Below are 50,385 nucleotides of genomic sequence, written 5' to 3'. Positions count from 1 at the left end.
CGGTCCATTTTCAATCCACGAGGTGGGGCCCCGCCCCCGCCCCCGGCACTACCCGTTGGCTGACCTGTCGGCCGATCCGCTCCGGGTCATGCCTTCAGAACCCGTGCCGCTTGCGCAGCCGCCGCGCAATCGCCGCGCGCACATACACGCCGTAGCCGAGCCCGAACACGAAGCCGGCGATGTGCGCCCACCAGGCCACCATGCCGAAGGTCGGGCCGATATACGCGAACACCACCTGCAGCGCGGCCCAGACCCCGATCAGCAGATAGGCCGGGGCGCGGACGAATTCCAGGAACAGGCCCAACGGAATCACCACGCCCAGCCGCGCGCCCGGGAACAGCGCCAGGTAGGCGCCGATCAGCGCCGACACCGCGCCGCTGGCCCCGATGATGATCTGGTCCGGGCTGCCCATCGTGTAGATCGCGGTCAGGTTGGAGATCGCCCCGCCCACCAGGAACAGCAGCATCAGCCGCCACGGTCCCAGCACGCGCTCGGCCGGCAGCCCGAAGATCAGCAGGAACACCAGGTTGCCCAGCAGGTGGGACCAGTCCGCGTGCAGGAACAGCGCGGTGAACAATCGCAGCACGCTGCCGTCCTGCAGGGTCGCCCACCAGTCCAGCGGGTGGGTCAGGCCGGTGGACAGCGCGCCCCAGTCCATCCACAGGCTGCGGCGGGCATCGTCTGGCCGGGAGATCGACCACAGGAAGGCCGCCCACAGCGCGGCGAACAGCAGGGGAGTGGCCCAGCGGTAGGCGGCTTTCTTGCGGGAGGGGGTCGACACGAACATGCGGGCACTAGCCTAGCGCGGCAGCTGAGCTGACGGGGATATGTCGTGTTCAGCATGAATAGCCACAAGGGCGACACACGTTATTGTTTCATTAACCGCTCTCGGTATACTCGCATACGGCGTCGTATGTCGGGAGGGGAATCCGGCGCGTTGTCCTGACCCATCAAGGGGAGGGGCGGCGCAGGCGCGCGTTGCCAACATCACCGCTTTCCGGAGAGAACCAACAATGCATACCGCTTCCACTCTTGCCCGCGTCACCGCCCTGGCCGTCGGCATTGCCGGTGTCCTGGCCGTGGGCCACGTCAACGCTGCCGCCTTCCAGCTGAAGGAAAACAGCGCCAAGGGCCTCGGCCGCGCCTTCGCCGGTTCCGGCAGCGCCGCCGGCGACGCCTCCATCATGGCCGTCAACCCGGCCGGCATGCGCCAGCTCGAAGGCATGCAGGTCCAGGGCGACCTGAGCGCCATCAGCTTCTCGGCCAAGTTCAAGGGCACCGGCCGCAAGCCGACCGGCCAGCCGCAGACCGGCGGTGACGGTGGCGACGCCGGCATGATCGCCCCGGTCCCGGCCGCGTACTTCCACATGCCGATCGGCGAGCAGGCGCACTTCGGCGTCTCGCTGACCGCACCGTTCGGCTTCAAGACCGACTACGACAATGGCTGGGTCGGCCGTTACAGCGGTCTAAAGACCGACATGAAGGCCATCGACCTGGGCTTCGCCGCGTCCTACGACGTCAACCCGTACGTGTCCTTCGGCGCGTCCGTGTTCGTCGAGCACCTGACCATCGAACTGAGCAACCAGATCGACTTCGGCACCGCGCTGGCCCAGGCCCGCGTTCCGGGCTTCGCCCCGGGCAGCGCCGATGGCAAGCTGACCGTTGAAGGTGACAACAACGCCGTGGGCTGGACCGTCGGCGGCTTGTTCAGCCCCGATGAGAACACCCACATCGGCATCAGCTACCGCTCCAAGGTCGAGCACAAGATCACCGGCGGCGATGCCACCTTCGACGTGCCGCAGAACGCTGCCGCCGTGCTGGCCCGCGCCCAGCCGGGCAACTTCGTGAGCACCTCGGGCAAGGCCACGCTGACCCTGCCGGCCTCGGCCACCCTGAGCGTCACCCACAACGTCAACGACCGCTGGACCGTGATGGGTGATGTCACCCGTACCGCCTGGTCGACCGCGTTTGACCAGGTCACCATCGACTATGCCTCCAGCCAGCCCGATTCGGTGCTGGAGTTCGGCTACCGCGATACGACCTTCGTCTCGCTGGGTGCCGACTTCAAGCTGAGCGACACCGTGACCCTGCGTGGCGGTGTCGCGCTGGACCAGACCCCGACCACCAACGCACACCGCGACGTGCGCGTGCCGGACACCAGCCGCAAGTGGCTGTCGATGGGCGTGGGCTGGACCCCGTCGGCGAACACCGAATACAACTTCGGTTACACCCACCTGTTCACCAAGGATCCGGACGTGATCATCGGTGGCACCACCAACAACCAGGGCAACTCGCTGAACGGTAAGTACAAGGTCCGTGGCGACGTCCTGGCCGCTTCGTTCAACTACAAGTTCTGATCGACGCGTCACCGATCGGTTGAACGCAGCAGCAGAAAACCCCGCGAAAGCGGGGTTTTTTGTTGCCTGCAGCGTGCACCGGGCGGATCAGCGCAGCTGGCGCGGCGTCGCGTTGGCCGGAGGAAAGAACGCCGGAATGACATCGAACACGACGTACAATCCCCGCCCGGACGGCGCCCCTGCCGTCCCGTGCCTGCTGACAAGGATCTGTATATGTCGTCTCTGCTTCTGCGCTCCGCGCTCGCCCTTGGCCTGGCCGGTCTCTCGCTGCCGGCCCTGGCTGCACCGGAGTTCGCCACCTGTTTTACGTTGACCCCGGGCCTGTCGTGGTCCACCAGTGATGAAACACTGACCATCGAGAAGGCCACGTTCGCCGGCCAGCAGGCGATCAAGGTAAACAGTGCCGGCGGTGGTGTCGGTAGCGCCAGCTACTACGATGCGAGCGGCCGCCAGCTCCTCGGCCAGGAGCGCCTTGGCATGTCCGCCTGGGGTGGCGACGGCGCCAAGCCGGTGATGACCGACGTCTTCAAGCCCGCGCCGACGTTCCCGGCGAACGCCAAGCCGGGCGATCGTTTCGAAGTCAACGGCAAGGGCGAGCGCACGAACCATGCCGAAGACACCGTCGAGCCGATCGACTATGACGGCTTCTCCGACTACACCTTCGTCGGCTTCGAGGACGTGGAAGCGGAGGTCGGCTACCAGCCGCGTACCTTCAAGGACACCTGCCACGTCACTGCCACCTTCGAAGACAGCCGCATCGAGGCGTGGTACGCCGCCGGGTTCGGCCGCATCCGGTTCGAGCGCTACATGGGCAACGAGCTGCTGATGCGCGACGAGATCGAGTCGATCGAAGAGTAATACCCACAAAAAACCCCGCTTTCGCGGGGTTTTTCGTTCAACACAGGACGCCGGGAATCAGTCGCCCAGGGTCAGCAGCGAGGCGTTGCCACCGGCCGCCGTGGTGTTCACGGTGACGGTCTTTTCGGTGGCGAAGCGCAGCAGGTAGTGTGGACCGCCGGCCTTCGGGCCGGTGCCCGACAGGCCCTGGCCGCCGAACGGCTGCACGCCGACCACCGCACCGATCTGGTTGCGGTTGACGTACACGTTGCCGACGTTGATGCGCGAGGAGATGCGGTCGACGGTTTCATCGATGCGCGAATGCACGCCCAAGGTCAGGCCGTAGCCGGTTGCGTTGATCTGGTCGATTACTGCGTCGAGCTGATCGCCCTTCCAGCGGATCACGTGCAGCACGGGCCCGAAGATTTCCTTGTGCAGCTGGTCCAGGTTCTTCAGTTCGTACGCACGCGGGGCAAAGAAGGTGCCGTGCGCGGCGTCTTCGCCGAGCGAGGCAGCGGCGATCAGACGGGCGTCCTTCTCCATGCGTACCGCGTGATCCTTGAGGATCTGCAGCGCATCGGCATCGATCACCGGGCCGACGTCGGTGGACAGCAGGCCCGGGTCGCCGACCTTCAGTTCGGCCATCGCACCGGACAGCATGGTCATCACCTTGTCGGCGATGTCGTCCTGCACGAACAGCACGCGCGCGGCCGAGCAACGCTGGCCGGCCGAGGTGAACGCCGAACCGATCGCATCCTTGACCAGCTGTTCCGGCAGCGCCGAGGAGTCGGCGATGAAGGCGTTCTGGCCGCCGGTTTCGGCGATCAGCACACCGATGGCGGCGTCGCGTGCGGCCATCGCGCGGTTGATCGCACGGGCGGTGTCGGTCGAGCCGGTGAAGGCCACGCCGGCCACGCGCGGGTCGGCGGTCAGGGCCGCACCGACAGTGGCGCCGTCGCCCGGCAGGAACTGCAGCACGCCTTCCGGTACGCCGGCGTCCAGCAGCAGCTTCACCGCGTAATAGCCGATCAGGTTGGTCTGTTCGGCCGGCTTGGCGATCACGCTGTTGCCGGCGGCCAGTGCAGCACTGACCTGGCCGAGGAAGATCGCCAGCGGGAAGTTCCACGGGCTGATGCAGACGAACACGCCGCGGCCATGCAGCTGCAGTTCGTTGGATTCACCGGTCGGGCTCGGCAGCTTTTCGGCATGGCCGAACTGCTCGCGGGCCTGCTTGGCGTAGTAGCGCAGGAAGTCGACCGCTTCGCGCACTTCGGCGATGCCGTCGGGCAGGCTCTTGCCGGCTTCCTTGACGCACAGCGCCATGAATTCGGGCAGGCGCGCTTCCAGCTGGTCGGCGGCGTGTTCCAGGATCGCCGCGCGGCTGGCGGCCGGGGTGCGGTTCCAGGCCGGCTGCGCGGCCACGGCATTGGCCAGCGCCTTCTCGACGGTGGCGCTGTCGGCCGGCTGCCACTGGCCGACGACCTGGCGGGTGTCGGCCGGGTTGGTCACGTTCAACGGCGCGCCGGTCGGGTTGGCACCCGGCACCAGCGGCGCGGCGTGCCAGGGCTTCACGGCGGCGTTGAGCTGATCGGCCAGAGCGCGCAGATCGTTGTCGTTGGCGAGATTGACGCCCATGGAGTTCTTCCTGTCATGGTTCTGGCTGCGCAGCAGATCGACCGGCAGCGGGATTTTCGGGTGCGGGATGGACGCGAACGAGGAGACCACTTCGACCGGATCGCGGATCAGGTCGTCGATGGCCACGTTGTCGTCGGTGATGCGGTTGACGAAGCTGGAATTGGCGCCGTTCTCGAGCAGACGACGCACCAGGTACGGCAGCAGGTCTTCATGCGAACCGACCGGCGCGTACACGCGGCACGGCACGTTCAGTCGGTCGGCCGGCACCACTTCGGCGTACAGGTCGTCGCCCATGCCGTGCAGCTTCTGGTGCTCGTACTGGCCGCCCTTGGCGATCGCCTGCACCGCTGCGATGGTGTGCGCGTTGTGCGTGGCGAACATCGGGTAGATCGCATCGCTGTGCGTGAACAGACGCTTGGCACAGGCCAGGTAGGACACGTCGGTGTTCTGCTTGCGGGTGAACACCGGGTACGCCGACAGGCCCTCGATCTGTGCGCGCTTGATTTCCGCATCCCAGTACGCGCCCTTGACCAGGCGTACCTGCAGGCGACGACCGATGCGGCGGGCCAGGTCGGCCAGGTAATCGATCGTGTACGGGGTGCGCTTCTGGTACGACTGCACGACCACGCCGAAGCCTTCCCAGCCGGCCAGCGAGGCATCGTTGACCACGGTTTCGATGATGTCCAGCGACAGCTCCAGGCGGTCGGTTTCTTCGGCGTCGACGGTGCAGCCGATGCCATAGGACTTGGCCAGCTGCGCCAGTTCGAGCACGCCCGGGACCAGGTCGGCCATGACGCGTGCGCGCTTGGCGTGCTCGTAGCGCGGGTACAGCGCGGAGAGCTTGATCGAGATGCCCGGTGCCGAATTGACGTCGCCATCCGGACGGCCGCCGCGGGCCTTGTGGTCGCCACCGATCGAGTGGATCGCGCGACGGTAGTCTTCCAGGTAACGCTTGGCGTCCTTCATGGTCAGCGCACCTTCGCCGAGCATGTCGAACGAATAGCGGTAGCTGGCGTTGTCGCCCTTGTGCGAGCGCGACAGCGCTTCGTCGATGGTGCGACCCATGACGAACTGATGGCCCATGATCTTCATCGCCTGGCGCACGGCAAGGCGGATCACCGGCTCACCCACGCGGCCGATCAGGCGCTTGAACGCGCCCGGCACATCGGCGCGGGTGGAATCGTTGATCTGGACCAGGCGGCCGGTCAGCATCAGGCCCCAGGTGGAGGCGTTGACCAGCACCGAGTCGCTGCCGCCCATGTGCTTCTTCCAGTCGGCGTCGCCGAGCTTGTCGCGGATCAGCTTGTCGGCGGTGTCCTGGTCCGGAATGCGCAGCAGGGCTTCGGCCACGCACATCAGCAGCACGCCTTCCTCGCTGCCCAGGTCGTACTGGCGCATGAAGGCTTCGATCGCGCCCTGGTCCTGGGCACGGACGCGCACGCGCTTGACCAGGTCGGCAGCGGTGGCCTGCACCTTGGCCTGCTCGGCGGCCGGCAGGCGTGCCTGCTCGAGCAGCTCGCGCACATGGGTGGCCTCGTCCTTCAACCAGGCATCGGTGATCGCCTGGCGGAACGCATTGGGAACGGCCGGCAGCTCAGGAGAGAGCAGCGGCGGGCGGGCGGCGCCGGACGATGCCGGGGCGGGGGGAAGGACAGAAGATGCAGTCATGCCGGTCGGCTCGTGGAGAACTTGACCATTTTAATCGTTTTTTGGGCGAGTCAAGCGCTTTCCGTGGCTGGCCGCATCCGCCGCATAGCCTTTCATACAGGGGGATTCGGCGGATTCGACGTGCCTGCCATTTATTGTGCTGTTTTCGTCAAAACGGCCGCCGCAGTCGATGCTGTATTGCACCATTCCTGAAACTGTGAATGGACCCTTGCTACTCGCTGGAGAGCAGGGCTACCATCGAGACGTTTCCCGCGGCAGGAAAAACGCGGTTGCGACATGATCGAGGTGCTCATCGCTCCGGACGGATCAGGGACGCAACTGCGGCTGCGTCCCCCACGGGCGCTCGATGCCCGGCAGTTCGTCCTGTTGTTTGTGGTGTTGGCGGGGGTGATGTGGCTGGCGGCCGGCCTGGGCTGGTTCACCGGCAACGTATTCGCCCCCGTGTTTGCTCTGCTGTACAGCGCGTTGCTGGCAGTGGCGCTGCGCACGGTGTGGCGCAGCGGAGAACGGCAGGAAGAGATCCGGGTAGTGCCGGCGTGCGTGGAAGTGATTCCCGCACCCGGGCATTCGCCGGTGTTCAGCGCCCACCCGCACTGGGTGAGGCTGATCGCCGATGAACGCAGAGTCCGGCTGGCATCCAGCGGTAGGCAGGTGGACGTGGGGAGTTTCCTCGCACCGGCCGAACGCCAGGTACTGGCTCAGAAACTAGAAGGCTTGCTCGCGGCCAATGACGGCCGCAACCGACGACGCTAAGGGTCTAGGCAATGAAGCAATGCAGAAAGTGGGGCAGTACGTTCGGGAAGACAGTGTTGAGCGGGGTCGCGCTGCTGGCGCCGGCCATGGCGTGGGCCCAGGCGGCCGACCCCAAACCGTGGCAGTTGAACATGGGCAAGGGGGTGACCCAGAGCTCGCGGTTGGCGTGGGAGTCCAACCTGTTCTCGCTGTGGGTCTGTACCGTGATCGGGGTGCTGGTGTTCGGCGCGCTGTTCTACGCGATCTTCAAGTTCCGCAAATCCAAGGGCGCGGTCGCCGCCACCTTCAGCCACAACACGAAGGCCGAGGTCATCTGGACCGTGATCCCGGTGATCATCCTGGTAGTGATGGCGTGGCCGGCCACGGCCAACCTGATCAAGTTCTACGACACCCGCGATTCGGAAATGACCGTCAAGGTCACCGGCTATCAGTGGATGTGGAAGTACGAATACCTCGGCGAGAACGTCAGCTTCACCAGCCGCCTGGACCGTGAGTCCGACCGCGTGCGCCAGAGTGGCGTCGTGCCGACCCGCGACAGCCATCCGCACTACCTGCTGGATGTCGACAACCGCCTGGTGCTGCCGGTCGATACCAAGGTGCGCTTCGTGATCACCTCCGACGACGTCATCCACGCGTGGTGGGTGCCGGCGCTGGGCTGGAAGCAGGATGCGATCCCCGGCTTCATCAACGAGGCCTGGACCAACATCGAGCAGGTCGGCGTGTACCGCGGCCAGTGCGCCGAGCTGTGCGGCAAGGACCATGGCTTCATGCCGATCGTGGTCGAGGCGGTCTCCAAGGAGGACTACCAGAAGTGGCTGGCCTCGAAGAAGCCTGCCCCTGCACCCGCACCCGCACCCGAGGCGGCTCCGGCACCTGCACCGGCCGCCCCGGCCGAGGCCACCCCGGCACCGGCCAGCGAGCCGGCCGCTGCAGCAACAGACAGCAACGCCTGAAATCGAGCCGCGTCCGCCAACCGGCGGATGCGGGTACCACCGGATACAGTGAGGTGTAGTTGCGATGGCGCATTCCGCAGTTGACCACGACGGGCATCACGGGCATCAGCAGGGGTTCTTCGAGCGTTGGTTCTTCTCGACCAACCACAAGGACATCGGCACGCTCTACCTGCTTTTCAGCTTCATCATGTTCATCATCGGCGCGGCGATGAGCGTGATCATCCGCGCTGAACTGGCGCAACCGGGCCTGCAGTTCGTCAAGCCCGAGTTCTTCAACCAGATGACCACCGTGCATGCGCTGGTGATGATCTTCGGTGGCGTGATGCCGGCCTTCGTCGGCCTGGCCAACTGGATGATCCCGCTGCAGATCGGCGCGCCGGACATGGCCCTGCCGCGCATGAACAACTGGTCGTTCTGGCTGCTGCCGGTGGCCTTCAGCCTGCTGCTGCTGACCCTGTTCCTGCCGGGCGGCGCCCCCGCCGGTGGCTGGACGCTGTACCCGCCGCTGTCGCTGCAGGGTGGCTACAACGTGGCCTTCAGCGTGTTCGCCATCCACGTGGCCGGCATCAGCTCGATCATGGGGGCGATCAACATCATCGCCACCGTGCTCAACATGCGCGCCCCCGGGATCGACCTGCTGAAGATGCCGATCTTCTGCTGGGCCTGGCTGATCACCGCGTTCCTGCTGATCGCGGTGATGCCGGTGCTCGCCGGTGCGGTGACGATGCTGCTCACCGACAAGTTCTTCGGGACCAGCTTCTTCAATGCCGCCGGTGGCGGTGACCCGGTGATGTACCAGCACATCTTCTGGTTCTTCGGGCACCCGGAGGTCTACATCATGATCCTGCCGGCGTTCGGCGTGGTCAGCGAGATCATCCCGACCTTCAGCCGCAAGCCGCTGTTCGGTTACCAGGCCATGGTCTACGCGATCGCCGCGATCGCCTTCCTGTCCTTCATCGTATGGGCCCACCACATGTTCACCGTGGGCATGCCGCTGGGCGGCGAGATCTACTTCATGTTCGCCACGATGCTCATCTCCATCCCGACCGGGGTGAAGGTGTTCAACTGGGTCAGCACCATGTGGCGGGGCTCGCTCACCTTCGAAGCGCCGATGCTGTGGGCGGTGGCGTTCGTGATCCTGTTCACCATCGGTGGCTTCTCGGGCCTGATGCTGGCGATCGTGGTAGCCGACTTCCAGTACCACGACACCTATTTCGTGGTCGCGCACTTCCACTACGTGCTGGTCACCGGTGCGGTGTTCGGGCTGATCGCCGCGGTGTACTACTGGTGGCCGAAGTGGACCGGGCGCATGTACAGCGAAACCTGGGCCAAGGTGCACTTCTGGTGGTCGATCGTGTTCGTGAACCTGCTGTTCTTCCCGCAGCATTTCCTCGGCCTGGCCGGCATGCCGCGACGCATCCCCGATTACAGCGTGGCCTTCGCCGACTGGAACCTGATCAGCTCGATCGGTGCGTTCGGCATGTTCGTCACGCCCTTCATGATGGCCGCGATCCTGTGGCACTCGCTGCGCCACGGCGCGAAGGCCGCCGACCGCTGCTGGGAAGGCGCACGTGGCCTGGAGTGGACGATTCCCTCGCCCGCACCGGCGCACACCTTCACCACACCGCCGACCATCCGTCCGGGTGATCTGGCCCATGACGACATCACCCATTGAGGCCGCTCGTGACCAGCACAACGCGTACTCCGGATGAGCAGGCCCTGCAGCGCCGTCGTGCGCATCGCACCGCGTGGGCGGTCGGCATCGTCGCGGTGATGGTCTATGCCGGCTTCATCCTCAGCGGGGTGATCGGGCGATGAGCGATCCGCGCCCGGCCGCCCCCGCACGTCACGCGGGCCTGCCCAGCCTGATCGGGGTGGCGCTGGCGGTGTTCGTGCTGACCTTTTCGCTGGTGCCGCTGTACCGCATCGCCTGCGAGAAGGTGTTCGGCGTGCGCCTGGAGCGGGGCCCTGGCGCCGCTGCGTCCACGGCGGCGACCACCGGCAAGCGCACGGTGCGGGTCGAGTTCGATGGCGGGGTGAATTCCAAGCTGCCCTGGGCCTTCCATCCCGAACAGCTGACCATGGACGTGGTGCCCGGCGAGCTCAACGAAGCGCTGTACTTCGCGCGCAATGACAGCGACCGCGCGCTGGTCGGCAGCGCGGTGCCCTCGGTGGCGCCGGCCAAGGCGTCGGGCTACTTCAGCAAGACCGAGTGCTTCTGCTTCACCGCGCAGACCCTGCAGGCCGGTGAGAAGCGCGACATGCCGGTGCGCTTCATCGTCGATCCCGACCTGCCGGCCAACATCACCACGATCACCCTGTCCTACACCTTCTACAAGAACGACGCCTTGTCCGCGGAGCTGGCCCCGGCCAGCCTGCCGACCGGCGCGCGTGCAGCTCCCTGATCCGGACCGGACCCAAGACCATGGCCCAGCAAAGCCCCGATGCGAACGTGTACTTCGTGCCCACGCACAGCAAATGGCCGTTCATCGGTTCCATCGCGATGATGGTGACCATGGTCGGCGTGGCCAGCTGGCTCAACGATTCGGGCTGGGGCAAGTGGACCTTCTACGCCGGTATCGCGATGCTGGTACTGACCCTGTTCTGGTGGTTCAGCGACGTGGTGCGCGAATCGCAGGCTGGCAGCTACAACCGCCAGGTGGACGGCTCGTTCCGGATGGGGATGGTGTGGTTCATCTTCTCGGAAGTGATGTTCTTCGGCGCGTTCTTCGGCGCGTTGTTCTACACCCGCAACCTGGGCCTGCCGTGGCTGGGCGGTGCGGGCGACGGGGTGATGACCAACGAGTTGTTGTGGGATGGCTATTCGGCGGCATGGCCGACCAATGGCCCCGGCGCGATCGGCGGGCACTTCCAGACCATCCCGGCCTGGGGCCTGCCGCTGATCAACACGCTGATCCTGCTCACCTCCGGCGTCACCCTGACCATCGCGCATCACGCGCTCAAGGCCGGGCACCGCCGCCAGCTGCTGGTCTGGCTGGGCATCACCGTGCTGCTCGGCGTGGGCTTCCTCACCCTGCAGGCGGAGGAGTACATCCACGCCTACAAGGAACTCAACCTCACCCTGGGCTCGGGCATCTACGGCTCGACCTTCTTCATGCTCACCGGCTTCCACGGCGTGCACGTGCTGCTCGGCACGATCATGCTGGCGGTGATGTGGCTGCGCTCGTCGAAAGGCCATTTCACCCGCGACAACCACTTCGGCTTCGAAGCGGCCGCGTGGTACTGGCACTTCGTCGACGTGGTGTGGCTGATGCTGTTCCTGTTCGTCTACGTGCTGTAGCGTCGGCGCGACGTCCTGCCGCATCGACGCCGGTGCGGCCTCAGCCGCCGATGCCGTGGGGCTTGATCCAACCGCTGTAGATGCCGATGACCACCAGCACGATCAGCGCCACCGACACCGCGATGCGGCGGGTGAGCGCATTGACGGTGCGCTTGGTCTGGCCGCGATCGACCAGCAGGTAATACAGCCCGGCGCCCAGATTCCAGACGATGACGATCAGAAACGCGATTACCAGCAGGGTCTTCAACGAATCATTCATGCGCGGCTCGATGGCGTGGCGGGTGTGCCTATATCACCGCGTTTTGCCGGCGTTGTCATGATGCGCAAGCACACACGCCTGATCGGCTGGATCGCCGCGCTGCTCGTCATCCTCGCGTTCTGCCAGCTGGGCCGCTGGCAACTGCAGCGCATGCATGAGAAAGAGGCGCTGCTGGCCCAGCAGGTGCCCGCGCGCGCGCAGTCGCTCACGTTGCGCCAGGCCCAGGCCGCGCCGCCGCGGCTGCGCTGGGTGGAGGATCGCGGTCGCTTCCTGCCCGGCACGATCCTGCTCGACAACCAGACCCGCGAAGGCCGCGCCGGGATCAAGGTCTATCAGCCGTTCCAGAGTGATGACGGCGCTCAGGTGCTGGTCGATCTCGGCTGGCTGCCGATGCCGCCTGATCGGGTCGTGCCGTCGATCACCCCGCGTACCGGCGACACGGCCATCAGCGGCCTGCTCGCGCCACCGCCGGCCACCGGCCTGGCCCTGGGGCCGGCGCTGTCGCCCGTCCCGCAGGCGGCCGTGTGGTTGGCCAGCCGGATGCCACCCGATGACATGGCCCGCGCGCTGTCGCTGCCGCCGGGCAGCCTGGCGATGCGCGTGCTGCGGCTCGATCCGGCGCTGCCCGGTGGTTACGCGCGCGATCTGGAGCTGCTGCCCAATACGCTGCCGCCCAGTCGCCATCTCGGCTACGCCGTGCAATGGTTCGGGCTGGCGTTGACCGTGCTGGTGGTCGCGCTGGTCCTGGAATTCCGTCGCCATCGCCGCCGGCGTGGCACTCCCCGGCGCTGACCGGCTCAACATGAGAAAATGCCGCCCATGAATGCCACTTCCCCGGCACGGCTGCCGTCCCGTTCACGCGGCCGCTGGACCCTGATCGCGTTGTTCGGCGTGTTCTTCGGCGCCATGGCGCTGGCGGGCGTGCTGCGCTTCTCCGGCTGGCAGCCGACCTCGCACCGCAATACCGGGGAGCTGCTGCAGCCGCCGGCGGATCTGCGCGCGCTGCCGCCCACCCTGGCCGATGGTCGGCCGTACCCGTGGAACCCGAACGATCGCACCTGGCGGATCCTCGTTGCCCCGTCTGCCAGCTGTACCAGCGAGTGCGTCACTTTGTCGCAGGGATTGGGCAAGGTGTGGCAGCTGTTCGGCCATAACGCCGATAATGTCGAGATCCTGTGGCTGGGCACGCCGCCGGCCGAGGTCCAGGGCATGCCCGCACTGCGCGCGCTGCGCGCCCAACCGGACCTGCGTGCCGCTTTGCCCGCCGTGGATGACGCCGCCGGCACGCCTGTGTATGTGATCGATCCCAATGGATTCGTGATCATGCGGTACGCGCCGGGATTCGATATGGCCGGTCTGCGCAAAGACCTGGCCACGCTGCTGAAACTGAAGTGAGTTCCGTTTAGATGAGCCTCTCCGCACGCCCGGTGCTGCACCGCAATTTCCACCGTCTGGCGTGGTTTGCGCTGATCATGACCGCCAGCACGATCATGTTCGGTTCGTTCGTGCGTCTGTCCGATGCGGGCCTGAGCTGCCCGGACTGGCCGACCTGCTATGGCCGCGTCACCTGGCCGCAGCACGCCGCGGACGTCATCGGCCACGAGGCCGCCAAGATCCGCCCGCTGGAGACGCACAAGGCGTGGCGCGAGCAGGTGCACCGTTTCCTCGCCGGCGCACTCGGCATCGAGATTCTCACCCTGGCGCTGCTGGCCACGCGCCGTCGTCGCTGGGGCAGCACCGCGGTGATCACCGCCTGTGTACTGGTGGCGACCGGCATACCGCTGTACATGATGGGGATGCACGTTCCGGCGAGCATCCTGGCGATCATCGGCGAGGCGATCCTGCTGATCGCCGCACTGCGATGGACAAACATCGACCTGGCCCGCGCGGCCTTGTTGACGCTGGCGGTGGTGATCTTCCAGGCGCTGCTCGGCATGTGGACGGTCACCTGGCTGCTCAAGCCGATCGTGGTGATGGGCCATCTGCTCGGCGGCATGCTGATGTTCGGCCTGCTGGTGTGGATGGCGTGGCGCGCCACGCATATGCCGATCACTCTCGCCGAAGCGCCGAAGCTGAAATGGCTGATCCGCGCCGGCGTGGCCGTGCTGGTCGCGCAGATCGCCCTCGGCGGCTGGGTCAGCGCCAACTACGCCGCACTCGCCTGCGGTGGCGGCAGCGCCTCGCTGGACAACTTCCCGCGCTGCGTCAGCCAGTGGTGGCCGCCGCATGACTTCAAGGAAGGCTTCACCCTGTGGCGCGGCATCGGCGTGGATTACGAAGGGGGCGTGCTCGATGGCGCGTCGCGCATCGCGATCCAGATGGCGCACCGCTTGATGGCGATCGTGGTGGCCGTCTACCTGCTGTGGCTCTCCGTGCGCCTGTTCCGCCTGCCGAGCATGCGCGGCTGGGCGAGCGCATTGGGCCTGCTGGTGGTGCTGCAGATCACCCTGGGCATCCTCAACGTGAAGCTGGCGGTGCCGCTGGAAGTGGCCGTCGCGCACAGCGGGGGCGCCGTGGCGCTGTTGTTCGTGCTGGTGACGCTGCTGGCGCGCCTGCGTGCGCCGGATGCCGATGGTGGCAAGGCCAGCGCTGCGTCCCCTGCCGTGCAGGCAGGCTGACGGCATGGCCAGTTACCGTCAGTACTGGGATCTGACCAAGCCCAAGGTCGTCGCCCTGATCGTGTTCACCGCGCTGGTGGGCATGTTCCTGGCCATCCCCGGCGTGCCGACCGCGCAGCAGGCGCTGGACGGCGCCCTCGGCTTCCTCGGTATCTGGCTGGCCGCCTCGGCCGCCGCGGCGATCAACCAGCTGCTGGACGCGCGCATCGATGCACAGATGGCGCGCACCTCGTGGCGCCCGCTGGTGGTGGGCAAGGTAAAGCCGTGGCAGGTGCTGGTCTTCGCCGGCCTGCTGATCGTGCTGTCGATGACGATCCTGGTGGTCTGGGTCAACGTGATCACCGCCGTGCTCACCTTCGCCTCGCTGATCGGTTACGCGGTGATCTACACCGTGTACCTCAAGCGCGCGACCTCGCAGAACATCGTCATCGGCGGCCTCGCCGGCGCCACCCCGCCGATGCTGGGGTGGGCCGCGATCACCGGCATGCAGGGCCCGTGGGACTGGGCCTACGCGTCGCTGCTGGTGCTGATCATCTTCATCTGGACCCCGCCGCACTTCTGGGCGCTGGCGATCTTCCGCCGCGAGGATTACGCCAAGGCGGAGATCCCGATGCTGCCGGTGACCCATGGCGTGGCGTATACCCGCAAGTCGATCATGGTCTATTCGATCGCACTGGCCATCGTCAGCATCCTGCCGGTCGTGTTCGGCATGAGCGGCATGTTCTACCTCGGCGGCGCGATCGTGCTCAACGCGGTCTTCCTCTGGTACGCCTGGCGCATGCTCAACCCGCCGGACGAACTGTTCTCGATGAAGATGTTCGGCTACTCCATCGTCTACCTGATGGCGTTGTTCGCCTTCCTGATGGTGGACCACTGGATGCTGCCCTGGTTGTAGGGTGCCGTACCGACCAACGGTCGGTACCTACCGCGGGTGATGTCGCTCGCGCCCCCACCCGCGGTAGGTCACGACCGTTGGTCGTGACGCGCGCAGGCGCGGTGTGCGCTCAGTCCTGCGGCTCCACCGGATCACGCGCATACCGCTGCGCGATCATCGCGCAGACGATCAGCTGGATCTGGTGGTAGATCATGATCGGCAGCACGATCGCACCGAGGCTGCCGCCGGCGAACAGCACCTTGGCGATCGGTACGCCGGTGGCCAGGCTCTTCTTGGAGCCGCAGAACAGGATGGTGATTTCATCCTCGCGGTTGAAGCCCAACCGGCGTGCGATGAAGCGTATCAGCGGCATCGCGATGCCGAGCAGTACCGCCGCCACCACCGCCACGCTCACCAGCGACAGCAGCGGGGTCTTGCTCCACAGTCCTTCGCTGACGGCTTCGCCGAAGGCGGAGTAGACCACCAGCAGGATCGTGCCCTGGTCGGTGTAGCGCAGCAGGGCGCGCTGCTTTTCCACCCAGCGGGCGATCCACGGGCGCAGCAGGTGGCCGGCCACGAACGGCACCAGCAGCTGCAGCATGATGCTGATGATGGCCTGGCCGGGGTTGTGCATGCCGCCCTCGGTGCCGGCCAGCAGGGCCAGCAGCAGCGGGGTCAGGAACACGCCCAGGATGCTCGACAGCGAGGCGCTGCATACGGCCGCCGGCACGTTGCCGCGCGCGATCGAGGTGAACGCGATCGAGGACTGCACGGTGGACGGCAGCGCGCACAGGAACAGCACGCCGATGTAGAGCTCCGGGGTCAGCAGCCAGCCATCCAGCGGTTTGAACATCAGCCCCAGCAGCGGGAACAGCACGAAGGTGCAGGCCAGGATGGTCAGGTGCAGGCGCCAGTGCAGCAGGCCGGCGACGATCGACTCCCGCGGCAGGCGCGCGCCGTGCAGGAAGAACAGCGCGGCGATGGCGACGTCGGTGACATCGTCGAGCACCATCGCGGCGGCGCCGTGCATCGGCAGGAAGGACGCCAACAGCACGGTGCAGAGCAGGGCGAGGGTGAAGTTGTCCGGTCGCAGGCGCGACCACCAGCGGGTCATGGTGGGCAGGCTCCTGTAGAGCAGGGAAGTAAGCGGGGGAAGAAGGGCAGGGTCACCGCGCGGCGTCCTGCTCCAGCAGGACACGGGTCGGTGCTTCCAGCGAGGTCATGCCGGCGGCGCGGCCGAACGTGAGTGCGTCATCCACCGAGGCGCCCTCGCGTGCCTGCAGCAGTGCCAGCAGCGCACCGGCGCGGTTGCCGGAGGCACAGTGCAGCAGCACCGGCCCCTGGCTCTGTGCGAGCGCGGTTCGCAGGGCCTTCGCATTCGCCTCGGTCAGGCCGGCGGCACCGGCGACCGGGATGCGCACGTAGCGAAGGCCGAGGCGTTCGGCAGCGGCGGTTTCATCGAAGCCACGCACTTCGCCGGGCTGGCGCAGGTCGATCAGGGTGGTGACCCCGGCCGCGGCGGCCTGCTGCAGCTCAGCGGCACTGGGCTGCCCGGCGGTGTAGAGCTGCGGTCGTGGCTGCGCGAACGGCAGTTCCGCTGCCGCGGCGGGCAGGGCCAGCGCGAACAGCGCAGCGAAGATGCCAAGGCGAAGCAGGCGGACGATCGATGCGGCAGGATTCACGATGTGGGAAGCCACGACTGCTCCGTCGGTCAGAAGCGGATGGTGCTGCGCGCCTTGAGCAGTTCGCGCAGCTCGTACTTGTCAGTATCGTCCAGACCCTGCTGGCTCTGCTTTGCCTGAAGTTCATCGAGGCGTTGCATCAGCAGCTGTTTCTCCAGCTGGGCGACCGCGTCATGCAGCTCCTGGGTCCACATTGCCTCATCCCCGGGCAGGGTCTGCGCGGCCAGCTTGTGCAGTGATTCCTGCTCCTCGCGGCCCTCGAAGTGCTCCAGCAGCGCGCCCGTGCTGATGTCCGGGCGCTGCTCGACCAGGGTCAGCAGCTCGGTCAGCAGATCGATGCCGGGCAGGCGCAGGCCGGTGAAGTGGTGGCCTTCCAGCGTCATCGCCAACGAGGGCTGCTGCAGCAGGATCGCGATGGCTGCGCGCACCAGGCTGCGGCGCTGTGCCGGTGCCACCGCGCGCTGTGGTTGGCGCGAGGGCTGCGCGGACGCGCTGGGCTTGGCGCCCAGGCCGGTCAGCGTGGTCAGCTGCTGCTTCATCAGGTCGCCGAAGGCGCCATCGGGAATCTGCGCCAGCATCGGCTTGGCCCGTTCGGCCAGGCGTGCCTTGCCGTCGAGCGTGCCCATGTTGACTTCACGGGTGAGCTCGTCGAAGAAGAACTGCGACAGCGGCGTGGCCTGCTGCAGGCGTGCATCGAAGCCCTCGCGGCCTTCCTTGCGCACGATGGTGTCCGGGTCTTCGCCATCGGGCAGGAACAGGAAGAAGGCCTGGCGGCCGTCCTTCATGCGCGGCAGCACCGACTCCAGCGCACGCCAGCCGGCGCGACGACCGGCGGCATCGCCATCGAAGCAGAAGAACACGTCCGGCGCGTTGCGGAACAGCAGCTCAGCGTGGTCCGGCGTGGTCGCCGTGCCCAGCGTGGCCACCGCCTGGGTGACCCCGAACTGGAACAGCGAGACCACGTCCATGTAGCCCTCGACCACGATCAGCCGCTCGATCTTCTGGTTGGCCTGGCGCACCTGCCACAGGCCGTACAGCTCGCGGCCCTTGTGGAACAGCGCGGTCTCGGGTGAGTTGAGGTACTTCGGGCCGTCGTCTTTCTCCATCACGCGGCCGCCGTACGCGATCACGCGGCCACGGCGATCGAAGATCGGGAACATCACCCGGTCGCGGAACTTGTCGTAAACGTGGCCGCGATCGTTCTTGGAGAACAGGCCGGCGCGGTCGAGCAGCTTCATCCGCCGCTCGTCCTTGCCCAGCGCATCCTTCAGCGCGCTGTAGCCGTCCGGTGCGTAACCGATGGCGAAGCGCTCGCGGTTCTCTTCATCGACACCGCGCTGGTCCAAGTAGGCGCGCGCCTTGTCGCTGCCCTTCAGCGCGGTCTGGAAGAACCGCGTGGCCGCATCCAGCGCCGAGTACAGATCACGGCTGTCGTCCTGCTGCTGCGCGGTGCGCGGCTGGGTGTCGCGCGGCACTTCCATGCCGACGCGCTTGGCCAGCTCATCGACCGCGTCGAGAAACTCGAGGCGGTCGTAGTTCATCAGGAAGCTGATCGCCGTGCCATGCGCGCCGCAGCCGAAGCAGTGATAGAACTGCTTGGTCGGCGAGACCGTGAACGACGCCGAGCGCTCGTCATGGAACGGGCAGCGTGCCGCATATTCCTTGCCCTGGCGCTTCAACGGCACGCGGCTGCCCACTACCTCGACAATGTCGGAGCGGGCCAGCAGGTCGTCGATGAATGCGTCGGGGATACGGGCCATGGGCAGCAGGCAGGGGCATGGCCGGTCACGGCCACGCGCGGAAGCGGGGGTACCGCTAGTCTACTAGGTGCCGGCCGGTTCGCCCGGTTTCGGCGGCTCGACACCGGCCTGGGCCAGGTAGGCGTGGGCGCGCAGGCGCTCGTCGATCACCGAGGTCATCAACGCACCGACGAAGAACACCACGGTGGCGTAGTAGATCCAGACCAGCGAGATCACCAGGGCGCCCATCGAGCCATACGCGCTGCCGGGCGCGACCGTGGCGATGTACAGGCCGATGCCATAGCGGCCCAGTGCGAACAGGGCCGAGGTGATCGCACCGCCGATGAAGGCCTGCCGCCACGCCACGCGGCGGTCGGGCAGGTAGTGGTAGAGGAAGGCAAAGCCCACGGTGTAAAGCGCCAGGCTGGTCAGGTAGCCGATCGCCGGCAGCACCGAGGGCAGGTGCGCGAAGACGACCTGCAGCATGGTCGTCGCGGTCATCGACAGGATCAACAGGAAGCCCAGCGCCAGCACCACGCCGAACGAGAACACGCGCTTGCGCAGCCACGGCACGATGCCGTCCAGGCGCTCGCCGCTGGTGTTGAAGATCAGGTTCAGGGCGTTCTGCAGCTGGGCGAACACCGCCGTTGCACCGATGAACAGCAGCAGCGTGCTCCACACGCCGGCCAGCGTGCCGATGTCCGGCTGGTTGTTGGCATTGCTGAGCACGGTCTCCGCCACCGAGGCGGCACTGGTGCCGGCCACATCGTTGATCTGGCCCAGCAGCGCCTCCTGCGCGGGCGGGTACAGCGAGGCCGTCAGCCATAGCAGCAGGACCAGCAGCGGCGCCATGGAGAGCAGGGCATAGAAAGCCAGCGCGGCGGCCTGCGTCATGACGTCCGCATCGATGAAGCGGCGCAGCAGCACGGCAGGAAAGCTCTTCTCCAGCCGCGCCATGTGCTTGCGGACCTTGGACAGGGAGTGGCTTGGCAGGTGCATTGACGGCGTCGGATCGGGGCGAGGCCCCCGTTCTAGCAAATCGCCGGACTGCAGCGGGTGAAGTGCCGGGATCAGGTTCTGATCGCAACACCGCACCTGCTGAAACGGAAAAGGCCCGCATGATGCGGGCCTTTTCACTGCGGCATGGCGGCGGGATCAGCCGGCCAGCTGCTGCTTGACCAGCTTGGACACCAGGCCCATGTCGGCCTGGCCGGCCAGACGCGGCTTCAGCGCGCCCATCAGCTTGCCGATGTCGGCCGGGGTGGTCGCACCGGTTTCCGCGATGGCGGCCTGGATGGCGGCCACGATCTCGGCCTCGCCCAGCTTGGCCGGCAGGTACTGGTCGATCACCACGATTTCCTCGCGCTCGATCACGGCCAGGTCTTCACGATTGGCGGCTTCGAACTGGGTGACCGAGTCCTTGCGCTGCTTGACCATCTTTTCCAGCACGGCGAGCACGGCGGCGTCGTCCAGCTCGATGCGTTCGTCGACTTCGCGCTGCTTGATCGCGGCGTTCATCAGGCGGATCACGCCCAGGCGGTGCTTCTCGCCGGCCTTCATGGCGGCCTTCATGTCATCGGTGAGCTGCTGCTTCAGGCTCATGGGAACACCTCGTGTCGGTGGAAAAGGAAAGCGGGGCGCCGAAGCGCTGGAACGCAAAAAGCCGGTAACGCTCGCGCGTTCCGGCTTCGGCTCCGTCACGACAGGCCAAGGCCTGCCGTATCGAAGTTGCGTCCGATCAGTACAGGCGCTGACGCTTGGTGACGTCGCGCGACGAACGGCGCAGCTGACGCTTCACAGCAGCGGCAGCCTTACGCTTACGCTCCTGGGTCGGCTTTTCATAGAACTCGCGCTTGCGGGTTTCGGCCAGCACGCCGGCCTTTTCGCAGGTGCGCTTGAAGCGACGGAGCGCAAACTCGAAGGGCTCGTTCTCGCGGACTTTAACGCTGGGCATGGAATCTCCGGGACACAGTAGAACCGGGTCTCGCCCGGTGAGAGCCGCACATTATAGCGGCGAGAAAAGAAGTTGCAACCCACCCCGGCGAACTTCTTGGCCACGGGTGATGCAGAGACAGGCCAGCGTACGTCTGCCGGGGCCTGAAGAGGTCCATAATACCCCGTATGCGAGTCCTTGGTATCGAATCTTCCTGCGATGAGACCGGCGTGGCGGTGTATGACACCTCCCTGTCCGGGATCGACGCCCTGCGCGCCCATGCGGTCTACAGCCAGATCGCCCTTCACGCCGAGTACGGCGGGGTAGTGCCCGAGCTGGCCAGCCGCGACCACGTACGCAAGCTGCTGCCGCTGATCCGGCAGACCCTGGCCGAGGCCGGCATGACGGTCGCCGACATCGACGGGGTGGCCTATACGGCCGGCCCCGGCCTGGTCGGCGCGCTGCTGGTGGGGGCGGGCGTGGCCCGTTCGCTGGCCTGGGCGCTGGAGGTGCCGGCGGTCGGTGTACATCATATGGAAGGCCATCTGCTGGCCCCGCTGATGGAAGACGACCCGCCGCAGGCGCCGTTCGTGGCCCTGCTGGTATCCGGCGGGCATACCCAGCTGGTGGCGGTGGACCGGATCGGCCAGTACCGCCTGCTGGGCGAGACCCTGGACGATGCCGCCGGCGAGGCCTTCGACAAGACCGCCAAGCTGATGGGCCTGCCGTATCCGGGCGGCCCGCAGCTGGCCGCGCTGGCCGAGCGCGGCACCCCGGGCCGGTTCAAGTTCACCCGCCCGATGATCGATCGCCCGGGCCTGGATTTCAGCTTCTCCGGGTTGAAGACCCAAGTGCTGCTGGCCTGGCGCGACAGTGACCAGAGCGAGCAGACCCGCGCCGATATCGCGCGGGGCTTTGAAGATGCCGTGGTCGACACCCTGGCGATCAAGTGCGAGCGCGCACTGGATGCGGCGGGCACCGATGTCATCGTGGTGGCCGGCGGGGTGGGGGCCAACAAGCGCCTGCGCGCCAAGCTGCAGCAGATGGCCGCCCGCCGCGGTGGGCGTGCCTGCTTCCCGCGCCCGGCGCTGTGCACCGACAACGGCGCGATGATCGCCTTCGCCGGCGCCCTGCGCCTGGAAGCCGGCCAGCACAATCCGCCGCAGGTGCAGGTCACGCCGCGCTGGGACATGGCGACGCTGCCGGCGGTGTGAGGTTGGCTGGCGCGGAAACCTTCCTGCCACGGCCAGAGGGCATCATGCTGCTGCGCTACTGCTTCAGCCACCGCGTTGCGGATGACTACTTCGCAGGTATGGAGTGGCAGTAGAAATGCGCCGCTGACACGCATGTTCCATCGATACAGCTCAAATGGATGGGCGCGCAGTTGGGCGCGTGCGACAAAGCGCTTGGGCGGTGGTGAGCACCACGTCGTAAATCCAGGTTGCGGCCATTGACCCTTTCTGGCTCCCCCGGCACTGTTGCCTTGTGCGCCACCGGGACCAGCTGATGGGTCAGCCCATTTCCCCCGGGGACAGTGGTGGTAAGCAAAGGGTCCCGCGCGGGGCCCTTTGTCATTTCTGGCATCGGTGCAGACGCCCCCTCACCCCGGTTCCCGGCACATTCCGAACAGCCCCGTTACCATGGTCGCCATCTTCCACGTGGCATGGCTATGGACAAGGTATTCATTGAAGGGCTCGAGATCGATGCCCTGATCGGTATCTACGACTGGGAACGGCGGATCCGCCAGACCCTGCGTTTCGATCTGGAAATGGGCTTCGACAACCGCCGCCCGGCGGCCAGCGACGACATCGCCGACACCCTCAATTACAAAGCCGTCAGCAAGCGCATCGAGCAGTTCGTGCGTGACTCGGACTATGGCCTGGTCGAGACCCTGGCCGAGCGCATCGCCGAGATCGTGCTGCGTGAATTCAACGTGCAATGGCTGCGTCTCAAACTCAGCAAGCCCGGTGCGGTGCGCGGCGCGCGCGCGGTCGGCGTGATCATCGAGCGCACCCGGCAGGACCTGGCAACGCCCTGATACCCCTGATAGGAGAGCGATACACGATGTTGGATGCGGTAGTGGCAACCCGATGGCTGGACAGTGTCCAGCGGACCCTCGAACCCTGGCCCTGGGCCTACACCCTGCTGGTACTGGCAGCGCTGGCCCTGGCGGCCTGGCTGGCCAACTTCGTCACCAAGAAGATCCTGCTGCGCGGCCTGCGCAAGCTGGTCAGCCGCCTGCCTGGGCACAGCGCGGGCAATGAAGGCGGCAACAACCTGCGGGTGATCTCGCGGCTGTCCAACGTGGTGCCGAGCATGGTCATCGCGGCCGGCATCCGGATCGTGCCGGACCTGCCGCCGGAACTGGTGGAATTCGTGATCGGGGCGTGCCGGGCGTGGGCGGTGCTGACCGTTGCGCTGGCGGTCTCGCACGCGCTGGATGCTGCGAACGATCTGTACGAGCGCCGCCCGGATGCGCGCAACAAGCCGATCAAGGGCTACCTGCAGGTCGTGAAGATCATCGTCTTCGTGATCGCCGGGCTGTCGATCGTGGCGACCCTGCTGGGCGTGAAGCTCGGCCCGCTGGTCACCGGCCTCGGTGCGGCCACCGCGGTATTCATGCTGGTCTTCCAGGACACCATCCTGTCGCTGGTGGCCAGCGTGCAGATCAGCGGCGATGGACGGGTGCGGCTGGGCGACTGGATCGAGATGCCGAGCCAGAACGCCGATGGCGACGTGATCGATATCGCGCTGCACACCATCACCGTGCAGAACTTCGACAAGACCATCACCACCATCCCGACCAAGAAGCTGGTCACCGAGTCGTTCAAGAACTGGCGCGGCATGCAGGAGGCGGGCGGACGCCGGATCAAGCGCGCGCTGTACCTGGACCAGCACAGCGTCGGCTTCGTCGATGCGCCGATGCTGGCCGAGCTGCAGCAGTTCGCGGTGCTGGGCGATTACCTGCGCGAGAAGCAGGCCGAGCTGCAGCAGTACAACGCCGGGCTGCAGGCCAAGGGCATGGCGGCGGTCAACGCGCGTCGCGTCACCAACCTGGGCACGTTCCGTGCGTACGTGGAGCGCTACCTGAAGCAGCACCCGGGCATCCATACGGAGATGACGTTGCTGGTACGGCAGCTGCAGCCGACCACCGAAGGCCTGCCGCTGGAGATCTACTGCTTCACCCGCAGCACTGCCTGGGGTGAGTACGAAGGCGTGCAGTCGGACGTGTTCGATCACCTGCTGGCGATCCTGCCGGCGTTCGGGCTGCGCGTGTTCCAGGCCTCCAGCGATGCGATGCTGATGGCCGGGCAGCAGCGGCTGGCGGCGCAAGAGTAAGCTCCTGTGCCCCCGTCGGTGTGCCGGCGGGGGTGGAGATCTTCCCCCGGGGAAGAAAAATGAACGCAAAAGTCATTCACAAACGCCTCGGGAACGCTAGAATCCCGGGCTTGTAAACGTTTTCATAAGGACAGCCGGTGGCCGCCGATCGTATCGAAACCCTCATTGCCCAGATGACCGTCGAAGAAAAAGTCGGCCAGCTGGGTGTGTTCGCCGACATGGTCCGCCCGTTCGCCCCGGACGTGAACCCGGAAGCCAACGTGCTCAACGCCGACCAGGTGCTGCAGCAGGTGCGCGAGGGCAAGGTGGGCTCGCTGTTCAATGGGGTCGGCGTCGAAGCCGGTCGCCGCATCCAGCAGGTCGCGCTGGAAGAAAGCCGCCTGAAGATCCCGGTGATCCTCGCCGCGGACGTGATCCACGGCATGCGCACCGTGTTCCCGATCCCGCTGGGCGAGGCCGCCAGCTTCGAGCCGGACCTCGCCGAGCGCACGGCGCGCGCTACCGCGGTGGAAGCCACCGCTGCCGGCCTGCACTGGACCTACGCGCCGGCCGTGGATATCGCCCGCGACCAGCGCTGGGGCCGCGGTGCCGAGGGCGCCGGTGAAGACGTGGTGCTGGGCTGTGCGTTCGCCGCCGCCCGCGTGCGCGGCTTCCAGGGCCCGGACCTGCGCGCCGACGATGCGCTGCTGGCCACGCCGAAGCACTTCGCCGCCTACGGCGCGGTGATGGCCGGCATGGAATACAACATGGTCGACATCTCGCCGCAGACCCTGCGCGACGTCCACCTGCCGCCGTTCAAGGCCGCTTTCGAAGCCGGCGCGCTGACCGTGATGTCCTCCTTCAACGACATCAACGGCGTGCCGGCCAGTGCCAATGCCGAGCTGCTGACCGACATCCTCCGCGGGGAGTGGAACTTCCCGGGCGTGGTGATCTCCGATTACACCGCCGACATGGAACTGGTCGCGCACGGCTATGCCGCCGATGACCGCGATGCCACCGCCAAGGCCTTCACCGCCGGCCTGGACCTGAGCATGCAGAGCGGTTTCTACGCCGAGCACCTGCCGGGCCTGATCGAGAGCGGCGAAGTGCCGATGGCCACGCTGGACGAATCGGTGCGCCGCATCCTGCGCCTGAAGGACGCGATCGGTCTGTTCGACGATCCCTACCGTTCGCTGGATCTGGCGCGCGAAGCGGATACCTCGCACATCGCCACGCATGACGAACTTTCGCGCGATGCCGCGCGCCGCTCGATCGTGCTGCTCAAGAACGCGGATTCGGTGCTGCCGCTGAAGAAGACCGGCCAGAAGATCGCGCTGATCGGGCCGTTCGTGCAGGACCGCGAGAACATCGAAGGCTGCTGGACCCTGTTCGGCGACAAGTCGCGCTACGTCACCCTGGAAGCCGGCGTACGCGCGGCGATCAGCGATGAAGCACTGCTGGAAATCGTGCCGGGCTGCGACCTGGAAGCGGCCGTGCAGGATGGCATCGAACAGGCCGTGGCCGCCGCGCTGCGTGCCGACGTGGTGGTGCTCGCCCTGGGCGAGCCGCAGCGCTACAGCGGTGAAGCGCAGTCGCGCGTTGAGATCACGTTGCCGCCCGCGCAGCAGGCGCTGGCCGAAGCGGTGGCGATGACCGGCAAGCCGCTGGTCGTGCTGCTGCGCAATGGTCGCGCGCTGGCCCTGCAGGGCGCGGTGCGCAATGCGCATGCCGTGGCGATCACCTGGTACCTGGGCACGCAGACCGGCCACGCCGTGGCCGATGTGCTGTTCGGCGATTACAACCCGTCCGGCCGCCTGCCGGTGAGCTTCCCGCAGGTATCCGGCCAGCAGCCGTACTTCTACAACCACGCCCGCACCGGTCGCCCGGAACTGCCGACCATGTCCGAGTTCAAGGCACGCTGGCGCGAGATCCCGAACGAGCCGGCGTATGCGTTCGGCCACGGCATCGGCTACACCACCTTCGCCTATGGCGTGCCGCAGCTGAGCAGCGCGACGCTGGCCTGGGACGACACCCTGACCATCACCACCACCCTGACCAACACCGGTGCGGTGGCAGGTGAGGAAGTGGTGCAGATGTACATCCACGACCGCGTGGCCAGCCGCGTGCGGCCGGTGCGCGAGCTGAAGGGCTTCGACAAGATCGCCCTGCAGCCGGGTGAGAGCACCGAGGTGCAGTTCACGCTGGATCGCCACGCGCTGGGCTTCACCGGTCGCGATGGCGTGTTCCGCGCCGAGCCGGGCCAGTTCGAGTTGTGGGTGTGTGCCTCTTCGGCCAGCGGCGAGCCGGTGATCTTCGAGCTGCTGGCCGCCTGAGCCGGCACGGCGTCACCCGGTAGTGCCGGCCGCTGGCCGGCACCATCGTGATCCATCATCGGCGGCTGACGTTTCGGCGGGTACGCTGGCTCCCTCGTGAAACCGATGGAGCCACCCATGCGCCTGTCCCGTACCCCCTTGCTGCTGGCCCTTGCCAGCCCGTTGTGGCTGGCCGCCTGCAGCCCGTCGGCGCCGCCGTCGGCCGATACCGCGGCTGCAGACCCCGCACAGGGACCGGCCACGGCCATTCCCGAAGGCCGCCCGACACCCGGTGACACCGTGCCGTCCTCGGGCCTGTCACCGGATGCGGTTACTGCGGGCAGCCCGGCACCGGATGCCGCTGCGCCTGCTGCGGGCGATGCCGCTGCCGCCACACCGGCCACTTCAGCCAACGGCGATGTCCGTCAGCGCATCGAGCAGGTGCTCGGCGATGCGGCCCAGTACGAGACCGTCTTCAACGCCTTCCAGAAGGCCGTCAATGGCGGCGATCGCGCCGCCGTGGTCGAGGAAGTCCGCTTCCCGTTGAACATCGCCAATGGCGCCAGGATCACCGGGCCCGGCGAGTTCCAGCGCAACTACGAGCGCATCCTGACCCCGGCCGTGCGCAAGGCCATCGCCGCGCAGACATTCGACGACGTCATGGTCAACCAGCAGGGCGTGATGATCGGCGACGGCCAGGTCTGGCTCAACGGCACCTGCCTGGACCAGGCGTGCAGCCGCACCGAGGTCAAGGTCGTGACCATCCAGTAAGCACGGGTGTCATGCAGGCTGCCGGCGGTGTGCCGGCAGCCTGTCTGGCTCAGGCCTTCGGCGTGAGCTTGAGCAGCTTGCCGTTGCTGCCGTCTTCGAGCAGCCAGATCGCGCCATCCGGGCCCTGTTCGATCTCGCGGATGCGCTCGCCCATGTCGAAGCGTTCGGCCTCGCGGGCGTTGTCGCCGTCGAAGGCCACGCGCACCAGCGCCTTGGACGACAGGCCGCCGATGAAGCCGCTGCCGTTCCATGTCGGGAACTGCTTGCCGCTGTAGATGATGAAGCCGGCCGGGGAGATCACCGGCGTCCAGGTCACCTTGGGCGCCGCGAACTCCGGGCGGGTGGCATGGTCGGGAATGTCACGGCCATCGTAGTGATTGCCGTTGGAGACGATCGGGTAGCCGTAGTTGGCGCCGCGCTGGATCAGGTTCAACTCGTCACCGCCGGCCGGGCCCATCTCATGCACCCACAGCTTGCCGCGCGCATCGAAGGCGATGCCCAGCACATTGCGGTGGCCGAGCGACCACACCTGTGCGGCCACGCCGCCCTTCGAGGCGAACGGGTTGTCGGCGGGGACGCTGCCGTCGTCATTCAGACGGATCAGCTTGCCGAGGTTGCCGCTCATGTCCTGGGCTGGATCGAACTTCTGGCGCTCGCTGGAGGTGATCCACAGCTTGCCGTCGGGGCCGAACGCGAGGCGATGGCCGTAATGGCCCTTGCCGCTGACCTTCGGGGTCTGGCGCCAGATCACCTTGAGGTCTTCCAGCGTGCCACTGCCATCGGCGGCCAGCGCCAGGCGTGCACGCGCCACCGCGGCGCCACGGGTGTCGCCGTCGCCTTCCTCGGCGTAGCTGACGTAGATCAGCTGGTTCTTCGCGAAGTCCGGGTGCGGCAGCACATCGCCGAAGCCGCCCTGGCCGCCGTACGCCACCTTGGGCACGCCGCTGATGGTGGCCGTCTTGCGGGTCTGCACGTTGAAGTGTTTCAGCGCGCCTTTCTTCTCGGTGACCAGCAGGCTGCCGTCGGGCAGGAAGCTCATCGCCCAAGGCTCGTCGAATCGGGCGAACTCGGTAGCGGCGAACGGCCACTGTGCCTTCGCCACGACGGGCGCGGCAGCGTTGTCTGCAGCGACGCAGGCGGTGGTGAACAGGGCGGGGGTGAGGCTGATGGCGAGGGTGAGCAACAGCTTGCGGGTCATGGAAGTCTCCGTCGGGGAGGCGATGGCCAGCCCCTGTTGTACACCATGCCCATCAACGGCGCGTGGACCAGACGTCCTGCGGACACGACAACGGCGACCCGAAGGCCGCCGTCGTCGATGTGCCGTGGCTGAAAGCAGGCGCGATCAGGTGCCGCGCGGCACGCCCTTGTCCAGATGCGCCTGGCGCAGCGCGGTGGATTCATCCCAGCCGCGGCGGACCGCGTTGCGTGCCTGTTCCCAGCTCAGCTTGCTCTGGCCACGTTCCTGCGCCCAGCGGGTCTGGAGCTCGGCTTCCACTTCTTCGTAAGCGCGGATCATGTCGTCGGCGCGGGTGCGATGGCCCAGCTGGTAGGCCGGCTCATAGTCATCGAAGAACTGGTTGTTGTCGTAATACGGTTCGCTCGGAAAGCGTTCACGCCAATAGTCCGATACGGCCTGGCGCGGGACACCGTCTTCCGGCACCCGGCCGGGAATCTGATAGTCAGTGCTCATGTGTTGGCTCCGGTTGGGTGAGGCTTCACCGTACCCAGGGCCGGGTTAACGCCATGGACCCGCCAGGTGAATGACACATCAAGCGCCATTCACCTGTGCAGCTTCTCAGCCCTCGTGATCGCGGCGCGGGAACCTGTAAATCACCGCACCGACGGCAAACGCGATGCCTGCCGCGGCGATGTTCTGCCAGCTCGCACTGGCGAACAAGGCCAGGCACAGCACCAGCGCGAGGATCGGAATCACCGGGCCACCCGGCAGCTTCAGCGCGCCCGGGCGATCGCGGAACCGACGCGCCAGCACCAGCACCGCCGCCGCCGTCCCGATGTAGGCGAACAGGCGCGTGGTCATCGACAGCAGCGCCAGCTGCACGAACGAACCGGACAAGGCCAGCGCCAGCGCGATCAGGCCCTGCGCGATGATCGCCGCCGCCGGCGTGCGGAAGCGCGGATGCACCTGCGCCAGGATCTTCGGCCCGTAGCCGTCGCGCGCCAAGGCGAACAGGAAGCGCGGGCCCATCATCATCGTGTTGCTGTTGGTGCCGAGGATGGAGATCGTCGCGCCGACGGTGAGGATCAACGCGAGCGTGAGCCCGCCGAAGCTCGCGGCGGCATCGGCCAGCGGCGTCGGCGACGCGGCCAGCCCGGCCAGGGTGCCCTGTGCGATGAACTGCACCGCACCGTAGATCACGGTGACGGTGATGATCATGGTGATCAGCGCAAAGGGAATATCGCGGCGCGGGTTCTTGTACTCGCCGGCGGCAGCCGGGATGTTCTCGAACCCGGCGTACGCATACAGCAGCAGCAGCGCGGCCTCGCCCATGCGCTGCAGATCGTGCGGGTCCGGGCGCACGCCGGAGAAGGCCAGGTCGGTATCGACGTAGAACGCGCCGATCGCCACGAACAGCAGCAGCGGCAGCAGCTTGCCGATCACCAGGATCACCCCGGTGCGTGCGGCCGAACGCACGCCGGCCACGTTCACCGCGGTGAGGAAGCCCAGCGACACCACGATGATCGCGATCCGTCCGATGTCATGCCCGGCCCAGGGCCAGAACCGCGCCACCGCGTCGGCCAGCGCGTTGCTGAGCGCGGCCGCCGAGCTGATCCGGGTCAGCCAGATCATCCAGCCGATCTCGAACCCGGCAAACCGGCCGAACGCCTCGCGCGCATACAGATAGCTGCCACCGGGCTCGTCGAAATAACTGGCCGCCTGTGCGTAGCAGAGCACCAGCAGCGCCACCACGATGCCGGCGGCGACCACGCCCCAGAGGCTGAAGGGGCCGAGCAGGGCGACGGTGGCGGCAGGCAGCAGGTAGATGCCGCTGCCGATCACATCGTTGATCGAGAGCCCGACGATCTGCCAGCGACTGACCGCGCGTTCGAGTTGCGGATCGGGCGGGGCGCTCAACGCTTCGCTCCACTCAGGGCCGGCAACTCCCATACGACCTGCAGATCCTCGTACTCGTCCTTCGGCAGCAGGACGAATGCCGGGCGGGTATCCGGCTTCAGCCAGGCCAGCAGGGCCTTCATGTGCTGCGGCTGCATGGCCGTGCAGCCGGCAGTGGCCTCGCCTGGCGTGCGCCAGAGGTGGGCGAAGATGCAGCTGCCGGCGCCAGGGGTGTGGTTGCTGTTGTGCTCGATTACAAAGCCCTCGCGATAGCGCACATCGCCCTTGTTGTGCAGGTCCAGCCGCATCGGTTCGGTGGACCCTTTCACTGCGGCGACGCCGACGTCCTGGGCATCGACGATGCGGTTGTAGTAACGCGAACCGGGTACATCCATGCAGTAGTGGCTGGCCGTCATCGGCTGGTAGGGCATGGCACTGGCGATCGTTGGTGCGTACCCGAATGCCGGGCCGATCTCGAAGATTCCGGCGGGGCTGCGCCCGTCGCCTTCCTTCTTCTGTGGCCGCTGGTTGCGCAGCGACGCACGGCCTAGGCCCCAGGCACTGCCGTTGCGCCCAACGGCTACGGTGAAGGCAGGGCCGTGCGGGCGCCAGGCGCCGTCGATGCTCTTGCGCTCATAGGCCTGCAGTCGGCCGTGCGAGGCATCCCAGCTGTCGGTGACCACCACGATGGCCTGCCTGCTGTGCGCCATCGGCGGTGCCGGGGTGAGTGCACCGGCCGGCAGCGCGGCGGCGAGAGCGGTAACGGCGAGGGCGGTACGCAGCAACGGCAGCATCGTTTACTCCGGCAATCAGGTATCGATCAGGTGTTCGATCCGTTCCAGGTTCACCCCGAGCTGGCGGTGGCGGTCCGGGTTGGCGTGGCACAGCAGGACGAAGACGAAGTCCAGCAGGGACTGCAGGGAAGAACGGTACAGCAGTTGCGCCACGTGCGGCGCCGGGTCGTGGGCGCACAGCACCAGGCTGGCATCGGCATGCGCGCGCAGCGGATTGGCGCTGTGGCGGGTGATCGAGACCACCTTGCCGCCCATGTCCTGGAACTGGCGGGAGAGCTGGAACAGCTGCGGCAGCTTGCCGAACTCGGAGAACACCAGCATCGCATCGCCCGTGCGTGCTGCCGAGAGGTTGGCCATCATCAGGATCGGGTCGGCGTGGTGCACGGTGAGCATGCCCAGCAGCGACAGGCGCATGGCGAACTCGCGTGCGTACAGGCCGTCATCGCCCAGGCCATAGACGAACACCTTGGGCGCCCCATCGATCAGCTGCACGATGGCTTCGATGTCGGCCTGCGGATTGGCCAGCCAGGTTTCCTCTTCAGCGGCGGCCTTGCTCACGCGCAGGCGCTCGGCGATCTGGGCGTAGTCGTCGGCGGCCTCGGGCGCGGGCGGCCGGCTGTGCGGATCGTTGCCGGCGCGGGCGACCGCCTCGCCGATGGAGTACTTGAGGTCGGGGTAGCCCTTGAAGCCGAGCTTCTGGCTGAACTTGACCACGCTGGACTGGCTGATGCCCAGCGCGCTCGCCAGCTGCTGGGACGAGTAATCGCGCAGCAGGTGGGCGTTGTCGAGGATGAAGTCGGCGATGCGACGTTCGATCGCCGACATGTGGTCACGCTCGGAGCGGATTTTCACCAGGGGCGGCATGGGGAGGGGGTCAGGTCCGGTAGAGCCACCCCATGGGGGGCTGCGGCAGGTGGGATTGCGCGAACGGCAGCCACGCATGGCGTGGCGCTACCGTAGGCGACCGGCGAGGCGGATACAACGCTCACCACCGCCGCGGCGTGATCATTTCCAGCCCACGTACTTCGGTGATGCCCAACCCGGGCGCATCGCTGATGGTGATCTCCGATTCGTTGAAGTTGACCCCCCCGGTGACCGGGTTGAACTGGCCCAGCGACGGCCCATCCAGATCCACCTTGGTGATGATGTCGCTCTTGGCGACCGCCAGATGCACGGCGGCGGCCACGGAGATGCTCGATTCGATCATGCAGCCGATCATGCACGGCACGCCGTAGATCGCGGCGATGTCGGCGATGCGGATCGCATTGGACAGGCCGCCGGTTTTCATCAGTTTGATGTTGATGATGTCGGCGGCGCGCTGCTGGATCAGGTCGAACACCTGGCCGGGATTGAACACGCTTTCGTCGGCCATCACCGGCGTGTTGACCCGGTCGGTGACGTACTTCAGGCCGCTGATGTCGGCGGCCTTGACCGGCTGCTCCAGCAGCTCCAGCACGACGCCGGCTTCTTCCAGCGCCTGCATCGCATGCACGGCCTGCTTGGCGGTCCAGCCCTGGTTGGCATCCAGCCGCAGCAGGGCGCGACCCTGCACCGCGGCATGGATCGCCTTGACCCGCTCGATGTCCAGGCCGATGTCCTTGCCGACCTTGATCTTCAGCGACTCGAAGCCGCGTTCGATCGCCGAGAGCGAGTCGGCCACCATCTTGTCGATGTAGTCCACGCTGATGGTGATGTCGGTGGTGATCACCGGGTCGCCACCGCCGAGCATGCGGTACAGCGGCGCGTTGTGCAGCTGCGCCCACAGATCGTAGACCGCGATCTCCACCGCCGCCTTGGCGCTGGTGTTGCGCTCCATCGAGGTCTGGATCAGCCCGCAGAGCCGGTTGAGGTTGGCCACGTCCTCGCCGATCAGGCGCGGTTTGATGAAGCCATCGATGGCCTCGATGATCGAGCCGTGGGTGTCGCCGGTGATCACCGCCGTGGCCGGCGCCTCACCGTAACCGGTGTGGCCGCTGTCGGTACGGATCAGCACCACCACGTCTTCGACGGTGTCCACCGTGCGCAGCGCGGTCTTGAACGGGGTCTTCAACGGCACGCGCAGCATGCCGAGTTCGATGTCGGTGATCTTCATTCAGGGGGTCTGTGGCCGAAGGCGCTGGATGTTGGTGATGCGGTCGATGTAGCTCACGGTATCGCTGGCCATCATCGGCTCCAGCGGGGTGACCGACACGCCGTTGAGATGTGCCTGCACGCGCGTGCCGTCCGCGCCAAGCCAGCCGCCGCCGGCGGTGTCGTGGATCAGCCAGGTGCGGCCGTCGAGGTGGCCGATCGCCATCATCACGTGGCCGGGGATGTAGATCAGGTCGCCCACCTGCAGCTGCTTCACCGCGGCGTCGCGCGTGGCCTTGCCATCCTTCGCGGTGAAGGCGATGCGGTCCAGCGCCGGGCTGATCGCCTGCGCGCTGGTGTTGCGCGGCATCAGCACGCCGACGCTGCGGTAGATCTCCGAGATGAAGCCGCTGCAGTCGCGGGTATCGTAATCGTGGCCCCAGCCGTAGCGCTCACCGAGGAACTTGAAGGCCTGGGTCAGCAGCGTGCGCGGAGTCAGCGGCAGGTAGTCGTCGGCGGTGTCCTGCGAACGCGGCAGCAGCGTCGGGATCAGTGCCAGGCGACCATCGGCTTCGCGCACCGGCAGCTGCACCACATGCGCGGCATGGGCCTGCTGGCCGTTGACGGTCTTCTCCAGCGGCCAGTCGGCGAGCACCGGCAGGCGCACGCCCATGTCCAGCTGCAGCCGCGATACGCGCGGCTCTTCCGGGGTATACGCGGTGAACGCCGTGGCGCCGGTGACCACCCGGTACGGCCCGTGCTGACCGTAGCCGAGCACGGTGTCGGCATCGCCGATGCCGACGAAGCGCTTCTCTATCCACGCCGAGTAGCGCTCGCTGGTGATGAACAGCCAGCGTCCGTCCGCGCTTTCATGCAGCACCGCCACGGCGTCGCCGGGGAACAGCGCCGACTCCTGGAAGCGGTCGATGTCGGTGTCGCCCTGGCTGCTGAACACCCGCAGCACGGTCGGGAACGCCCGCAGCGCGGCGCGATGGGTCACCAGGCCGTACTGCAGCGGGCGCTGCGCCGGTATGGACTCAACGGCGAGGTTGGCCAGCGTCTCACTGCGCTGCCGGTCGCTGATGGTCTTGCCATCCTGGCCGTACAGCGTGCGCTCCGGCCACTTGGACAGCGACTGGATGCTGCCCAGCACCTGAGCGCGGGGCAGCTGCGCCGGCAACGCGCGCAGGTCATGGATCGAGGCATCCTCGGCCCGCATCCGGGCGTTCTGCGCCGCGATACCGGCGCGATCGAGGATCACGCGGTCCGGATCGGGCAGGCGATCGGCCCAGAAGCCGGGGCTGAGATAGGCCTCGCGCAGGGCGAGGACCCCGCCGAAATCAGCGCTGGGCGCGGCACGCGGTGCCTCGGCCCACGCTGGCGCGACGCTGGTGGCCAGCAGTGCAGCCAGCACGGCGCGCGACAGCCAGCGGGACCGCACGGGGCGGTGGGGGGAAGCCTGGATCGTCACGCGGTCACCCTCCTCGGAAGCGTCAGGAATATTTATTCCTTTTTTCGGCGAAAGCAAGAATAAATTATTGACCGGCTATCAGGCCCGTGTTACACAGCGATTACCCCACCCGCACCTTGGGAAGTGTCGCCGTGGATCCTGTGATGCGCAAACCGTTCTCGCTCCACACCGCGCGCTGCCGTGCGGCGGGCTGTCTGTTGCTGGTGCTGCCCTCACTGTACGCGGTGGCGGCGGTGGCGCCGCTGCCGCAGGTGATCGCGCAGATCGACCAGGGCGCGTTCGCCACAGCCGACGCGCAGATCGACGAAGCGCTGCACGACAGCACGCTCAGCGAGGCCGCACGCCGGGACTACGCGTACCAGCGCGAGCGGATGCGCCGCATGCGCCTGGACTTCAGCCTGGATGCGGAGGGTGCCAAGGCACAGCTGCGCAAGCAGATTCCCGACCTTCGCGAGGACGAATTCGCGCGCTGGGACGCCGCCGGCCTGATCGAACACCTCGATATCGATGGTCAGCGCCGCTACTTCAAACGGGCGCCGTCCAACCTGTTCCGCGTCAGCGCCGAAGCACGCGCCCGGCGCGCACCCGATGCCGCGGTGCCGAAGGATGGCCCTTACGAGCGTCTGCACCCGCACCACCAGGAGATCGTCGCCGCCGCCCGCGCTACCGGCGCGACCAGCCTGGTGCCGCGCCGCGTCGAGGTGACCCAGTCGCTGGTGGTCAAGCCCGACGCCGTGCCTGCCGGCGAAACCATCCGCGCGTGGATTCCGTACCCGCGCGCCATTGCCGGCCAGCAGGAAGACATCACCTGGATGGCGAGTACGCCGGCTGGGGCGCAGGTGGCCCCCGAAGCCACGCTGCAGCGCACCGCCTACCTGGAGCGCAAGGCAGTGGCCGGCACGCCCACCGAGTTCCAGATCCGCTACGCAGTGACCGTGTACGCGCGGCATATCCAGATCGATCCGGCCAGGGTCCAGCCCACGCCGGAAGATCCTGCGCTGAAACCGTACCTCGCCGAGCAGGCGCCGCACATCGTGTTCACCCCGGCGCTGCGCGCGTTCTCGACGAAGGTGGTCGGGACGGAGACCGATCCGTACCGGATCGTGCAGAAGCTGTTCGACGCGGTGGACGCCATTCCGTGGGCCGGTGCGCGCGAGTACGCGACGATCTCCAACATCAGCGACTACGCCCTGCACGCCGGCCACGCCGACTGCGGCCAGCAGACGCTGCTGTTGATCGCCCTGCTGCGCCTGAACGGCATTCCCGCGCGCTGGCAGTCGGGCATGGTCTATTCCGATGATGCGGCCGGCTACAACAACCTGCACGACTGGGGCGCGGTGTATCTGGCCCCCTATGGCTGGGTGCCGATGGATGTCACCACCGGGCGGCTGGACAGTCCGCAGCAGGCGCTGCGCGATTTCTATCTGGGCGGGCTGGATGCCTACCGCATCGCCTTCAACGACGACTACGGCCAGCCGCTGGTGCCGGCCAAGCAGCATTTCCGCTCGGACACGGTGGATTCGCAGCGCGGTGAAGCCGAGTGGTCCGGCGGCAATCTGTACTTCGATCAATGGAACTACGACTTCCAGTCGCACGTGGTGCCACTGGGGGCCACGCGGTAAACGGTAAACAGCGGTATCCACGATTCCACATCTGCAGGAGAGAGCAGGGAATGAACGTAAATCGATTGAAGCGGGCGGCGCTGTGCGTTGCCCTGGGGGCCTGCCTCGGCAGCCTGGCGCCGGCGGCGATGGCGCAGGACGGTGCCGTGGTCGGCAAGCTGATCACCGATTCCGGGCAGCGCCTCGAGAACGCCACGGTGACCGTGCGCAATCCCGCCACGGGGTTCGTCCGCTCGGTGAGGGCCGAGGCCAATGGCAGCTACCGCATCCCGCTGCTGCCGGTGGGCACCTATGACCTGGAAGTGACCGTGGCCGGCGGCGCGCCCGCCCAGGTGGGCCAGATCAATGTCGGCCTCGGCAGTGCGACAACGGTGAATGTGCCGGTCAGCGGCGTCAACACGCTGGGCACGGTGCAGGTACGCGCGCCGCAGGTGGTGTCGATGGTGGACGTGAAGTCGACCGAATCGGCCACCAACATCACCCGCGAGGAACTTTCGCGCCTGCCAGTGGACCGCGACATCACCGCCGTGGCCCTGTTGGCTCCGGGCGCCGTCAAAGGCAAAGGCTCGCTGGGCGGGCAGGGCATTTCCTTCGGCGGCTCGTCGGTCGCCGAGAACACCGTTTACATCAATGGCCTGAATGTCACCGACTTCTACAACCGGGTCGGTTTTTCCTCGGTGCCGTTCGCGTTCTACCAGGAATTCCAGGTCAAGACCGGCGGCTATTCGGTGGAGTTCGGGCGCAGCACCGGCGGCGTGATCAACGCGGTGACCCGCTCGGGCAGCAACGACTTCAAGGCCGGCGCCGAGCTGGTACTGGAACCGCGCGCCTGGCAGTCGCAGGCGCGTGACCGCTACGACCGTGATGGCAGCCGCTACATCACCGCCAGCCGCGATGATTACTCGCGCAGCGCGCTGAACGTGTTCGCCTCCGGCGCGCTGGTGCAGGACAAGCTGTTCTTCTTCGGCATGTACGAAGCACGCGACTACAAGCCCAACTCCACCAACGATGCCGGCACCGTGCTCAACCGCGGCACCGCCGACGATCCGTTCTGGGGCGGCAAGCTGGACTGGCAGATCACCGACAACCAGATGCTCTCGCTGTTCGGCTTCTCGGACAAAAGCGATACCGTCACCGACGTCTACAAGTACGACTACGACACCGGCCTGGCAGTGGGCGACCGCACCAACCAGGTCTACAACACCGTGGGCGGCAAGAACTGGTCCGGCACCTACAGCTGGCAGGTCAACAACGACCTGACCATGAAGCTGATGTACGGCGAGAACAAGCGCAACCGCACCCAGAGCAGCCTCATGGACGAGAACTGCAACCGGGTGTTCGACAACCGCACCGCCAGCCAGGGCGTGCCCACCGATCTGCAGGGCGATCGCAGCTGCACCAGCAGTTCGCAGCTGGAATCGGCCCTGGATACCCGCAAGGCGGCGCGTGCCGACTTCGAATGGTCGCTTGGCAACCATCTGCTGCGCTTCGGCATGGACCGCGAAGAGAACACCTCCGACTACGAGCGGGCCTACCCCGGCCCGGGCGGGCTGCGCTATGACATCTATTACCGCACCCCGGGCAGCTCGCTCAACGGCGGCGTGGTCCCGGCCAGCGGACTGGTCGCGCGCACCCGCCGCTACGAAGTGGCCGGTTCGTTCGAGACCATCAACTCGGCGTACTACATCGAAGACAACTGGCAGGTCTCGCCGAACCTCCTGCTCAACATCGGCGCCCGCGTGGAAGGGTTCGACAACAAGGGCGGCGACGGCGACAGCTACATCAAGATCGACGACATGATCGCCCCGCGCCTGGGCTTTGCCTGGGACGTGCGCGGTGACGGCACCACCAAGGTGTTCGGCAACCTGGGCCGCTACTTCCTGCCCGTGGCCAACGTGATCAACATCAAGCAGGCCGGTGGCTTCCTGGATGAGCGCACCTGGTACGAGTTCCTGGGCTACAGCGGCGCGAGCAACAACGTGCCGAACCTGGGCGGCCAGATCGGGCCGGTGGACAACTCGCAGGGCGACGGCAGCGTGCCGGACCTGCGCGCCGAAGTGAACCGGGACATGGATCCGGTCTACCAGGATGAAGCCATCCTCGGCTTCCAGCACATGCTCAGCGCGTCGTGGTCGGTCGGCGCCAGCGTCACCTACCGTCGCCTCAACAACGCCATCGATGACATGAACATCACCGCCACCGGCCAGTGCGGGGCGATCGATGGGGTCTGGATCATGGGCAATCCCGGCCGCACCAACACCGTCTGGGGCGACAGCGACTGCGATGGCAGCAACGACGCCTGGATCGACATCGACACCTCGCGCGAAGGCTGGGCCCTGTACGACGACGACGGCAACTACGTCGGCCAGCGCGGCTGGGTCAAGCCCAAGCGTGATTACAAGGCCCTGGAACTGCAGGTCGACCGCGCATGGGACGGCGTGTGGGGCTTCAACGCGTCCTATACGCTCGCCTACGGCCGTGGCAACGCCGAGGGACCGGTCAACTCCGATACCGACTTCGCCGATTCGGGGCGTACCGAGAACTTCGACAATCCGTGGGTGAACTACCGCGGCTACGGCTACCTGGCCAATGATCGCCGGCACCAGTTCAAGTTCCGAGGCAGCTACGCGGTGACCGAGAACCTGACCGTGGCGGCGACGCTGGGCATCCAGTCGGGCAGCCCGATCACCCGCTTCGGCGCCGGCAATCCGTTCGATGACACCGACTTCCACAGCTACTACGTCTGCGTCTCCAACTGCCAGGCCTCGGTGCCGTCCGAGCGGGTCTTCGTGCATTCTCCGCGCGGCGGCGATGGCCGTACCCCGTGGACGTACGATCTGGACATGAGCGTGGCGTACAGGATTCCGGTGCCGCTGGACATCAACGTGAAGCTGGCGGTCTACAACGTGCTCAACCAGCAGCGCATCGTCTCGGTGGACCAGGACTATGAGCCGCAGGACAGCATCGGCACGCCGAACCCGCTCTATGGGTATGGCACCGGCTTCCAGTCGCCGCGCTATGCACAGCTCACGGTGACCTGGAACTATTGATGGCATGAGCGCCAGGAAACAGTGGGCGTGGACGGCGGTGCTGGCAGGGCTCGGGATGGCGGCCAGCACCGCTGCGGCGACGCCGTCGTCGTTTGACCGGATGTTCGACCAGACCCGGACGCGTGCCGTGCTGCCGGGCCTGGCCATGGCCGTGGTGGAGGACGGGCGCGTCGTGTACGAACGCACTGCCGGCGAGCGGATCGCCGGCAGCGGCGACCCCATCGACCCGGACACCCTGTTCAAGATCGCCTCCAACAGCAAGGCGATGACCGCCGCGCTGCTCGCCCGGCTCGTCGAGCGCGGTGAACTGCGCTGGGAGGACCCGGTCATCAAGTACCTGCCGCAGTTCCGCATGCATGACCCGTGGGTGACGCAGCAGATGCAGGTGCGTGACCTGCTGATCCACAACAGCGGCCTCGGCTTGGGGGCGGGCGACCTGATGCTGTGGCCCGAGCCCAACAGTTTCACCCGGCAGGACATCATCGCCGGCCTGGCCCATCTCAGGCCGGTCACCAGCTTCCGCAGCGGCTACGCCTACGACAACCTGATGTATGTGGTCGCGGGCGAGGTCGCCGCTGCCGCCGGTGGCAAGCCTTACGATCAACTGCTGCGCGAGGAAGTGTTCGCGCCGCTGGGGATGGATCGCTGTCAGGTCGGCGCGTGGTCGGTCGCGGCGGTCGGCAACGTCGCCCAGCCGCACGCGCGGAAGGACGGCCGCAACGTGGCGCAGGGCGCCGACGGCGGGACCAGCGCCGATCTGACCTCGATGGCGGCCGGCGGCATCCGTTGCAGCCTGCGCGACATGACCCGCTGGATGCAGGTGCTGCTCGATCCCGCACTCGCTCCCGGCTGGCTGGGCACGGCGCAGCGCCGCGCCCTGTGGACCGCGCACATGCCGATGCCGCTGGGCGAGCGGCAGCGGCGCTGGGACAACGCGCATGTCTCGGCCTACGGTTACGGGTGGCGCTTGTCGGACATGGACGGGCAGTGGAAGGTGGCGCACACCGGCACGCTGTCCGGCATGTATTCCTCGCTCGCGCTGCTGCCGGACCGCAAGGCCGGCGTGGTGATCCTGATCAACAGCGATGCCGAGGACGCACGCACCGCACTGATGCAGGTAGCGTTGAAGCACTACACCGCAGCGCAGGACACGGCCGACGTGGACCACTATCTGACCCTGCTGGAACAGGAGCGTGCGAACCGCCGTAATGACGGCAAGGTACGACCGGATACCCGCGCGCGCCGGCCGGCTTCGCTCCGCACCACGGTGTCGGCGCAGGGCCGTTACCGCGACCCGTGGCTGGGCGAGGCCCTGCTCTGTCCGGAGCAGGGCGCGCTGCGCTTCAGCGTGGTCAAGTCGCCGATGCTGCGCGGCCAGGTCATGCAGCTCGGCACGCGCTGGCTGGTGCAGTGGGATACGCTCGGGGCCGATGCCGAGCCGTGGTTGCAGCTGCAGCCCGGCGCCACGCCCGCCCTGACCTTGGCCGCGATCGATCCGGAGATCGACTTCAGTTATGACTACCAGGACCTGCACTTCACCCGCATCGGTGATTGCCCGTAGCACGCTGTTGTTGGCGCTGCTGGTCGGGAGCGCCCACGCGGCAGCGCCAGCGGTCACGCTCTCGCCCGCGCGCGATGTGGCCGAGGCCGGACTGGTCGACATCCGCACGCTGGCACCGGCGATCGAACAGGACATCCGCTACGCCGGCGCGGACAACTTCACTGGGCAACGCGTGCCCGGCTATGACGCGCCCAAGTGCTATCTGCTCGCCCCGGCCGCCACCGCGCTGGCGCAGGTGGAAGCAGACCTGCGTGCCGAAGGGTTCGCGCTGCGCCTCTTTGACTGCTATCGCCCGGCCCACGCGGTGAAGGCCTTCGTCGCCTGGGCACACGATCCGCACGAGCAGTCGCGCAAGGCGCAACAGTACCCGGACCTCGACAAGCCAGCCCTGCTCGGTGGCTACATCGCCGAGACCTCCGGCCACAGCCGGGCCGCCACGGTCGACCTGACCCTGCTCGATTGCCGCCAGGGTGCCTGCGCTGCCGTGGACATGGGCACCGAGTTCGACTTCTTCGGCCCGCGCGCGCATACCGATGCGCCGGAGATCAGCACGGCGCAGCGCCGCCACCGCCAGCAGCTGCGCCAGGCGATGGCCCGGCGGGGCTTCGCCAACTATCCGATGGAGTGGTGGCATTTCACCCTGCAGCCCGAGCCGGCGCCGACCACCGCCTACGACGTGCCGGTCCGCTGAGGCGCACCGCTACACTGTGCGCTGACCGCCGGATCGGACCACCATGAACCTGCCGCTGCACTTTGGATTGCTGGGAACGCTGGAGGCAGGGCTGATCGCGCTGTTGGTCGGGCTGCTGGTGTATGCGCTGTGGCACCGGCTGTGCCGCTGGGCAGGCTGGACCGATGGCCATGCGATCGGCTGGGCCTGCGTGATCGCGGTGGTGGCCTCGGCCGGCATCGATGCCTGGAACCTCTTCTACATGGGGATGATGCGGCTGGAGTCGCCGCTGTATGCACGGCTGTTCCTGGCCAGCATCCACGATCCGAACGAACTCGGCTCGCGCGTGGTGCTGGAAGTGGCCGGCGCGATCGGCGGTGTTGCGCTGGGCTGGCTTTTGTTCAGTTCCCGCTCAGGCGAAAAAAACAGCAACGTCGCGTGAGATTGCGTTCGCTTCCGGTTAAATGCGGTCTCAATGAATGGGTGCGTTACCAACCGCTCACCTGCGGCTAACCAGCGCGGTACTGCACGCATTCCCGCGAGTGGTTAAGGCCGCGTGCGCAGGGCGATCGAGGGGCAATGTCGATTCACAAACGGGGTGGCAGTGTGGGGCCGTGCGGAAACAACAGGCCGCGCAACAACTACCAAGGAGACCACCCCAATGACTACTCGCATCCGCAAGCCCCTGATCGCCCTGATCGTCGCCGCAGGCAGTGTGCTGGCCATTCCGGCGATGGCCCAGTCGGCGCAGCAGAGTGCCGCGCAGGCCCAGAACCAGGCCGCCCAGGCGCAGCAGGCGGCGGCGCAGGCCGGAGATGCAGCCGATACCGCGGCCAACGCCGCAGCGCAGGCCTCCGCGCAGGCCAGCGGCGGCGGTGGCCAGACCTGGGCCAGCGTCGATACCGACGGCAACGGCACCATCAGCAAATCCGAGGCACAGGTGAACGCGGGCCTCGCCCAGGTGTTCGACCAGGCCGACACCAACAAGGACGGCGAGCTCTCGCCGGACGAATACAAGGCGTACGTCGCCGCCCAGCAGGGCAAGGCCGCGGATAACGGCGCCCAGCAGAGCAAGTAAGGACCGGGGACACCGGTAGCGCAGTGAGGGGGAAAGGGCGGCTTCGGCCGCCCTTTCTTTTTGCGTCGCCGTTTGGGGCGGCTCGGCCGCTGTTGGTATCCTTGGCCGATGATGACTTCCCTGCCCACGCCGCAAGGCGCTATCGGCCTGGTCGGTTTTGACGGTGATGACACGCTGTGGAAGAGCGAGGATTTCTACCGCAAGGCCGAACAGGATTACCTCGACATCCTGTCGCGCTACATCGACGTGCATGACACGCAGACCGCGCGCCACCTGCTGGAAGTGCAGCAGCGCAATCTCGGTGTGTTCGGCTACGGCGTGAAGGGCATGACCCTGTCGATGGTCGAAGCGGCCATCGAGATCACCAACCAGACCATCAGCGCCCGCGACCTGCAGCAGATGCTGGACATCGGCCACGACACCCTGCGCCACCCGGTCGAGCTGATCGACGGTGTGCGTGAGTCGGTCACCGAGATCGCCCGCGATTACCCGGTCGTGCTGATCACCAAGGGCGACCTGTTCCACCAGGAAGCCAAGATCAAGGTGGCCAACCTGCGCGACCTGTTCCCGCGCATCGAGATCGTCTCCGAGAAAGACCCGGAAACCTATGCGCGCGTGCTGGAAGAGTTCGATCTGCCGATCAAGCGCTTCGTGATGGTCGGCAATTCGCTGCGCTCGGACATCGAGCCGGTGATCACCCTTGGCGGCTGGGGCATCCACACCCCGTACGCGGTGACCTGGGCGCACGAAACCCAGCACGGCGTGGCCGACGACGAGCCGCGCATGGTCGACGCGCCGACCGCCTTCGACTGGCCGCAGGCGCTGCGGACCATCGAGGCCAAGGCCGCGCAGGCCGGATGATGCGCGCCGGCCTGCTCGCGCTGCTGCTGATGCTGCCCTGGGCGGCCGCGGCCGAGCAGACCCCGGAGAAGTCCGCCGCCTACGTGGTGGACACCGGCGATGCCTGGGTGGATACCCAGTTGCAGGACATCAATCATTACGCCGAGCGTTACCCGGACAGCTTCCTGGATGAAGTCTCGCGCTACGCCGGTGTCTCGCGCGGTTACGTCGCCGCGCTGATGCACACCCACGGCTGGCAGGCCGGCGACATCTACTTCGCCTGTTTCTGGGCGCACGTGATCGAACATTCCTGCCGCGAGAGCGTGCAGGCGTGGTCGCGCGCGGTGCCGGAGGAGGGCGAGGCCAAACGCTGGGAAGCGGTGGTCGCCGAGCTCCCGGTCACCCCGACCAACCTGCACTGGCGCGCGCTGCGCCACGCCATCGTCGCCAGCCACGACCACTGGGACCGCCCGGTGAAGCTCGACGCCACGCTGCAGCGCCAGCTGGGGAACCGCGAGCAGCGGCGGCGCACGGCGGCCACTCCGGACCCGGCCGCAGCGACGCGCTGAGATACCGCGTATCCACGCCATGCGTGGATGCTCTTCGCGCCCATCGCATTCTGTGCAGCCACCCATGGGGTGGCTCTACCCTGCCGCCCGCTTTGCTGCTGTGCAGATCGCCGCGCGCGACCGCCTCGGCGACAATGGCGGACTGCTGTCCCTCCCCGTGATCCGTTGCCGAGTACGTCATGAGCACCGAACGTTTCGTTTCACCCGACGATATCCGCAGCCTGTTCGCCCAGGCGATGTCCACCATGTACCGCACCGAGGTGCCGCTGTACGGCACCCTGGTCGACCTGGTGGCCGAGATCAACGATGCCGTGCTGACTGCCAATCCGACGCTGGCCGAGCAGCTGGACCGCACTGACGAACGTGCCCGCCTCGACCAGGAACGCCACGGCGCGATCCGGGTCGGCACGGCGGAAGAACTGGCCACGCTGGGCCGCCTGTTCGCGCTGATGGGCATGTACCCGATCGGCTACTACGACCTCTCCGTGGCCGGCGTGCCGGTGCACTCCACCGCGTTCCGGCCGCGCACCGCGCAGGCGCTGGCCCGCAATCCGTTCCGGGTGTTCACTTCGCTGCTGCGGCTGGAGCTGATCGAGAACGTCGCGCTGCGCGAGCAGTCCGCTGCCATTCTCGCCCAGCGCCGGATCTTCACCGATACCGCGCTGGCCCTGATCGCGCAGGCCGAACGCGAGGGCGGCCTCGACGAGGCCGATGCGCGCCGCTTCGTCATCGAGGCGCTGGAGACTTTCCGGTGGCATGGTGACGCCACGGTGTCGCTGGACACCTATCACGCGCTGCATGACGCGCACCGGCTGATCGCCGACGTGGTCAGCTTCCGCGGTCCGCACATCAACCACCTTACCCCGCGCACGCTGGACATCGACGCCGCGCAGGCCGGGATGCTCGCGCGTGGCATCGACGCCAAAGCGGTGATCGAAGGTCCGCCACCGCGCCGCTGCCCGATCCTCCTGCGCCAGACCAGCTTCAAGGCGCTGGAAGAGACCGTGCACTTCCCCTCGGGCGACGCCGGCGATGCCGGTACGCATACCGCACGCTTCGGTGAGATCGAACAGCGTGGCCTCGCCCTGACGCCCAAGGGCCGCGCGCTGTACGACCAGCTGCTGGCGCAGGCGCGCGACAGTTGGGGTGCCGGCAGCACCGGCCAGGATTACCCGACCCGCCTGGCCGCGGCGTTCACCGCATTCCCGGATGACCACGACACCCTGCGTCGCGAAGGCCTGGGTTACTACCGCCATGTCCTGACCGAGGCCGGTCGTGCCAACCCGGGTGCGTTGGGTGACCTGCCGGCCGAAGCGCTGATCGCCGCTGGCCTGGCCAGTGCCGATCCAATCGTCTACGAGGATTTCCTGCCGGTCAGCGCCGCGGGCATCTTCCAGTCCAACCTGGGCGGCGACGAACAACGTGCCTACGCCGCGCATGCCAACCGCGATGCCTTCGAGCAGGCGCTGGGCATGAAGGTGGAGGACGAGTTCGCGATCTACGAGCGGCTGCAGGCCGAATCGCTGGCAACGCTGCGCAACGCGTGATACCCGGGTCGCGTGCGCCACGACCAACGGTCGTGGCCTACCGGTGAATCCCGCGGGTGGGTATCGACCGGCTATCCCCCGGTAGGTACCGACCGTTGGTCGGTACCGTGCAGCATCAGGCCTTCATCGTCCCGGTATCCAGCCACCGCTGGTGCCACGACAGCGCTTCCGGCAGCAGGTGCGGGGTGTGCTTGCCGTAACTCTCACGGCTCGCGCGGTCGAAGTAGTCGTTCAGCTGGTCGCGGAAATCCGGATGCGCGCAGTTGTCGATCACCACCCGCGCGCGCTTGCGCGGGGTCAGGCCGCGCAGATCAGCCAGGCCCTGTTCGGTGACGATCACCGAGACATCGTGCTCGGTGTGATCCACGTGGCTCACCATCGGCACGATCGCCGAGATGCTGCCGTTCTTGGCCGTCGACGGGCTCAGGAACGCAGACAGGAAGCCGTTGCGCGCGAAGTCGCCCGAGCCGCCGATGCCGTTCATGATCCGGCTGCCCATCACGTGGGTCGAGTTGACGTTGCCGTACAGGTCGGCCTCGATCATGCCGTTCATGCCGATGCAGCCCAGGCGGCGCACCAGTTCCGGGTGGTTCGAGATTTCCTGCGTGCGCATGATGATGCGCTCGCGGTAGAAATCGATGTGTTCCTTGAAGGTCTCGTTCGCCTGCGGGCTCAGCGCGAAGCCGGTGCACGAGGCATAGCTCAGCACGCCGTCGCGCAGCAGGTCGAGCATGCCGTCCTGGATCACCTCGGTGAACGCACTCAGATCGCGGAAGCCGCTCTTGGCCAGCCCGGCCAGCACCGCGTTCGGGATGTTGCCCACGCCGCTCTGCAGCGGCAGCAGGTTGGCCGGCAGGCGGCCCTTGGCCACTTCGTGCTTGAGGAACTCGATCAGGTACTGCGCGATCTGCTCGCTGGTCGTATCGATCGGGCTGAACGGGCTGTTGCGGTCCGGGCCGTTGGTGCGCACCACCGCCACGATCTTGTCCGGGTCGCAGCGCAGAGCGGTCTCGCCGATGCGGTCGTTGGCGTGCACCAGCGGGATCGGCTTGCGGTGCGGCGGCAGCGCGGTGCCGTAGTAGATGTCGTGCATGCCATCCACGCCGGCCGGCTGCCACTCGTTGACCTCGACGATCACCTTCTTGGCCAGGTCCAGCCAGGTCTTGTTGTTGCCGACCGAGGTGGAGGGCACCAATGAGCCGTCCTCGCGGATCGCCGAGACCTCGATCACCGCGGTGTCGATGTCGCCATAGAAGCCGAACCACACGTGCTGGGCGACATGGCTGAGGTGGATGTCGATGTAATCCAGCTTGCCCTCGTTGATGCGGTTGCGCGCATCCGGGTCGCTCTGGAAGGGCATGCGCATCGCGATGCCATCGGCCTTGGCCAGCGCGCCGTCCAGCTCCGGCGCGGTCGAGGCGCCGGTCATCAGGCTGATCTGGAACGGCAGGCCCTGGGCGTGCACCGCCTCGATGCGCTGCGCCAGCGCGACCGGCACCGCCTTGGGATAGCCTGAACCGGTAAAGCCGCTCATGGCGACGGTTTCACCCGGCTGGATCAGGGCGGCCGCAGCTTCGGCGGAGACAACGCGGTCACGCAGACGCGCGTTTGCAATGCGATCGACAGACATGACGACAACGTTTTTGGGGGGATCCCCATTATCGGCGATCCACGCAGGGGCAGGGGTTCTACCTTGGTGGGATGGCGTTTTCACATCGGCGCCTCCCTGTTCAGCTTTCCGGCCTACTTCTGTACCCGCAAGTATTGTTTTGCAGTGCAGCGTGCAAGTTCTCCGCCGACCCTAGAAGATCGACCTGCATCCCGACGTGGGGGAGGGAGCAGAGCCCGCTGGCAGTTCGCTGCAAGCGGGCTTTTTTATGTCTCGCCTCCGGAACATCGGGGCGCCGATGGGGTTTCGCGCGTCGACACGCGCCCGGGCATGACCGCTCAACCGGTGAACACGCTTCTGCCCTGCAGGGCGACCCGCGCCGGGCATAATCCCCTCATGCCGATTTCCGACCTCGCCGCGCCCGCGCGCGTCCCCGACGCCCTTGTTCCCCTGGTCGACCGTGCGCTCGCGCGGCTGGCCCTGTCGCTGACCGATGCCGGGCACTGGCCGCCGCCGGCCCCCGTGCTGGACACGCTGCGCGCGCTGGCCGTCACCAGCGACTTCGCCATCGACACCCTGTGCCGCCAGCCGACGCTGTTGCCGCACCTCACGCAGGCAGGCTGCCCGCCGTTGCCGCTGCCCGAGCTGGACCCGCTGCAACCCAGCGAATGGCAGCAGCGCCTGCGCCGCTACCGCACCGCCGCCTCCACCCGGTTGATCTGGCGCGACCTGACCGGGCTGGATGACGTCCCGGCCACGCTCGCCGGCGCGACCCGGCTGGCCGAAGAGTGCCTGCAGTTGGCGCTGTCCGCGCTGGAGCAGGAATTCACCGGCCGTCATGGCGTTGTCCGGGCCGCCGACGGCAGCGCGCAGCAGCTGGTCGTATTCGGGCTGGGCAAGCTGGGCGGTGGCGAACTCAATTTCAGCTCGGACGTGGATCTGGTCTATGCCTACCCGCAGGGCGGCGAATCCGATGGCGCGCGCCCGCTCGCGGCCGAGGAATACTTCGCGCGCCTCGGGCAGCGCCTCGCGCGGCTGCTGGATGACACCACCGTGGACGGCTTCAGCCACCGCGTCGATCTGCGCCTGCGCCCGTTCGGCAATGCCGGCCGTGTCGCGCTGTCGTTCGCTGGCATGGACCAGTACTTCCAGCGCGAAGGTCGCGACTGGGAGCGCTACGCTTGGCTGAAGGCGCGCGCCGTGGCCGGGGACATCGCCGCCGGTGAAGCCTGGCTGCAGACCCTGCGCCCGTTCGTCTACCGCCGCTATCTGGATTTCACCGCGCTCGATGGCCTGCGTGAGATGAAGGCCGCGATCACCGCCGAGGTCTCGCGCCGCGAGATGCACGACGACATCAAGCGTGGCCCCGGCGGCATCCGTGAAATCGAATTCCTCGCGCAGGCGCTGCAGCTGATCCGTGGGGGCCGCGAAGCGCCGCTGCGCGAACGCCGCCTGCTGCACGCGCTGCCGGCGCTGGTCGCCTCGGGCCAGATGGCCGAGCAGGACGGCGCCGACCTGCTGCATGCCTACGGCTTCCTGCGTCGGCTGGAAAACCGCCTGCAGATGCTGCGCGACGCACAGACCCACGCGCTGCCCACCGATGCCACCGACCGCCTGCGCATCGCCGCCGGCCTCGGTTACGAGGACTGGGACGCGCTGGTGGCCGCGCTCGACGTACAGCGCGAGCGGGTCAGCACCGAGTTCGCCGCCCTGCTCGCACCGCGCCGTGGCCAGGCCGCGCCGGATGCACTGGCCAGCTACTGGCGGGGCCTGCCCGACAACGGCAGCGCCGAGGTACTGGCCGAGGCCGGCTTCTTCGATGCCGGCAGCGCCGATCAATCCCTGCGCGATTTCGCGCAGAGCTCCGGGGTGAAGTCGCTGTCCGATGCCGCGCGTGCACGCCTGGACCGCGTGCTGCCGGCGCTGCTGCATGCGGCCACCCGCTCGCCGCAGCCGGATGCCGCGCTCAAGCGCGTGCTCGGCCTGCTGCAGGCGATCCTGCGCCGCACCAGCTACCTCGCCCTGCTCGACGAACAACCCAGCGCACTGGCGCGGCTGGTCGACGTGCTGGCGCGCAGCGCCCTGCTGGCCGAGCGGCTGGCCGCCTACCCGTTGCTGCTCGACGAACTGCTCGATGTGCGCGTCTCCGGCCCGATGCCGGATGCCGCGGGCATGCAGGCCGAGTGCGATGTCGCGCTGACCATCGATGATCCCGAAGGCGCGCTGCGCCTGCTCAACGAGACCCGGCTGGCGCTGAGCTTCCGCATGGCGATGGCCACGCTGGACGGCCGCCAGCGCGCCGTCGACACCACCCGGCAACTGGCCGAGCTCGCACAGGCGGTGGTCGTCACCGTACTCGCGCTGGTGCAGGCCGACATGCAGCGCCAGCACGGCGGCATACCGGGCGGACGTTTCGCGATCATCGGCTACGGCAGCCTGGGCGGACTGGAACTGGGCTTCGGCTCGGACCTGGATCTGGTCTTCCTGCACGATCACCCGGCCGGACAGGACAGCAGCGACGGTGCGCGCCCGCTTGATCCTGGCCGCTGGTACGCACGCCTGGCGCAGAAGGTGATGGCGATGCTGGGCGCGGTGACCGCCGCCGGCCGCCTGTACGACATCGACGTGCGCCTGCGCCCGGACGGTGGCAAAGGCGCCCTGGTGTCTTCGCTGGCCAGCTACACCGAATACCAGCGCGAACGCGCCTGGACCTGGGAGCACCAGGCACTGGTGCGTGCCCGTGCGATTGCCGGCGATGCCTCGCTGCTGGCCGATTTCGAACGGGTGCGCGCAGACACGCTGGCGCGCCCGCGCGACAACGCGGTGCTCTACGCCGATGTGCTGAAGATGCGCGCCCGCATGCGCGCCGAGCTCGACCGCAGCGACGCCGCGCGGCTCGATCTCAAGCAGGGCGCGGGCGGTATCGTCGATCTGGAATTCCTGCTGCAGACCGGTGTGCTGGACAGTGCCGGCGTGCATCCGCAGGTGGTGCTGCCGCGCGATACCCCGAGCCTGATCGACGCGCTGGCCGATATCGCGTGGCTGCCCGGCGGCACCCGGGATGGGCTGCACGAGGCGCATGCGGCGCTGCTGGATGTGGGCCTGGCCTGCACGCTGGACCGCCGCCCGCGCCTGGCACCGCCGACGCCGTCACTGGAAGCGGCACGCGCGATGATCATCGCGGCGAGTGATGCAGCGGGCCTTCCCTTCCAGATGCGGATCGACGTCGCGCCCTGACGGCGGTTTGCCCGGGCATGCTGACGCCGATTTGCCCGGGCATGGACCGCATCGGTCGGGCATCTGCCTTGCATCGCTCGGGCATCGACCTTGCATCGCTCGGGCACCTATCTTGCATCGCTCGGGCACCGGTAGTGCCGGCCGCTGGCCGGCTCCCATGAACCCTGCAGAGCCGGCCAGCGGC

The 50,385-nt window shown here is 67.2% G+C and carries 44 protein-coding genes; 27 read left to right on the top strand and 17 right to left on the bottom strand.

Annotated features, from left to right (window positions below; translation table 11 throughout):
* Positions 1-94: 94 nt before the first annotated feature.
* On the bottom strand, positions 95-787 hold the full coding sequence (locus tag ABE434_RS17880; RefSeq protein ID WP_176990552.1) for a rhomboid family intramembrane serine protease: 693 nt from the start codon (positions 785-787) through the stop codon (positions 95-97).
* A gap of 226 nt (positions 788-1,013) precedes the next feature.
* Here ABE434_RS17880 and ABE434_RS17875 point away from each other — a divergent pair, with 226 nt between their 5' ends.
* Both ABE434_RS17875 and ABE434_RS17870 read left to right on the top strand, forming a co-directional pair.
* Positions 1,014-2,357, top strand: coding sequence for an outer membrane protein transport protein (locus ABE434_RS17875; RefSeq protein WP_346479762.1), 1,344 nt, complete (start codon positions 1,014-1,016; stop codon positions 2,355-2,357).
* Positions 2,358-2,570: 213 nt separating this feature from the next.
* A complete protein-coding gene (locus tag ABE434_RS17870) occupies positions 2,571-3,215 on the top strand; it encodes a hypothetical protein (RefSeq protein ID WP_346479761.1) in 645 nt (214 codons plus the stop codon).
* A gap of 57 nt (positions 3,216-3,272) precedes the next feature.
* Here the strand turns inward: ABE434_RS17870 and putA are convergent, their stop codons facing one another.
* Entirely contained in the window at positions 3,273-6,497 is a 3,225-nt protein-coding gene (putA, locus tag ABE434_RS17865) for a bifunctional proline dehydrogenase/L-glutamate gamma-semialdehyde dehydrogenase PutA (RefSeq protein ID WP_346479760.1), read from the bottom strand.
* Between the two features lie 276 nt (positions 6,498-6,773).
* Here putA and ABE434_RS17860 point away from each other — a divergent pair, with 276 nt between their 5' ends.
* The 6 genes from ABE434_RS17860 to ABE434_RS17835 all read left to right on the top strand — a co-directional run bounded on the left by ABE434_RS17860 (position 6,774) and on the right by ABE434_RS17835 (position 11,504).
* Positions 6,774-7,250, top strand: a complete 477-nt coding sequence (locus ABE434_RS17860) for a DUF2244 domain-containing protein (protein ID WP_176990547.1) — start codon at positions 6,774-6,776, stop codon at positions 7,248-7,250.
* Positions 7,251-7,261: 11 nt separating this feature from the next.
* Positions 7,262-8,203, top strand: coding sequence for a cytochrome c oxidase subunit II (gene coxB, locus ABE434_RS17855; RefSeq protein ID WP_346479759.1), 942 nt, complete (start codon positions 7,262-7,264; stop codon positions 8,201-8,203).
* A 64-nt stretch (positions 8,204-8,267) separates the two neighbouring features.
* Positions 8,268-9,878 (top strand): cytochrome c oxidase subunit I, encoded by a 1,611-nt coding sequence (gene ctaD, locus ABE434_RS17850; RefSeq protein WP_019185997.1) that lies wholly within the window; start codon positions 8,268-8,270, stop codon positions 9,876-9,878.
* Between the two features lie 8 nt (positions 9,879-9,886).
* Positions 9,887-10,021: a hypothetical protein gene (locus tag ABE434_RS17845; protein ID WP_257018790.1), complete on the top strand. Its 135-nt coding sequence runs from the start codon at positions 9,887-9,889 to the stop codon at positions 10,019-10,021.
* Positions 10,018-10,608 (top strand): cytochrome c oxidase assembly protein, encoded by a 591-nt coding sequence (locus ABE434_RS17840; protein ID WP_346479758.1) that lies wholly within the window; start codon positions 10,018-10,020, stop codon positions 10,606-10,608. Before ABE434_RS17845 ends, ABE434_RS17840 begins: the two co-directional genes overlap by 4 nt.
* 20 nt (positions 10,609-10,628) lie before the next feature.
* The gene (locus ABE434_RS17835) at positions 10,629-11,504 is read left to right on the top strand and encodes a cytochrome c oxidase subunit 3 (RefSeq protein WP_176990544.1); all 876 of its coding nucleotides are present in this window, start codon (positions 10,629-10,631) and stop codon (positions 11,502-11,504) included.
* Between the two features lie 40 nt (positions 11,505-11,544).
* Here the strand turns inward: ABE434_RS17835 and ABE434_RS17830 are convergent, their stop codons facing one another.
* Positions 11,545-11,763: a twin transmembrane helix small protein gene (locus tag ABE434_RS17830; protein ID WP_019185993.1), complete on the bottom strand. Its 219-nt coding sequence runs from the start codon at positions 11,761-11,763 to the stop codon at positions 11,545-11,547.
* Between the two features lie 57 nt (positions 11,764-11,820).
* On the opposite strand from ABE434_RS17830, the gene ABE434_RS17825 reads away from it, so the two are divergent.
* From ABE434_RS17825 to cyoE, 4 genes are read left to right on the top strand one after another with little or no spacing between them, the layout of a single operon-like run.
* Entirely contained in the window at positions 11,821-12,555 is a 735-nt protein-coding gene (locus ABE434_RS17825) for an SURF1 family protein (protein ID WP_346479757.1), read from the top strand.
* Between the two features lie 27 nt (positions 12,556-12,582).
* Positions 12,583-13,158, top strand: a complete 576-nt coding sequence (locus ABE434_RS17820) for a hypothetical protein (protein ID WP_346479756.1) — start codon at positions 12,583-12,585, stop codon at positions 13,156-13,158.
* A gap of 11 nt (positions 13,159-13,169) precedes the next feature.
* Positions 13,170-14,381: a COX15/CtaA family protein gene (locus ABE434_RS17815; protein ID WP_346479755.1), complete on the top strand. Its 1,212-nt coding sequence runs from the start codon at positions 13,170-13,172 to the stop codon at positions 14,379-14,381.
* A 4-nt stretch (positions 14,382-14,385) separates the two neighbouring features.
* Positions 14,386-15,276, top strand: a complete 891-nt coding sequence (gene cyoE, locus ABE434_RS17810; RefSeq protein WP_346479754.1) for a heme o synthase — start codon at positions 14,386-14,388, stop codon at positions 15,274-15,276.
* Between the two features lie 109 nt (positions 15,277-15,385).
* On the opposite strand, the gene ABE434_RS17805 is transcribed toward cyoE, so the two are convergent.
* From ABE434_RS17805 to rpsU, 6 genes are all read right to left on the bottom strand, one after another.
* Positions 15,386-16,369: a bile acid:sodium symporter family protein gene (locus ABE434_RS17805; protein WP_176990539.1), complete on the bottom strand. Its 984-nt coding sequence runs from the start codon at positions 16,367-16,369 to the stop codon at positions 15,386-15,388.
* A gap of 52 nt (positions 16,370-16,421) precedes the next feature.
* Positions 16,422-16,895: a sulfur transferase domain-containing protein gene (locus ABE434_RS17800; protein ID WP_346479763.1), complete on the bottom strand. Its 474-nt coding sequence runs from the start codon at positions 16,893-16,895 to the stop codon at positions 16,422-16,424.
* 71 nt (positions 16,896-16,966) lie between these two features.
* Positions 16,967-18,697 (bottom strand): DNA primase, encoded by a 1,731-nt coding sequence (dnaG, locus tag ABE434_RS17795; RefSeq protein WP_176990537.1) that lies wholly within the window; start codon positions 18,695-18,697, stop codon positions 16,967-16,969.
* A gap of 63 nt (positions 18,698-18,760) precedes the next feature.
* Positions 18,761-19,675 (bottom strand): YihY/virulence factor BrkB family protein, encoded by a 915-nt coding sequence (locus ABE434_RS17790; RefSeq protein WP_346479753.1) that lies wholly within the window; start codon positions 19,673-19,675, stop codon positions 18,761-18,763.
* Positions 19,676-19,831: 156 nt separating this feature from the next.
* Entirely contained in the window at positions 19,832-20,278 is a 447-nt protein-coding gene (locus ABE434_RS17785) for a GatB/YqeY domain-containing protein (RefSeq protein WP_176990535.1), read from the bottom strand.
* 136 nt (positions 20,279-20,414) lie between these two features.
* The gene (gene rpsU, locus ABE434_RS17780) at positions 20,415-20,630 is read right to left on the bottom strand and encodes a 30S ribosomal protein S21 (RefSeq protein ID WP_002808376.1); all 216 of its coding nucleotides are present in this window, start codon (positions 20,628-20,630) and stop codon (positions 20,415-20,417) included.
* Between the two features lie 167 nt (positions 20,631-20,797).
* On the opposite strand from rpsU, the gene tsaD reads away from it, so the two are divergent.
* From tsaD to ABE434_RS17755, 5 genes are all read left to right on the top strand, one after another.
* Positions 20,798-21,823: a tRNA (adenosine(37)-N6)-threonylcarbamoyltransferase complex transferase subunit TsaD gene (gene tsaD / locus ABE434_RS17775; RefSeq protein WP_346479752.1), complete on the top strand. Its 1,026-nt coding sequence runs from the start codon at positions 20,798-20,800 to the stop codon at positions 21,821-21,823.
* Between the two features lie 455 nt (positions 21,824-22,278).
* On the top strand, positions 22,279-22,647 hold the full coding sequence (gene folB / locus ABE434_RS17770) for a dihydroneopterin aldolase (protein ID WP_176990533.1): 369 nt from the start codon (positions 22,279-22,281) through the stop codon (positions 22,645-22,647).
* Between the two features lie 26 nt (positions 22,648-22,673).
* Complete coding sequence (locus ABE434_RS17765) at positions 22,674-23,948, top strand: mechanosensitive ion channel domain-containing protein (protein ID WP_346479751.1); 1,275 nt, start codon at positions 22,674-22,676, stop codon at positions 23,946-23,948.
* Between the two features lie 137 nt (positions 23,949-24,085).
* Positions 24,086-26,260 carry a beta-glucosidase BglX gene (bglX, locus tag ABE434_RS17760; RefSeq protein WP_346479750.1) on the top strand — a complete coding sequence of 725 codons (2,175 nt, stop codon included), beginning with the start codon at positions 24,086-24,088 and terminating at the stop codon, positions 26,258-26,260.
* Positions 26,261-26,377: 117 nt separating this feature from the next.
* Positions 26,378-27,010: a hypothetical protein gene (locus tag ABE434_RS17755; RefSeq protein WP_346479749.1), complete on the top strand. Its 633-nt coding sequence runs from the start codon at positions 26,378-26,380 to the stop codon at positions 27,008-27,010.
* A 49-nt stretch (positions 27,011-27,059) separates the two neighbouring features.
* Here the strand turns inward: ABE434_RS17755 and ABE434_RS17750 are convergent, their stop codons facing one another.
* The 7 genes from ABE434_RS17750 to ABE434_RS17720 all read right to left on the bottom strand — a co-directional run bounded on the left by ABE434_RS17750 (position 27,060) and on the right by ABE434_RS17720 (position 34,388).
* On the bottom strand, positions 27,060-28,208 hold the full coding sequence (locus ABE434_RS17750; RefSeq protein WP_346479748.1) for a PQQ-dependent sugar dehydrogenase: 1,149 nt from the start codon (positions 28,206-28,208) through the stop codon (positions 27,060-27,062).
* 144 nt (positions 28,209-28,352) lie between these two features.
* Entirely contained in the window at positions 28,353-28,700 is a 348-nt protein-coding gene (locus ABE434_RS17745) for a hypothetical protein (RefSeq protein ID WP_176990529.1), read from the bottom strand.
* 105 nt (positions 28,701-28,805) lie between these two features.
* Complete coding sequence (locus tag ABE434_RS17740; RefSeq protein ID WP_179461034.1) at positions 28,806-30,104, bottom strand: amino acid permease; 1,299 nt, start codon at positions 30,102-30,104, stop codon at positions 28,806-28,808.
* Positions 30,101-30,877, bottom strand: coding sequence for a L,D-transpeptidase family protein (locus ABE434_RS17735; RefSeq protein WP_346479747.1), 777 nt, complete (start codon positions 30,875-30,877; stop codon positions 30,101-30,103). Before ABE434_RS17735 ends, ABE434_RS17740 begins: the two co-directional genes overlap by 4 nt.
* A 15-nt stretch (positions 30,878-30,892) precedes the next feature.
* Positions 30,893-31,741, bottom strand: a complete 849-nt coding sequence (locus ABE434_RS17730; RefSeq protein ID WP_346479746.1) for a MurR/RpiR family transcriptional regulator — start codon at positions 31,739-31,741, stop codon at positions 30,893-30,895.
* Positions 31,742-31,862: 121 nt separating this feature from the next.
* Positions 31,863-32,969 (bottom strand): dipeptide epimerase, encoded by a 1,107-nt coding sequence (locus tag ABE434_RS17725; RefSeq protein WP_176990525.1) that lies wholly within the window; start codon positions 32,967-32,969, stop codon positions 31,863-31,865.
* Positions 32,970-34,388, bottom strand: a complete 1,419-nt coding sequence (locus ABE434_RS17720) for an SH3 domain-containing protein (protein WP_346479745.1) — start codon at positions 34,386-34,388, stop codon at positions 32,970-32,972.
* Between the two features lie 173 nt (positions 34,389-34,561).
* On the opposite strand from ABE434_RS17720, the gene ABE434_RS17715 reads away from it, so the two are divergent.
* The 9 genes from ABE434_RS17715 to ABE434_RS17675 all read left to right on the top strand — a co-directional run bounded on the left by ABE434_RS17715 (position 34,562) and on the right by ABE434_RS17675 (position 45,355).
* Positions 34,562-36,040 carry a transglutaminase domain-containing protein gene (locus ABE434_RS17715; RefSeq protein ID WP_346479744.1) on the top strand — a complete coding sequence of 493 codons (1,479 nt, stop codon included), beginning with the start codon at positions 34,562-34,564 and terminating at the stop codon, positions 36,038-36,040.
* A gap of 50 nt (positions 36,041-36,090) precedes the next feature.
* Positions 36,091-39,090, top strand: coding sequence for a TonB-dependent receptor (locus ABE434_RS17710; RefSeq protein ID WP_346479743.1), 3,000 nt, complete (start codon positions 36,091-36,093; stop codon positions 39,088-39,090).
* Positions 39,091-39,094: 4 nt separating this feature from the next.
* Positions 39,095-40,651 (top strand): serine hydrolase domain-containing protein, encoded by a 1,557-nt coding sequence (locus ABE434_RS17705; protein WP_346479742.1) that lies wholly within the window; start codon positions 39,095-39,097, stop codon positions 40,649-40,651.
* Positions 40,605-41,342, top strand: coding sequence for a M15 family metallopeptidase (locus tag ABE434_RS17700; RefSeq protein WP_346479741.1), 738 nt, complete (start codon positions 40,605-40,607; stop codon positions 41,340-41,342). The genes ABE434_RS17705 and ABE434_RS17700 overlap by 47 nt, the downstream gene beginning before the upstream one ends.
* Positions 41,343-41,385: 43 nt before the next feature.
* Positions 41,386-41,763, top strand: coding sequence for a hypothetical protein (locus ABE434_RS17695; RefSeq protein ID WP_346479740.1), 378 nt, complete (start codon positions 41,386-41,388; stop codon positions 41,761-41,763).
* A gap of 219 nt (positions 41,764-41,982) precedes the next feature.
* A complete protein-coding gene (locus ABE434_RS17690; RefSeq protein ID WP_346479739.1) occupies positions 41,983-42,399 on the top strand; it encodes an EF-hand domain-containing protein in 417 nt (138 codons plus the stop codon).
* Positions 42,400-42,507: 108 nt separating this feature from the next.
* On the top strand, positions 42,508-43,260 hold the full coding sequence (locus tag ABE434_RS17685) for an HAD family hydrolase (protein ID WP_123731350.1): 753 nt from the start codon (positions 42,508-42,510) through the stop codon (positions 43,258-43,260).
* Entirely contained in the window at positions 43,257-43,808 is a 552-nt protein-coding gene (locus ABE434_RS17680) for a hypothetical protein (RefSeq protein WP_346479738.1), read from the top strand. The genes ABE434_RS17685 and ABE434_RS17680 overlap by 4 nt, the downstream gene beginning before the upstream one ends.
* A gap of 179 nt (positions 43,809-43,987) precedes the next feature.
* A complete protein-coding gene (locus ABE434_RS17675) occupies positions 43,988-45,355 on the top strand; it encodes a VOC family protein (protein WP_346479737.1) in 1,368 nt (455 codons plus the stop codon).
* Positions 45,356-45,470: 115 nt separating this feature from the next.
* On the opposite strand, the gene ABE434_RS17670 is transcribed toward ABE434_RS17675, so the two are convergent.
* Complete coding sequence (locus ABE434_RS17670; RefSeq protein WP_070471520.1) at positions 45,471-46,985, bottom strand: acetyl-CoA hydrolase/transferase family protein; 1,515 nt, start codon at positions 46,983-46,985, stop codon at positions 45,471-45,473.
* A 375-nt stretch (positions 46,986-47,360) separates the two neighbouring features.
* Between ABE434_RS17670 and glnE the strand changes: the two genes are divergently transcribed.
* Positions 47,361-50,201: a bifunctional [glutamate--ammonia ligase]-adenylyl-L-tyrosine phosphorylase/[glutamate--ammonia-ligase] adenylyltransferase gene (gene glnE, locus ABE434_RS17665; RefSeq protein ID WP_346479736.1), complete on the top strand. Its 2,841-nt coding sequence runs from the start codon at positions 47,361-47,363 to the stop codon at positions 50,199-50,201.
* Positions 50,202-50,385 lie beyond the last annotated feature (184 nt).

The organism is Stenotrophomonas sp. TWI1183 (genome assembly GCF_039673115.1).
Lineage (GTDB): Bacteria > Pseudomonadota > Gammaproteobacteria > Xanthomonadales > Xanthomonadaceae > Stenotrophomonas > Stenotrophomonas maltophilia_AA.
The sequence above is the reverse complement of the archived record's forward strand: the minus strand, read 5'-3'. Positions and strand labels throughout refer to the sequence as shown.

What these genes read in the sequence shown, in the direction of transcription:
- ABE434_RS17880 (WP_176990552.1), bottom strand. Translation starts at nt 787, where the DNA reads ATGTTCGTGTCGACCCCCTCCCGCAAGAAAGCCGCCTACCGCTGGGCC.
- ABE434_RS17875 (WP_346479762.1), top strand. Translation starts at nt 1,014, where the DNA reads ATGCATACCGCTTCCACTCTTGCCCGCGTCACCGCCCTGGCCGTCGGC.
- ABE434_RS17870 (WP_346479761.1), top strand. Translation starts at nt 2,571, where the DNA reads ATGTCGTCTCTGCTTCTGCGCTCCGCGCTCGCCCTTGGCCTGGCCGGT.
- putA (WP_346479760.1), bottom strand. Translation starts at nt 6,497, where the DNA reads ATGACTGCATCTTCTGTCCTTCCCCCCGCCCCGGCATCGTCCGGCGCC.
- ABE434_RS17860 (WP_176990547.1), top strand. Translation starts at nt 6,774, where the DNA reads ATGATCGAGGTGCTCATCGCTCCGGACGGATCAGGGACGCAACTGCGG.
- coxB (WP_346479759.1), top strand. Translation starts at nt 7,262, where the DNA reads ATGAAGCAATGCAGAAAGTGGGGCAGTACGTTCGGGAAGACAGTGTTG.
- ctaD (WP_019185997.1), top strand. Translation starts at nt 8,268, where the DNA reads ATGGCGCATTCCGCAGTTGACCACGACGGGCATCACGGGCATCAGCAG.
- ABE434_RS17840 (WP_346479758.1), top strand. Translation starts at nt 10,018, where the DNA reads ATGAGCGATCCGCGCCCGGCCGCCCCCGCACGTCACGCGGGCCTGCCC.
- ABE434_RS17835 (WP_176990544.1), top strand. Translation starts at nt 10,629, where the DNA reads ATGGCCCAGCAAAGCCCCGATGCGAACGTGTACTTCGTGCCCACGCAC.
- ABE434_RS17830 (WP_019185993.1), bottom strand. Translation starts at nt 11,763, where the DNA reads ATGAATGATTCGTTGAAGACCCTGCTGGTAATCGCGTTTCTGATCGTC.
- ABE434_RS17825 (WP_346479757.1), top strand. Translation starts at nt 11,821, where the DNA reads ATGATGCGCAAGCACACACGCCTGATCGGCTGGATCGCCGCGCTGCTC.
- ABE434_RS17820 (WP_346479756.1), top strand. Translation starts at nt 12,583, where the DNA reads ATGAATGCCACTTCCCCGGCACGGCTGCCGTCCCGTTCACGCGGCCGC.
- ABE434_RS17815 (WP_346479755.1), top strand. Translation starts at nt 13,170, where the DNA reads ATGAGCCTCTCCGCACGCCCGGTGCTGCACCGCAATTTCCACCGTCTG.
- cyoE (WP_346479754.1), top strand. Translation starts at nt 14,386, where the DNA reads ATGGCCAGTTACCGTCAGTACTGGGATCTGACCAAGCCCAAGGTCGTC.
- ABE434_RS17805 (WP_176990539.1), bottom strand. Translation starts at nt 16,369, where the DNA reads ATGACCCGCTGGTGGTCGCGCCTGCGACCGGACAACTTCACCCTCGCC.
- dnaG (WP_176990537.1), bottom strand. Translation starts at nt 18,697, where the DNA reads ATGGCCCGTATCCCCGACGCATTCATCGACGACCTGCTGGCCCGCTCC.
- ABE434_RS17790 (WP_346479753.1), bottom strand. Translation starts at nt 19,675, where the DNA reads ATGCACCTGCCAAGCCACTCCCTGTCCAAGGTCCGCAAGCACATGGCG.
- ABE434_RS17785 (WP_176990535.1), bottom strand. Translation starts at nt 20,278, where the DNA reads ATGAGCCTGAAGCAGCAGCTCACCGATGACATGAAGGCCGCCATGAAG.
- rpsU (WP_002808376.1), bottom strand. Translation starts at nt 20,630, where the DNA reads ATGCCCAGCGTTAAAGTCCGCGAGAACGAGCCCTTCGAGTTTGCGCTC.
- tsaD (WP_346479752.1), top strand. Translation starts at nt 20,798, where the DNA reads ATGCGAGTCCTTGGTATCGAATCTTCCTGCGATGAGACCGGCGTGGCG.
- folB (WP_176990533.1), top strand. Translation starts at nt 22,279, where the DNA reads ATGGACAAGGTATTCATTGAAGGGCTCGAGATCGATGCCCTGATCGGT.
- ABE434_RS17765 (WP_346479751.1), top strand. Translation starts at nt 22,674, where the DNA reads ATGTTGGATGCGGTAGTGGCAACCCGATGGCTGGACAGTGTCCAGCGG.
- ABE434_RS17755 (WP_346479749.1), top strand. Translation starts at nt 26,378, where the DNA reads ATGCGCCTGTCCCGTACCCCCTTGCTGCTGGCCCTTGCCAGCCCGTTG.
- ABE434_RS17750 (WP_346479748.1), bottom strand. Translation starts at nt 28,208, where the DNA reads ATGACCCGCAAGCTGTTGCTCACCCTCGCCATCAGCCTCACCCCCGCC.
- ABE434_RS17745 (WP_176990529.1), bottom strand. Translation starts at nt 28,700, where the DNA reads ATGAGCACTGACTATCAGATTCCCGGCCGGGTGCCGGAAGACGGTGTC.
- ABE434_RS17735 (WP_346479747.1), bottom strand. Translation starts at nt 30,877, where the DNA reads ATGCTGCCGTTGCTGCGTACCGCCCTCGCCGTTACCGCTCTCGCCGCC.
- ABE434_RS17730 (WP_346479746.1), bottom strand. Translation starts at nt 31,741, where the DNA reads ATGCCGCCCCTGGTGAAAATCCGCTCCGAGCGTGACCACATGTCGGCG.
- ABE434_RS17725 (WP_176990525.1), bottom strand. Translation starts at nt 32,969, where the DNA reads ATGAAGATCACCGACATCGAACTCGGCATGCTGCGCGTGCCGTTGAAG.
- ABE434_RS17715 (WP_346479744.1), top strand. Translation starts at nt 34,562, where the DNA reads ATGCGCAAACCGTTCTCGCTCCACACCGCGCGCTGCCGTGCGGCGGGC.
- ABE434_RS17710 (WP_346479743.1), top strand. Translation starts at nt 36,091, where the DNA reads ATGAACGTAAATCGATTGAAGCGGGCGGCGCTGTGCGTTGCCCTGGGG.
- ABE434_RS17705 (WP_346479742.1), top strand. Translation starts at nt 39,095, where the DNA reads ATGAGCGCCAGGAAACAGTGGGCGTGGACGGCGGTGCTGGCAGGGCTC.
- ABE434_RS17700 (WP_346479741.1), top strand. Translation starts at nt 40,605, where the DNA reads ATGACTACCAGGACCTGCACTTCACCCGCATCGGTGATTGCCCGTAGC.
- ABE434_RS17695 (WP_346479740.1), top strand. Translation starts at nt 41,386, where the DNA reads ATGAACCTGCCGCTGCACTTTGGATTGCTGGGAACGCTGGAGGCAGGG.
- ABE434_RS17690 (WP_346479739.1), top strand. Translation starts at nt 41,983, where the DNA reads ATGACTACTCGCATCCGCAAGCCCCTGATCGCCCTGATCGTCGCCGCA.
- ABE434_RS17685 (WP_123731350.1), top strand. Translation starts at nt 42,508, where the DNA reads ATGATGACTTCCCTGCCCACGCCGCAAGGCGCTATCGGCCTGGTCGGT.
- ABE434_RS17680 (WP_346479738.1), top strand. Translation starts at nt 43,257, where the DNA reads ATGATGCGCGCCGGCCTGCTCGCGCTGCTGCTGATGCTGCCCTGGGCG.
- ABE434_RS17675 (WP_346479737.1), top strand. Translation starts at nt 43,988, where the DNA reads ATGAGCACCGAACGTTTCGTTTCACCCGACGATATCCGCAGCCTGTTC.
- ABE434_RS17670 (WP_070471520.1), bottom strand. Translation starts at nt 46,985, where the DNA reads ATGTCTGTCGATCGCATTGCAAACGCGCGTCTGCGTGACCGCGTTGTC.
- glnE (WP_346479736.1), top strand. Translation starts at nt 47,361, where the DNA reads ATGCCGATTTCCGACCTCGCCGCGCCCGCGCGCGTCCCCGACGCCCTT.